General features: G+C 70.9%; 52 protein-coding genes, 3 tRNA genes and 4 pseudogenes. 12 read left to right on the top strand and 47 right to left on the bottom strand.

All coding sequences use genetic code 11. The annotated features are described in order from the left end of the window. Positions 1 to 26 precede the first annotated feature (26 nt). Positions 27 to 740: a class I SAM-dependent DNA methyltransferase gene (locus SSBG_RS21515; protein ID WP_050776811.1), complete on the bottom strand. Its 714-nt coding sequence runs from the start codon at positions 738 to 740 to the stop codon at positions 27 to 29. Between the two features lie 28 nt (positions 741 to 768). Next, positions 769 to 1,611 (bottom strand): NAD(P)H-binding protein, encoded by an 843-nt coding sequence (locus tag SSBG_RS21510; protein WP_037870352.1) that lies wholly within the window; start codon positions 1,609 to 1,611, stop codon positions 769 to 771. 212 nt (positions 1,612 to 1,823) lie between these two features. Between SSBG_RS21510 and SSBG_RS21505 the strand changes: the two genes are divergently transcribed. The 8 genes and pseudogenes from SSBG_RS21505 to SSBG_RS21470 all read left to right on the top strand — a co-directional run. Continuing rightward, complete coding sequence (locus SSBG_RS21505; RefSeq protein ID WP_037870350.1) at positions 1,824 to 2,264, top strand: ester cyclase; 441 nt, start codon at positions 1,824 to 1,826, stop codon at positions 2,262 to 2,264. A 178-nt stretch (positions 2,265 to 2,442) separates the two neighbouring features. Beyond that, positions 2,443 to 3,063 carry a PadR family transcriptional regulator gene (locus SSBG_RS21500; protein WP_008748172.1) on the top strand — a complete coding sequence of 207 codons (621 nt, stop codon included), beginning with the start codon at positions 2,443 to 2,445 and terminating at the stop codon, positions 3,061 to 3,063. Between the two features lie 206 nt (positions 3,064 to 3,269). After that, positions 3,270 to 4,250, top strand: a complete 981-nt coding sequence (locus SSBG_RS21495; protein WP_008748171.1) for a daunorubicin resistance protein DrrA family ABC transporter ATP-binding protein — start codon at positions 3,270 to 3,272, stop codon at positions 4,248 to 4,250. Continuing rightward, positions 4,247 to 5,101, top strand: a complete 855-nt coding sequence (locus tag SSBG_RS21490; RefSeq protein WP_008748170.1) for an ABC transporter permease — start codon at positions 4,247 to 4,249, stop codon at positions 5,099 to 5,101. The genes SSBG_RS21495 and SSBG_RS21490 overlap by 4 nt, the downstream gene beginning before the upstream one ends. Positions 5,102 to 5,365: 264 nt before the next feature. Then, a pseudogene (locus SSBG_RS21485) lies at positions 5,366 to 6,051 on the top strand (response regulator). Positions 6,052 to 6,196: 145 nt separating this feature from the next. Then, entirely contained in the window at positions 6,197 to 7,414 is a 1,218-nt protein-coding gene (locus SSBG_RS21480) for a sensor histidine kinase (protein ID WP_008748168.1), read from the top strand. Between the two features lie 104 nt (positions 7,415 to 7,518). Further along, entirely contained in the window at positions 7,519 to 7,995 is a 477-nt protein-coding gene (locus SSBG_RS21475; protein WP_050776809.1) for a hypothetical protein, read from the top strand. Between the two features lie 13 nt (positions 7,996 to 8,008). Then, positions 8,009 to 8,596 (top strand): annotated as a pseudogene (locus tag SSBG_RS21470) (ABC transporter ATP-binding protein); the annotation flags it as partial. Positions 8,597 to 8,811: 215 nt separating this feature from the next. Here SSBG_RS21470 and SSBG_RS30310 read toward each other — a convergent pair. The 40 genes from SSBG_RS30310 to SSBG_RS21275 all read right to left on the bottom strand — a co-directional run bounded on the left by SSBG_RS30310 (position 8,812) and on the right by SSBG_RS21275 (position 37,568). Continuing rightward, positions 8,812 to 9,306, bottom strand: a complete 495-nt coding sequence (locus SSBG_RS30310) for a helix-turn-helix domain-containing protein (protein WP_008748165.1) — start codon at positions 9,304 to 9,306, stop codon at positions 8,812 to 8,814. Between the two features lie 201 nt (positions 9,307 to 9,507). Beyond that, positions 9,508 to 10,161 (bottom strand): class I SAM-dependent methyltransferase, encoded by a 654-nt coding sequence (locus SSBG_RS21455; RefSeq protein WP_037870348.1) that lies wholly within the window; start codon positions 10,159 to 10,161, stop codon positions 9,508 to 9,510. Between the two features lie 75 nt (positions 10,162 to 10,236). Beyond that, positions 10,237 to 10,737, bottom strand: coding sequence for a hypothetical protein (locus SSBG_RS21450; RefSeq protein WP_037870347.1), 501 nt, complete (start codon positions 10,735 to 10,737; stop codon positions 10,237 to 10,239). Between the two features lie 244 nt (positions 10,738 to 10,981). Beyond that, a complete protein-coding gene (locus SSBG_RS21445) occupies positions 10,982 to 11,422 on the bottom strand; it encodes a hypothetical protein (RefSeq protein WP_008748162.1) in 441 nt (146 codons plus the stop codon). A gap of 87 nt (positions 11,423 to 11,509) precedes the next feature. After that, entirely contained in the window at positions 11,510 to 12,352 is an 843-nt protein-coding gene (locus tag SSBG_RS21440) for a helix-turn-helix domain-containing protein (RefSeq protein ID WP_008748161.1), read from the bottom strand. Further along, a complete protein-coding gene (locus SSBG_RS21435; protein ID WP_008748160.1) occupies positions 12,349 to 12,882 on the bottom strand; it encodes a DUF6879 family protein in 534 nt (177 codons plus the stop codon). Before SSBG_RS21435 ends, SSBG_RS21440 begins: the two co-directional genes overlap by 4 nt. Position 12,883: 1 nt before the next feature. After that, positions 12,884 to 13,087: a hypothetical protein gene (locus SSBG_RS21430; protein ID WP_008748159.1), complete on the bottom strand. Its 204-nt coding sequence runs from the start codon at positions 13,085 to 13,087 to the stop codon at positions 12,884 to 12,886. A 434-nt stretch (positions 13,088 to 13,521) separates the two neighbouring features. Further along, positions 13,522 to 13,845: a putative phage holin gene (locus SSBG_RS21425; RefSeq protein ID WP_008748158.1), complete on the bottom strand. Its 324-nt coding sequence runs from the start codon at positions 13,843 to 13,845 to the stop codon at positions 13,522 to 13,524. Then, positions 13,842 to 14,057 carry a DUF7620 family protein gene (locus SSBG_RS36225; protein ID WP_037870345.1) on the bottom strand — a complete coding sequence of 72 codons (216 nt, stop codon included), beginning with the start codon at positions 14,055 to 14,057 and terminating at the stop codon, positions 13,842 to 13,844. Before SSBG_RS36225 ends, SSBG_RS21425 begins: the two co-directional genes overlap by 4 nt. Then, positions 14,054 to 14,338: a hypothetical protein gene (locus SSBG_RS21415; protein ID WP_037870344.1), complete on the bottom strand. Its 285-nt coding sequence runs from the start codon at positions 14,336 to 14,338 to the stop codon at positions 14,054 to 14,056. Before SSBG_RS21415 ends, SSBG_RS36225 begins: the two co-directional genes overlap by 4 nt. 31 nt (positions 14,339 to 14,369) lie before the next feature. Beyond that, positions 14,370 to 14,843, bottom strand: coding sequence for a hypothetical protein (locus SSBG_RS33350; protein WP_008748156.1), 474 nt, complete (start codon positions 14,841 to 14,843; stop codon positions 14,370 to 14,372). 3 nt (positions 14,844 to 14,846) lie between these two features. After that, complete coding sequence (locus SSBG_RS21405; RefSeq protein WP_008748155.1) at positions 14,847 to 15,653, bottom strand: GH25 family lysozyme; 807 nt, start codon at positions 15,651 to 15,653, stop codon at positions 14,847 to 14,849. A gap of 60 nt (positions 15,654 to 15,713) precedes the next feature. Then, positions 15,714 to 17,441 carry a glycerophosphodiester phosphodiesterase gene (locus SSBG_RS21400; protein ID WP_008748154.1) on the bottom strand — a complete coding sequence of 576 codons (1,728 nt, stop codon included), beginning with the start codon at positions 17,439 to 17,441 and terminating at the stop codon, positions 15,714 to 15,716. After that, positions 17,441 to 18,382: a hypothetical protein gene (locus tag SSBG_RS21395; protein WP_008748153.1), complete on the bottom strand. Its 942-nt coding sequence runs from the start codon at positions 18,380 to 18,382 to the stop codon at positions 17,441 to 17,443. Before SSBG_RS21395 ends, SSBG_RS21400 begins: the two co-directional genes overlap by 1 nt. Positions 18,383 to 18,388: 6 nt before the next feature. Next, positions 18,389 to 19,543, bottom strand: a complete 1,155-nt coding sequence (locus SSBG_RS21390) for a siphovirus ReqiPepy6 Gp37-like family protein (RefSeq protein ID WP_008748152.1) — start codon at positions 19,541 to 19,543, stop codon at positions 18,389 to 18,391. Next, the gene (locus SSBG_RS21385; RefSeq protein ID WP_008748151.1) at positions 19,540 to 20,514 is read right to left on the bottom strand and encodes a phage tail domain-containing protein; all 975 of its coding nucleotides are present in this window, start codon (positions 20,512 to 20,514) and stop codon (positions 19,540 to 19,542) included. Before SSBG_RS21385 ends, SSBG_RS21390 begins: the two co-directional genes overlap by 4 nt. A gap of 4 nt (positions 20,515 to 20,518) precedes the next feature. Next, positions 20,519 to 21,037, bottom strand: a complete 519-nt coding sequence (locus SSBG_RS21380) for a hypothetical protein (protein WP_008748150.1) — start codon at positions 21,035 to 21,037, stop codon at positions 20,519 to 20,521. A gap of 8 nt (positions 21,038 to 21,045) precedes the next feature. Then, complete coding sequence (locus SSBG_RS33775) at positions 21,046 to 22,131, bottom strand: transglycosylase SLT domain-containing protein (RefSeq protein WP_008748149.1); 1,086 nt, start codon at positions 22,129 to 22,131, stop codon at positions 21,046 to 21,048. Further along, positions 22,023 to 24,419, bottom strand: coding sequence for a phage tail tape measure protein (locus SSBG_RS21375; RefSeq protein ID WP_008748148.1), 2,397 nt, complete (start codon positions 24,417 to 24,419; stop codon positions 22,023 to 22,025). Before SSBG_RS21375 ends, SSBG_RS33775 begins: the two co-directional genes overlap by 109 nt. Further along, on the bottom strand, positions 24,416 to 24,775 hold the full coding sequence (locus tag SSBG_RS30300) for a hypothetical protein (RefSeq protein ID WP_008748147.1): 360 nt from the start codon (positions 24,773 to 24,775) through the stop codon (positions 24,416 to 24,418). The genes SSBG_RS21375 and SSBG_RS30300 overlap by 4 nt, the downstream gene beginning before the upstream one ends. Before the next feature lie 16 nt (positions 24,776 to 24,791). Further along, on the bottom strand, positions 24,792 to 25,154 hold the full coding sequence (locus tag SSBG_RS21370) for a hypothetical protein (RefSeq protein ID WP_037870342.1): 363 nt from the start codon (positions 25,152 to 25,154) through the stop codon (positions 24,792 to 24,794). 50 nt (positions 25,155 to 25,204) lie between these two features. Further along, positions 25,205 to 25,558, bottom strand: a complete 354-nt coding sequence (locus tag SSBG_RS21365) for a hypothetical protein (RefSeq protein WP_037870340.1) — start codon at positions 25,556 to 25,558, stop codon at positions 25,205 to 25,207. Positions 25,559 to 25,677: 119 nt separating this feature from the next. Then, positions 25,678 to 25,899, bottom strand: a complete 222-nt coding sequence (locus SSBG_RS21360) for a hypothetical protein (RefSeq protein ID WP_037870338.1) — start codon at positions 25,897 to 25,899, stop codon at positions 25,678 to 25,680. Positions 25,900 to 25,907: 8 nt separating this feature from the next. Further along, a complete protein-coding gene (locus tag SSBG_RS21355) occupies positions 25,908 to 26,114 on the bottom strand; it encodes a hypothetical protein (RefSeq protein ID WP_008748144.1) in 207 nt (68 codons plus the stop codon). 75 nt (positions 26,115 to 26,189) lie between these two features. After that, a complete protein-coding gene (locus SSBG_RS30295; RefSeq protein ID WP_050776808.1) occupies positions 26,190 to 26,738 on the bottom strand; it encodes a hypothetical protein in 549 nt (182 codons plus the stop codon). Between the two features lie 58 nt (positions 26,739 to 26,796). Then, positions 26,797 to 27,216: a hypothetical protein gene (locus SSBG_RS21345; RefSeq protein ID WP_106429372.1), complete on the bottom strand. Its 420-nt coding sequence runs from the start codon at positions 27,214 to 27,216 to the stop codon at positions 26,797 to 26,799. Further along, on the bottom strand, positions 27,213 to 27,497 hold the full coding sequence (locus SSBG_RS21340) for a hypothetical protein (protein ID WP_008748141.1): 285 nt from the start codon (positions 27,495 to 27,497) through the stop codon (positions 27,213 to 27,215). The genes SSBG_RS21345 and SSBG_RS21340 overlap by 4 nt, the downstream gene beginning before the upstream one ends. A 9-nt stretch (positions 27,498 to 27,506) precedes the next feature. Beyond that, positions 27,507 to 27,845, bottom strand: a complete 339-nt coding sequence (locus SSBG_RS21335) for a hypothetical protein (RefSeq protein WP_050776807.1) — start codon at positions 27,843 to 27,845, stop codon at positions 27,507 to 27,509. Then, a complete protein-coding gene (locus SSBG_RS21330) occupies positions 27,845 to 28,393 on the bottom strand; it encodes a hypothetical protein (RefSeq protein ID WP_037870337.1) in 549 nt (182 codons plus the stop codon). The genes SSBG_RS21335 and SSBG_RS21330 overlap by 1 nt, the downstream gene beginning before the upstream one ends. Beyond that, positions 28,377 to 28,700, bottom strand: a complete 324-nt coding sequence (locus SSBG_RS21325; RefSeq protein ID WP_008748139.1) for a hypothetical protein — start codon at positions 28,698 to 28,700, stop codon at positions 28,377 to 28,379. The genes SSBG_RS21330 and SSBG_RS21325 overlap by 17 nt, the downstream gene beginning before the upstream one ends. Positions 28,701 to 28,703: 3 nt before the next feature. Beyond that, a complete protein-coding gene (locus SSBG_RS21320; RefSeq protein WP_234010615.1) occupies positions 28,704 to 30,032 on the bottom strand; it encodes a phage major capsid protein in 1,329 nt (442 codons plus the stop codon). Then, the gene (locus SSBG_RS21315) at positions 29,990 to 30,802 is read right to left on the bottom strand and encodes an HK97 family phage prohead protease (protein WP_008748137.1); all 813 of its coding nucleotides are present in this window, start codon (positions 30,800 to 30,802) and stop codon (positions 29,990 to 29,992) included. The genes SSBG_RS21320 and SSBG_RS21315 overlap by 43 nt, the downstream gene beginning before the upstream one ends. Positions 30,803 to 30,805: 3 nt before the next feature. After that, positions 30,806 to 32,833, bottom strand: a complete 2,028-nt coding sequence (locus SSBG_RS21310) for a phage portal protein (protein WP_008748136.1) — start codon at positions 32,831 to 32,833, stop codon at positions 30,806 to 30,808. A gap of 15 nt (positions 32,834 to 32,848) precedes the next feature. Continuing rightward, on the bottom strand, positions 32,849 to 34,627 hold the full coding sequence (locus tag SSBG_RS21305; RefSeq protein WP_008748135.1) for a terminase large subunit: 1,779 nt from the start codon (positions 34,625 to 34,627) through the stop codon (positions 32,849 to 32,851). Further along, positions 34,596 to 35,051: a phage terminase small subunit P27 family gene (locus SSBG_RS21300; RefSeq protein ID WP_037870335.1), complete on the bottom strand. Its 456-nt coding sequence runs from the start codon at positions 35,049 to 35,051 to the stop codon at positions 34,596 to 34,598. The genes SSBG_RS21305 and SSBG_RS21300 overlap by 32 nt, the downstream gene beginning before the upstream one ends. 15 nt (positions 35,052 to 35,066) lie before the next feature. After that, positions 35,067 to 35,291 (bottom strand): hypothetical protein, encoded by a 225-nt coding sequence (locus SSBG_RS21295; protein WP_008748133.1) that lies wholly within the window; start codon positions 35,289 to 35,291, stop codon positions 35,067 to 35,069. A gap of 3 nt (positions 35,292 to 35,294) precedes the next feature. Then, positions 35,295 to 35,687: an HNH endonuclease gene (locus tag SSBG_RS21290; RefSeq protein ID WP_008748132.1), complete on the bottom strand. Its 393-nt coding sequence runs from the start codon at positions 35,685 to 35,687 to the stop codon at positions 35,295 to 35,297. Between the two features lie 44 nt (positions 35,688 to 35,731). Continuing rightward, positions 35,732 to 36,367: a hypothetical protein gene (locus SSBG_RS21285; RefSeq protein WP_158677804.1), complete on the bottom strand. Its 636-nt coding sequence runs from the start codon at positions 36,365 to 36,367 to the stop codon at positions 35,732 to 35,734. Between the two features lie 373 nt (positions 36,368 to 36,740). Then, a complete protein-coding gene (locus tag SSBG_RS21280) occupies positions 36,741 to 37,067 on the bottom strand; it encodes a hypothetical protein (protein WP_008748129.1) in 327 nt (108 codons plus the stop codon). A gap of 9 nt (positions 37,068 to 37,076) precedes the next feature. Continuing rightward, the gene (locus SSBG_RS21275; protein WP_008748128.1) at positions 37,077 to 37,568 is read right to left on the bottom strand and encodes a hypothetical protein; all 492 of its coding nucleotides are present in this window, start codon (positions 37,566 to 37,568) and stop codon (positions 37,077 to 37,079) included. A 329-nt stretch (positions 37,569 to 37,897) separates the two neighbouring features. On the opposite strand from SSBG_RS21275, the gene SSBG_RS21265 reads away from it, so the two are divergent. Further along, positions 37,898 to 39,108 (top strand): IS3 family transposase gene (locus SSBG_RS21265; protein ID WP_086023026.1). Its coding sequence is split into 2 segments (ribosomal slippage): positions 37,898 to 38,189 and positions 38,189 to 39,108, totalling 1,212 coding nucleotides; the frame shifts between segments, so codons are not numbered across the junction. 28 nt (positions 39,109 to 39,136) lie between these two features. On the opposite strand, the pseudogene SSBG_RS21260 reads toward SSBG_RS21265, so the two are convergent. Continuing rightward, positions 39,137 to 39,796: pseudogene (locus tag SSBG_RS21260) on the bottom strand (transposase family protein); the annotation flags it as partial. A gap of 117 nt (positions 39,797 to 39,913) precedes the next feature. Here SSBG_RS21260 and SSBG_RS31580 point away from each other — a divergent pair. Beyond that, positions 39,914 to 40,165 (top strand): annotated as a pseudogene (locus SSBG_RS31580) (IS5/IS1182 family transposase); the annotation flags it as partial. A gap of 56 nt (positions 40,166 to 40,221) precedes the next feature. Here the strand turns inward: SSBG_RS31580 and SSBG_RS21255 are convergent. Beyond that, positions 40,222 to 41,136 (bottom strand): transposase family protein, encoded by a 915-nt coding sequence (locus SSBG_RS21255; RefSeq protein WP_008748125.1) that lies wholly within the window; start codon positions 41,134 to 41,136, stop codon positions 40,222 to 40,224. A 282-nt stretch (positions 41,137 to 41,418) separates the two neighbouring features. On the opposite strand from SSBG_RS21255, the gene SSBG_RS21250 reads away from it, so the two are divergent. Beyond that, positions 41,419 to 42,981 (top strand): site-specific integrase, encoded by a 1,563-nt coding sequence (locus SSBG_RS21250; RefSeq protein WP_008748123.1) that lies wholly within the window; start codon positions 41,419 to 41,421, stop codon positions 42,979 to 42,981. Positions 42,982 to 43,063: 82 nt separating this feature from the next. Here the strand turns inward: SSBG_RS21250 and SSBG_RS21245 are convergent. The 3 genes from SSBG_RS21245 to SSBG_RS21235 form a co-directional block, all read right to left on the bottom strand. Then, positions 43,064 to 43,137: transfer RNA gene (locus SSBG_RS21245), tRNA-Ile, on the bottom strand. A gap of 134 nt (positions 43,138 to 43,271) precedes the next feature. Further along, positions 43,272 to 43,344, bottom strand: a tRNA-Asn gene (locus SSBG_RS21240). Between the two features lie 5 nt (positions 43,345 to 43,349). After that, positions 43,350 to 43,422, bottom strand: a tRNA-Asn gene (locus SSBG_RS21235). Between the two features lie 223 nt (positions 43,423 to 43,645). Here SSBG_RS21235 and SSBG_RS21230 point away from each other — a divergent pair. Next, entirely contained in the window at positions 43,646 to 43,939 is a 294-nt protein-coding gene (locus tag SSBG_RS21230) for a hypothetical protein (RefSeq protein WP_037871717.1), read from the top strand. Positions 43,940 to 43,974: the final 35 nt, after the last annotated feature.

Raw genomic sequence — 43,974 nt, 5'->3', positions numbered from 1 at the left:
CTTCCGCGCGCCCGCGGGCCACGCGGTCAGCCGCGCCCGCCCGGGGCCCGGTCCGCGAGGAACAGCCCCCGGCCGGACTGGACGCCCCCGACGTAGGCGACCCGCAGGCCGGCCCGCCGGAAAGCCTCCTCGTACTCGGCCCGGGTGAAGAGCGTCAGCGCGTGCCGCTCCACGAAGTGCTCCACCCCGACGCCGGGTTCGGCGACGACGTAGTGCACGGTCATGTGCGAGGTGTTCCCGACGCGCTCGGTGCTGGAGACCCGGGTCATCGTGCGCGGCCCCGCCGTCACGGTGTCCCCGCTGACGTGGTGGTCCAGCGCCGTCTCCAGGAACCACCACGGATCGATGGCCACGACCCCGCGCGGCGTCAGGTGTGCCGCGAACGCGCGGAGGACGGAGGTCAGTTCCCCGGCGTCCTTCATGTAGGCGATCGACCCGAACATGCAGGTGATCACGTCGTAGCGGCGGTTCAGGTCGAGGTCGCGCATGTCCCCGCGGTGCAGGACGGCGGCGGGGACGGCGGCGCGGGCCCGCACGAGCATCGCCTCGGACAGCTCCAGCCCCTCCACCGTGCCGAAGAGGCCCGCGAAGTGACGCAGGTGCGCGCCGGTCCCGCAGGCGACGTCGAGCAGCGAGTCCGCCTCCTCGTTGCGGGCCCGCACCAGGTCCGCGACCGTGACCGCCTCCGCCCGGTAGTCCTTGCCGCGGGCCTCGTGGAGCGACTGGTAGATCTCCGCCATCCCGGTTCCGTACACAGGCGCTCCCCCCTCAGGCCGCGCTGGCGAACCGGGCGGCGTGCTCCACGGCCCAGCTCTCGAAGGTCCGCGCCGGACGGCCCGTCACCCGGCGCACGGCGTCGCTCACCGGTCCCGGGGTGAGCACCGATTCGGCGAGGTAGTCGAGCAGCATCTCGGCCACCTCGGGCGGCATGGTGGCGCTCATCGCGGTCCGTCCCGCCTCGCGGTCCAGTTCCTCGAAGCGGATCTCGCGGCCGGTCGCCCGGGACAACGCGGCCACCTGCTCCACCTGCGTGAGCGCCCGCGGCCCGGTCACCAGGTAGCTCTCCCCCTCGTGCCCGTCCTCCAGGAGCGCGGCCGCCACCACGGCGGCGATGTCCGCCTCGTGGACCACCGCGCGCGCCGCCTGTCCGTACGGGGCGCTGACGACTCCTCGCTCGCGGATGGACTCGCCCCACTTCCACAGGGTGTTCCCGGCGAACTCGTCGGGGCGCACGAAGGTCCGGCCCACGCCGCTGTCCTCGACGGCCCGCTCCACCGCCCGGTGGTGGCGGTGGCTCGGGTTGCTCTCGTCCTCCAGCACCGAGCTGGAGGAGAGGACGACGATCTGCCGGACCCCGGCCTCGCGGGCCAGCTCCGCCACCTCGCGGGCGGTTTCGGGCACCGGGAAGAGGTACATCCGGTCGATGCCCTCCAGCGCCGCCCGTACGGTCTCCGGCCGCTCCAGGTCGCCGCGGACGACCTCGACACCGGCCGGCAGCCCGGCCGTCTCCGGGCTCCGGGTCAGCGCCCGTACGCGGTGTCCGGAGGCCGCCACGCGCTCCGCGACGTGACGGCCCACCTTGCCCGTGGCACCGGTCAGCAGGATGTTCAAGGCCCCTCCTCGGCGAACGAAGCGGCGCGTCCGGCCGGCTGCCGGGGGCGCTCGCGGATCGCGCCCAGCCTGTCCGGCCGGCCTAGAGGACGCGGTGAGCGCCGCTGGACCCGGCACCGCTCCAGAGGGGTTCGAGCGATCCTGCACCGGTTCTCGGGCTGGCCGGGGGCAGTCTGGCGGGACATCGTCCGCGAGACTGCGAGGGGTTCGCCATGTCAATGGCCGAGCGCAAGGCACTGTGTCTGGAAATGGTCGCCGCCTGGAACCGGTGGGACCTCGACGGCATCATCAGGCACTGGTCGCCGGACATCGTCCACTACTCCGAGGACAACGAGGTCGGTTCGGCCGACATGATCAAGCTCATGGAGGGCGGTCTCAAGGCGTTCCCCGACCTCCGGCTCGACGTCAAGAGCATCATGGCCGAGGAGGACCGGGTCATCCTGCGGATCACCGTCACGGCCACCCACCAGGGCGAGTTCATGGGGGTCGAGCCCACCGGGAAGCCCGTCAGCTGGCACCTGGTGGAGGAACTGCGCTTCGCCGAGGGCAAGGTCGTCGAGCACTGGGACGTCATCAACATGCGCCCGCTGCTGGTGCGTCTGGGCAAGCTGCCGGACGTCCCCAAGGTCGATCTGGAGGGCGCGCGCGCCTGAGCGGCCGCGTGCGGCGGCCTCGCCGCTTCGCCCGCGACGGCCCGGGGCCCCGGTCCTCCGGCGCCCCGGGCCGTCCCGCGCGCCCGGCCGGACGCGGGGCGGCTCACTATGCTGACGTCCGGGCGAGTGGCCGACGCGCACATCGCCGGGAAAGTCGGACGAGGCCAACGAGGTGACGATGTCGGCGACGCGGTTGCTGGTGCTCGGAGTGGTACGGGGCTTCGGCAGGACGCACGGGTACCAGGTGCGGGCCGAGTTGCTGTCCTGGGGGATCGAGGACTGGGCCAACGTCAAACCGGGTTCCATCTACCACGCGCTGCGCCAGTCGGCGAAGGCCGGGCTGCTGGAGGCCATCGAGATCGGGGACTGGCCGGGGCGGGTGGACTACCGCGTGACCCCCGCGGGCGACGAGGAGTTCTTCCGCCTGCTCGTGGACGCCCTGGAACGCCCCGAGCACCGCGCCGACACGCTCAGCGCGGGTCTGGCCCTGCTGCCCGCCCTCTCCCGCGCCCGGGCGGTGGCGGCCCTCTCCCGGCGCCTGGAGGCGCTGGAGGCGCAGGAGGCGCGGGAGGCGCGGGACGCGGCGCCGCGCGCGCAGGCGCCGCCTCCGGACCGGCTGCCCCCGCACCTCGGCGAGTTGCTGACGGTGCGGGGGCGGTACGCGCGACTCGACGCCGAATGGACCCGGGACCTGCTGCGGCGGGTACGGGCGGGCGAGTACGCGATGGCGGACGAGGGCCCGGGCGGCTTCGGCGCCCCCGGAGCCTGGCGGACGCCGCTTGCCCCGCACCGGTCCTGACGGTCCCCCAGATATCCGCCCCGGACCGGAATCCCGTTCTAGTCAAACTTGCATAGTGAGTCGTCCTTGCTCTAGCGTGACCGAGTGGTCAAGTTTGAATAATGACCCGATGCCGTTCTCCGGGCCCCGCACCCCCGGGTCCCCTCCCCGCGTGCCGCCCACGGCGCCCCGCGCCCGTGCCGCGTCCAGGACCAAGGAGTCACAGATTGAGTTCACCTTCCACCCCGGCCGTCGAAACGGCGGGCCTCGTCAAGGCCTTCGGCGGGACCCGCGCCGTTGACGGCGTCGACCTGGTCATTCCCCAGGGAGTCGTCTACGGCGTGCTGGGCCCCAACGGCGCGGGCAAGACGACGACGATCCGGATGCTGTCCACCCTGCTCACCCCCGACGCCGGCACGGCCCGGGTGCTCGGGCACGACGTGGTCCGGGAGGCCGCCGCGGTCCGCAGCCGGGTCAGCCTCACCGGCCAGTTCGCCTCGGTGGACGAGGACCTGACCGCCGCCGAGAACCTGGAACTGCTCGCCCGGCTGCTCGGCTTCTCCCGCGCCCAGGCCGCCGCGCGGGCCGAGGAACTGCTCGCCGCCTTCGACCTCACGAAGGCGGCCGGGCGGCAGTCCAAGACCTTCTCCGGCGGGATGCGCCGCCGCCTCGACATCGCCGCGAGCCTGGTCATCACCCCCGACCTGCTCTTCCTGGACGAACCCACCACGGGACTCGACCCGCGCAGCCGCAACCAGGTCTGGGACAGCGTGCGGGCGATGGTCGCCCTGGGCACCACCATCCTGCTCACCACGCAGTACCTGGACGAGGCCGACCAGCTCGCCGACCGCATCGCCGTCATCGACCGGGGCAAGGTCATCGCGGAGGGCACCACGGGCGAGCTCAAGTCGTCGGTCGGCACCGGGGCACTGCACGTACGGCTCGTCAAGGCCGAGGGCCGCCCCGAGGCCACCCGGCTGCTCACCCGCGCCCTGGCCGCGCCGGTCTTCCAGGAGCCCGATCCCTTCACGCTCTCCGTCCGGACCGACGACAACGAGCGGGTCGCCGAGGCCATGGGCGAGCTCGCCCGCGCCGGGGTCACCGTCTCCGACTTCACCTTCGGCCGCCCGAGCCTCGACGAGGTCTTCCTGGCCCTGACCGGGCGCCCCGCCGAGGACGCCACCGCTGACCAGGAGGACGCGGCATGACCATCGCACCCGGGACGGTGCCCGCCCAGGGCACGCCCCACGACGCCCTGCGCAAGGCCCTCACCAGCCAGATCCGCCCCTCGCACCCCAAGGCGCTGACCGCCGTCCGGGTCTCGGCCTGGCGGACGATGCGGAAGATGAAGCACTACGGCGTGGCGGTCCTCTTCGACGTCACCCTGATGCCCATCGTCTTCCTGCTGACCTTCACGTACCTCTTCGGCGGCGCTTTCGCGGGATCGGCCAAGGAGTACCTCCAGTACTTCCTGCCCGGCGTCCTCGTGCAGACCGTGGTGATGCCGACGGTCTACACCGGGACGGCGCTCAACATGGACATCACCCGGGGTATCCACGACCGCTTCCGGACCCTGCCGTTCTGGCAGCCGGCCACGATCGTGGGCAACCTCCTCGGCGACATCGTCCGCTACGTCCTCGCGCTGACCACCACGATGGCGGTCGGTCTCGCCCTCGGCTTCCGCCCCGACGGCGGGGTGGGCGGGGTGCTGGCGGCGATGCTGCTGCTCCTGCTCTTCGCGCTCAGCGTGAGCTGGATCTTCGCCGCGCTCGGCGTGGTCGCCAAGGCACCGGAGACGGTCTCGGGGTCCAGCATGTTGGTGATGTTCCCTCTCGTCTTCACGAGCAACATCTTCGTCGAGCCGGACACGATGCCCGGCTGGATGGAGGCGATCGTGAAGGTCAACCCGGTCAGCAACGCCGCCACCGCGGCCCGCGGGCTGATCCACGGCGACGCCTCCGGCACGGACATCGGCTGGGTCCTGCTCGCCTGCGCGATCATCACGGTGATCTTCGCCCCGCTGACCATGTACCTCTACCGCGCGAAGAGCCGGGGCTAGCGGTCCCGGTGGCCGCCCCACCCGGGGCGAACGGGGCCCGGCGGGCGGGGCGGCCGGGTCCCGCCCGTTCCGGGTGGGGCGGCCATGCGAATTTCATGGGGTGCCGGTGACCACCTCCACGGTCTGCGGCCGCCGCACCGGCCCGCAGTGTGCCGGACGGCTGCCCGTCACACGTGCGGCTCACCTTCGTCCCCATTCCCCACTTCCCCAGGCCCTGGCCGAAACCGCTCGCCACCGCCGCTCCGGCTGGAAGGATGGCCGGTCGTGACGATTCGTGTACTCCTCGCCGACGATCAGGACATGGTGCGCCGCGGGATGCGGCGCATCCTGGAGCAGCAGCCCGGAGTGGAAGTGGTGGGCGAGGCCGCCGACGGCCTCGCGGCCCTGGAGGCGGCCGGGAAGCTGCGGCCCGACGTGCTCCTCCTCGACATCCGGATGCCCCGGCTCGACGGGCTGGAGGTGACCCGGCGGCTGCTCGCCCCGGGGGCGGCTTTCAAGCCACGCGTCGTCATCGTCACCACCTTCGGCCTCGACGAGTACGTCTACCCCGCGCTGCGGTACGGGGCCTCGGGCTTCCTGCTCAAACGGTCCGGGCCGCGGCTGCTCGTGGAGGCGGTCATGGCGGCGGTGGCGGGCGACAGCCTGATCAGCCCCTCGATCACCGTGCGCCTCCTGCGCCACGTGACCGAGGCGTCCCCCCGGACGCCGGCCCCGGTACGGCCGGCGTCCGCGAACGCCCCCGCCCCGCTCGACCACTGACCAAACGGGAGACGGAGATCGCCGGCCTCGTCGCAGAGGGACTCACCAACGCCGACATCGCCGCCCAGACCTTCATCTCCCCCGGAACCGTGAAGACACACGTCGCGAGCATCCAGCGCAAGCTGGGCGTCCGCAACCGGGTCGGCATCGCCGTCCGCTCCTGGGAACTCGGGTACGCCTCCGAGGCCTGACGGAGCGGCCCGGCGCGGCGCCTTCCGCCCGCCGCCGGCGCTTCCCCCGCCTCCCCCACCGCACCGCCCGGATCCCAACCGCACGGCCCGGCCCCGCTGCCGCGGGAACCGGCGGCGGAGAAGGCAACTGCCTAGTCTGGCGCTCATGTTGCGTCTGTCCGCTTACAGTCCCACGCGCGTCCTGCTGTGCGCGACGAGTGTGCTCGTCCTGGGAGCCCCGGCTCTCATGGGTCCGTCCATGAGCTTCCTGCTCGCCGCGAGCGCCGTCGTCGCCGTGGTGGCCGCGCAGCTCACGAAGCCCGTGGGGCGGTTCACACCGGCCATGGCCGCCGCCGCGGCCATGGCCGGCTCCGTCCTCACGGACTTCCTCTACCGGGGGGACCAGGGCCTGACCCTGGTGTGGATGCCCTTCGAGTACGCCGGGCTGCTCGTCCTGACGGGGCGGCTGATCCGGCGGCGTGGCACGGACGTCCTCGTGTGGGGCTTCGCCGCCGGTATCGCCGCCACGTCGCTGCCGCTCCGCTTCACCCCGCGCAATCCGCCGTCCACGACCCGGGACACGTTCACCGTCCTCGTCCTCGCGCTGCTGCCGGTGCTCGGCGCCGTCGCCGTCGGCCGCTACCTGCGCGCCTCCGACTCCCGCCGCCAGGCCGTCCGGCGGGCGCGCGAGGAACAGCGCGCCTACCTCGCCCGCATCCTCCACGACCACGTCGCCCACGAGCTGACCGGCATGGTCATGGAGGTGCGGGCGGCCCGCGCGGCACCCTACGAGGCGGACCAGTACGACGAGTTCCTCGCCCGGCTGGAGGACTCCGGACTGCGCGCCCTGGACCACATGGACGGCGCGCTGCGCACGCTGCGCGCGAGCGACGAGCGCGAGGCGGACGGCGCCGCCACCGAGCAGCCGGCGACCCGGACCCGGGGCCTGTCCGGCCTGCCCGAGCTGGTGGAGCGTTTCGCCGGCTCCACCAGGCGGCCCGTCGCGCTCGACCTCCCGGCGGACCTGGAGGGCACCCTCTCCCCGGCCGGCGAGGAGGCCGCGTACGACCTCGTCCTCGAAGCACTGACGAACATCCGCCGGCACGCCCCCGGCGCCACCCGCGTCTCGGTCGTCCTGACCCGGGCTCAGGAGCACGTGCGCGTCGGCATCGACAACACCGCCGACGGCGGGCACGCGCCCCTGACCCGGGGCCGCAAGGGCGGCGGCACCGGGCTCGTGGGGCTCGCCGAACGCTTCGCCCTGCTCGACGGCGAGCTGAGCTCCGGCCCCACCGCCGAGGGCTGGCACGTCGAGGGCCGCCTGCCCCTCGCGGGCCCGCCCGGGGCCCGTACCGCTCCCGACCGCGGCGCCACCGGGTCCTGACCCGGCGCGAGATCGGTCGCCGGATCTCTGCCGAACGGCAGATGTGCGAAGGCGCGGCGGGCGGGAGTCTTGACCCATCACCCCCTGACGCCCCGGAGGCGACGATGATTCCCCGCACCTGGACCAGCCGGAGGAGGGCACTCGGTGGCGCCGGCGCGCTCACCGCCCTCACCGCCCTCACCGCCGTGACGCTCCTGGCCGGAGCCGGACTCACGGGCTGCGCCACCGCCAAGGACGCCACGCCCGAGAAGAAGGTCTTCCAGACCGACGGCGGCACGCTCAACGTCCGCTCCCACGGGGTCCCCACCGACCTCGTCCCGAGCGAGCGGAAGGACGTCGAGGTCACGCGCTGGTTCGCGGTCGGCTTCGGCGCGGACGCGAAGAGCAGCTGGACGCTGGAGAAGGGCGTGCTGGACCTGCGGGCCGGATGCAGCAAGTTCGCGAACTGCGACGTCCGCTACCGGGTCGAGGTGCCCAAGGGCATGAAGGTGCCGCGCAACGGGCGCGGCACCGATCTCAAGGGCACGCCGGACAAGGCCGCCGGAGCCCCGCGCCGCCTGACCGTGCCGAGCGGGAACTGAGGAGAAGACGGACATGCTGGAACTGGTTGACATCACGAAGGTCTATCGCGGCGGCAAGCGCGCCGTGGACGGGATGACGCTGCGTCTGGAACGCGGGATGCTGGGCCTGCTGGGCCCCAACGGCGCGGGGAAGTCCTCCCTCATGCGCATCGCCTCCACGGTCACCCGGCCGACGAGCGGGCAGGTGCTCTTCGAGGGGCAGGACGTCGTTGCCAAGCCCAACGCGTTGCGCCACGCGCTCGGTTACCTGCCGCAGGACTTCGGCGTCTACCCCAACCTGACCTCGCGCGAGTTCCTCTCCTACCTCGCCACCGCCAAGGGCCTCTCGCGCCGCTCGGCCAAGGCCCGCATCGAGGAGCTGCTGGAGCTGGTCAACCTCACCGAGGCGGTCAAGCGCCCGCTCGGCAAGTACTCCGGCGGCATGATGCGACGCGTCGGCATCGCGCAGGCGCTCCTCGCCGACCCGCGCGTCATCATCGTGGACGAGCCCACGGCGGGTCTCGACCCGGAGGAACGGGTGCGCTTCCGCAACCTGCTGAGCGAGCTCTCCGCCGAGCGCGTCGTCATGCTCTCCACCCACATCGTCTCCGACGTGGAGTCGGGAGGTTGGCCGCCGGGCCACTTCGGACCCCTCCGAGTTCTCTTTGCGACCTGCCCTTTTGCCGCGTCCGAATCTGGCTCACTCCGAGAATCCCGGTAGATGCCGGGACCCTCGCTCACGCATCGCTCACGCAAGAGGACGGTCTCTAGGCGCGATGACCAGGGCAAATCCATTCTCTCGTCTCCGCGTGCACACGCCCAAGGCTTCGCATCACCTCACCCGGCCGCGAAAGGCTCGAAGTGGTACATGACGGCGACGCCCCTGAGGTCGGCGAGGGTGAAGGAGAAGCGCCCTCCGAGGTTGGAGTGCGGGATCTTGCGGAGGTAGGCAAGCTCCCGTAGTTTCCGTGCGCTCAAGGGGATGAGAGCCGCAGCCTCGTCCGGCGTGTAGTGCCGCAGTCTCCCCTCCTCCTTGGCGGTCGCGCGGCCCGAGCGTTCGCCGGACCGGCGGGTGGCGCTCCGGCTTCGTGCCCTAGCCGTTGGGGACAGGGTTGTGATGCGGGACGCCTCGTGGATGGCGAGCCGGTCGGCGCGGCTGGTGATGATACGGCGTCCCGCTCCGGCCTTGAGGCCGAGGCTCGCGATCCGCTGCCGGATGGTCTTCACGGCGCAGCCCAGGACGTAGGCGGTCTCCTGGACAGTCATGAACTCCTGATTCACGTCGGCCGGCGCCTTCGGTGTCTGGTACTTGAGGTACTTCTCGCTGGTCACGTCTGGCCTTCCTGCCGCGCCGGTGGGCAGGAGAGTGCCCGGGCGGTCATCGGGAGATGTGCCGGGGCGGCTACTGAACAGGTGTGCCCCCTGCCGGACCAGAGTCCGGCAGGGGGCATCTCACCTTCGCCTTCGAAACCGAGTGGGGCTGCTACAGGGCGGGCTGGCCGCTGGCCGGGCAGCGACTGCGGCCGCCGGACGTCATGCCTGGGCCGTAACGAGGAGGGTGCCGATGTGCCCTTCCTTGGGGGCGTCGATCGTCCGCGCGTTCACCGTGGCGAACCCGGCCCGGAGGAGGTGCCGCTCCCACACCGCTGGCTTGTAGCTGTACCGGTAGGTGAACATCGCTCGTCCGTCGAACCCGCCCTTGTACATGCCTTGGGGTCCGTAGGCGCCTGGGATGGCCGGCGGCTGGGAGAAGGCGAACACGCCTGCGGCGGCCAGGCGCTCGCGGACGAGCGGGAAGAGGCGGGATGGGTCGGTGAACCAAGCCGCGCCGAAGATGGAGTACACGGCGTCGTACTGGCTGGTGTCGTCGGTGAGCCAGTCGAGGACTTCGGCCTGCTCGATGTGGACGCCGAGCGGCGACCACCGTCGGCTGGCCAGTTCCGCCATGCGCGGCGACAGGTCCACTCCCGTGCCTTTTACGCCTAGCTGTGCGAGGCGGGCCAGGGCGCGTCCGGTGCCGCATCCGATTTCCAGTACGGACTCGGGCGAGCCAAGTAGCTCGGGCCCCGGGCCGTGGCCGGCGTACTGGGTCCAGCAGAACGAGGGTTCCGCCTCGGCGTCGAAGGCGCTTTCGGCGTAGGTGTCCCAGAGTTCGGTCTCGGCGGGGATGTCGTGCGGCACGGGCACTGCTGTTCCTCTGGTCGTTGGGTCGCGGGGCCCCGCCCCTGCGGGGTGGCGGGGGCGGGGCCGACTGTAGCGGGGTCAGTGGCTGTCGGGGACCTTGTTGTCGCACGGGGAGCAGCTGGTGCCGTCGATGGCCCACAGCTCCTCGTCGATGGCCCACCCCTGTGACTTCAGGAAGTCGCCGGTGCGCAGGCACAGGCCGTCGTTGCGGCGCTCGATGAACGGGGCGTGGTGCTTGAAGGCGCCCCCGTTGTAGAGGCGGCAGATGCCCCACCAGACGGGGGTGTCGAGAATGAGCTGGTGGACGCCGATGTCGACGAGCTTGCCGACGCCGAGGTGGACTTCGGGGTTCTCGATGGAGCCGAGGGTGTACATGACGGCGTTACCGAGGATGCGTTCGGCCATGTCCTTGACCATGGTGTGGTCGCGCAGGAGCAGGGCGATCTCGCGGTCCCAGATGTCCAGGCCGCTGTCGAAGACGTTGACGGTGAGTTCGGTGATGTGGGGGGCGACCGCGTTGAGCAGTTCCCGCGGGTCGCGGGTGCGGGTGAGCGCCGATGTGTCGAGCGTGACGGTCATGGGCTTGCCTTCCCTTTCGGGTGGGTGTTTCGCCCCGTGTTTCCGGGGGCGTGGAGGTGCGCGCAGGCTGGGCAGGCGCGCGGGAACCAGGCGCGCCCGGTGCGGGTAGCGGGGCGCGCGCCGAGGTCGATGTCGCTGATGCCGGGGTCGAGCGACGCCCCGCACCACACGCACGCGCGGCCTCGTCGCTGCTCGTCGGTGAGTGTTTCGACGGCGGGGAGGATGAGCGCACCTGCTGGCGCGTTCACCGGGCCATCACCCCGGCCGGGCCGAACGCGGCGCCGAGCTGGGGCACGGGCGTGAGCCGCCCGCTTCCGTCCGGCGGTTCGAGCCACAGCCTCCCCTCGCTGCCGATGCCCTCGTGCGGGCAGCCGAGCACCCACCCGCGCGGGTGCACGGTGAGCTGTCGAAGGTCGGCGAGGTCGTCCGCCTCATCGGCCGGCACGAGCCACCACGCGAGCGGTTCGCGCACGGAGGCGAGGACGGGGCCGAGCGCGCCGGTGGGGCAGATGGCGCACATCGCGTCGATTGACGGGTAGAGCGGCTCCCCAACGACCCGCCACGCGCCGGATGAGGGCACGGGCACGAGCTGGTCCTCGAGCGTCCATATGCGGAGTGCCTGCTGCGGGTTCGCCACGGTGTGCGTGAGCCACTGGCGTCCGATCTCACCTCGGATGACTGCCATGCCACGGACCGTAGGCGGCGGGGTTGCGCGCTCGCGCGGCGATTGCGCCGGATTGCGGACCGGGTGCGGGGGTTGTGCGGATTGCTGCTACGCGAACCCCAGGGAGGCCCTGGCGCGCGCGATCAGGCGGTGTGCGTGAGGGCCTGACACTGCCGACTCGGCGGCCCAGGACCACGCCTTTTCGTAGAGCGCGATGCTGGCTTCGTCGGTCAGCCACAGCTCGGCTGCCATCGTCTCCACGATGACGAGGCGCTGATCGTAAATCCAGAAGCCGTGGGACGGTGTGCGCCGCAACCGTGCTGCGAAGGGGACGATGCGGAGGTCCACGGTGTCCAGGCCGATAAGGGACACGAGCCGGTCAAGCTGAGCGGCCATGACTTCTGGAGGGCAGGGCAAGGCGTGCAACGCCGCCTCCCACACCAGGAACTCGAAGCGTTTTCCTGGCTCGTAGAGGGCCTGCTGGCGTTGTACCCGGCTACGGACCGCATCGTCCATGTCCCGGGGGGTCTGACGAAACTCTGCGCTGGCGGTGAAGAGGCAGCGCGCATAGTCGGCGGTCTGCAGCAGCCCGGGGACGCGGACCATTTCGAGCGCCCTGAGCCGCCTGGTCAGCTGTGTCTCAGCCGTTCCTAGCTCTTGTCGGCTCCGGTGCCCTGCTGCCACTTGCCGCTGCCACGACCGGACGTGCGAGGCCATGCCCGCGAGGAGCCCCATGAGTTCGGCTGTCACTTCGGGCTGGCCGACCGCCTGCGCCCACGCTTCCAGATCAGGTCGCGAGGCAGTTTGCCGCCCGTTCTCCAGGCGGGACACCTTGGACCGCTGCCAAGCCAGCAGCTCCGCCAAGCTCTTCCCGTCGAGTCCGGCCTCGGTGCGCAGCTCGCGGAGCCGCGCACCGAGGGCCACCCGGGCAGACTGAAAGTCATTGCTCACGCACGGGACGGTACCTGGGGAATGAAGTCCCGGGTCGGGATCGCACGCTTTGTCGCAACGTCGCGGGCCCGGCAGGCGGCAGCAACCTCGTCCGTATCCTCGGAAAGGATCACGCCGAGGGTCACGTCGTCCTCGTCGAAGACGAAGCGCGCAACCAGCCGCGAGTCGAACAGCCAGAAGTCTTCAGCCGGAAGGCCGAGACCCTCTGCATCAGCGCGCCAGAGGTTTCGAATGTCCTCGCCTGCCGCCACGTTACCCAGGCCGGTGGCGAGGAGGAACCGCTGCCCCTCGGTGGGCGGATAGTCGACGAGACGCACCCGAGCGAATCGCTTGCCCGCGCTCGTGGCTGCCCGAACCGTTGCGTGCCACGGGCGATCCGGGTCGTATCCGAACTCATCACCGGCAGAGAATCGAACCCAACTTGAGCTGGAGCGGTCGGAGGCGTAGCCCTTGCGCGTCTCTAGACGCCATGCCTCCTCCTCGAATTCTTTGAACAGGTGAGCGGCGTCCGAGAAGGGGATCAGCGACACGTCACTCCTTCGGCGCGTAGCGGGTGAGGAGCTCCCGCGGGATGACGACAAAGGTCTCGGAATCCTTTACGTCGCGCAGTTGCTCCAGGTGCTTGGGGTCGGTGAGTCGGTCCCCCTGGACGACGATGTCGCCGGTCTCCTCGATCTCGTAGAGGGTGGGGCAGTCCCCGTCTTCGCTGGTGGTGCCGATGAACCGCAGCGTCATGTCTGCTTCCTTCGTGTCGGCTGAACGTGCGCTCAGGATGCTCCGAAATGAGCGGCAGCGGGGGGCGATTGCTGGGAATTGCTCCTCTGCTCGGCGGAACGTCGAGACCGGGCAATGCCCGAGCGACAGAAAGGCGCCCCTCCCCGCGCGTGGCGGGGAGGGGGCTGCGTTCAGCCGACGAGGCGGTAGGTGACCGTGTTGCCGGGGCCTCGGGTCCCGACGAGAACGCCAGCTTTCTGGAGTTTCCGGAGGGCGTCGCGCGCCTGCTTGTCGCTGCCGCGTTCGCTGGTTGCGGTGACGCCAGCGTCTCGCAGAGCAGTCTTCGCGCGCTTCGTGTCTCACTCTCCGCCGAGGGAGCGGATGACTTTTTCGAGGATGTCGCGTTGGGCTGCCATGCGCCTATCCTGCGGGAGGCGGACGGGCGGGTGTGCGAGTTACTCAACTTCTCCTCGCGGGGCTCTTTTCCTCTGCGCGCGGATCACCATGAGGGTCCGCTGGATCAGGAGTGCGGCCACGAGGAGGAGCAGCCCCGCGCGGACGATGCGGAGCACCGCCGCAGGGGTGCCGTCGAGGCCGACGAGGGTGATGACGACGGTGTACAGGCCGAGCGCGCCGAGCGCGCCGGACAGCATCATGAGGTGCCAGCCCATCGGGGTGGACCGCCACGGCGCGAGCCGGTGGTAGGTGATGCAGAAGACCGCCGCAGCGGCGGCCACGGCGCCGGAGACGCCGGTGTTGAGGTACTGCGCGATGGTCACGTACCCCTCCCCTCCAAGGACTGACGGAACATCTCCGCGAAGTGGTTCCGCTCGCGGATCTCACGAAGTTGCCCGGCGGTCTCGGTGACCTCGCGGCCCCGGCGGGCAGTCTCGTGCCGCTCCTCCCGAGCCTGATGCAGGGCGCGGTCGGCAGCGGCCTGGCCGGGGGTTCGGCCACCGTGTCGGCGGCGCCATAGCCTCCTCCACTTCACCCCGCCCCCACCTCCTCGTCGGACCCGGCCGCCTGGCGGAGTCCGGTGAGCGCGTGGGCGGAGGTGCGGCCCAGCTCCAGAAGCTCCTGGGTCTGGGCCCGCTCCATCGCCCGCGCCTCCTCCGACACGGTGTGCGCCTCGCGCCACGTGTCCCGCTCGCGCAGGAGATCGTCATACGTGCGGCGGGGCACGAGGCGCCCGGTGAGGATCATGAGGACGACCAGGGTGAGGAGCGCGACCGCGCCCAGGTCGGTGGGTCTGAATCCGAACAGCTCACCCACGCTGCCGCCTCCTTGCTCGTTCACGTGCTGGTCAGACGCCCTTGGCGAGGGACGCCGAGTTGGTGACGTCCCGCCAGCGGGCCACGAGGCCCTTCACGAGGGACGCGGCGGCGGCGACCCCGGCGGTCGCGGCGGCCTGCCACATGCCGATGTCGAAAGGGCTCGTCAGCACGAGGGCACCGACGAACGCCTGGAGGAACGTCGAGACGACCCTTTCGCTCAGGTCGCGGGCGTAGGCGGCGCCGGTCTTCACGACGGTCTGCGCGTCGGGGAAGTGCACGGGGGCGTGGACATGGTCAGGACTCCTTGGGGGCGTTGTCGAGGGCGGCGCGGACAGCGGCGTCCTTGGACTCCAGCAGCTTGCGGAGGGCGACGCTTTTCTCGGGGCCGTCCGGCAGGAGGTTGGAGAGCGGTAGGCCAGCTCGGAGATCGGCATGGAGACGGCCTGGAGGTGCTCGGGGAGGTGGGTGAACTCGAAGTAGCGCAGGATCGGCGGGTGGCTCATGGGTCAGCCCTTCTTGTTGAGGGCGGCGCGGAGGTCGGCGACGTCGGCGCGGAGCCGGGTGATGCCGTCGTAGATCTCGCGGAGGAAGCTGAGCGGGGACCATGTCGGATTGGATTTCAGGGTCGGGCTGGTCGACGGGGCGGGCGCGACATCGGGCTCCCACACGTCCCTGTACGCCTGGGGCTTCTTCGGCATGGGCTTCTCCTTGCTCGGGGCGGGCGCCTTGGGGGGCTGCGGGGACTGAGGGCTGGCGTCCTTGCGGGCCCACGCGCGCATCGCGGCGCGGCTCGCCCAGTTGCCGACGTTCGTGTCGACGGGCGACGAGGTGTACTGGTGGATCACCCACGGCGCCTTGATGCTCGGCTTGCCCGGGCGGCCGTTGTACTCGGCGATCCACAGGCCGTCCGCCGCGAAGGACGTCGTGTCCCTGTTGAGCCAGAAGTCGCGGTTGCAGTACAGGAGCACGCGGTGGTTCGAGCCGCGCAGCTTCTGGACCGCCTTGAGGAAGGCGTCCTTCTCCGCGCAGCTCGGGCTCCCGGACGTGCTCGACTCCCAGTCGCAGACGAGCAGGTCGTACTCGACGGACGCGGCCTGCTTGACGAAGAACTCGGCCTGCGCCTGGATGTTGCCCGGGAGAAGGAAGTGGTAGAAGCCGACGACCAGGCCGGCGCTCCTCGCGGTGGCGGCCTGCGAGACCATGCGCGGGTTGGTGTAGGACGTGTCCTCGGTCGCCTTGATCAGCGCGAAGTCGATGTCCTTCGTGGACGGGGAGGCGGGCTGGTAGCTCGCCCAGTCCTGGCCGGTGATCATGCGGTCTCCTGACATGGCGAAGCCCCGCGCGCGGGCGGGGCTCTTGCTGGGATCTGGCGATCAGCTCACGACGGGGTTGGACCAGCGGGGCACGGTCGCCTGGCTGGTGACGCTCCCGTTGGAGAGGTGCCAGAACGGCCCGCGGTACGTCGTGTCGTTCGCGGTGACGGTGTAGGTGGTGCCGAGGTCCACACGCCGCGCGATGATCTGTGTGGGGGTGACCTGCACCTCGATCCGTACCGGGGTGCCGGCGACGGGCGGGGGCGTGCTCACGCTGCCGAGGGCTACGCCGGAGGTGACGTGCGGGTCGTGCCGGTAGATCTGGAGGTCACCGGAGGCGCGGACGAGGACGTGGTAGCCGCCGCTCGCGTTGGTCGGCGCGGAGAGCTGGAACGCGTCGTCCGAGGCTTTGCCCACCGCGATGTCCGAGTGGAGCGTGGCGGCGGGCAGGGTGTCCCAGCGCATCGAGACGGCGACGGTGTACGCGTCCGCCGAGGCGGCGCGCATCCCGCCCATGCAGATGCTGTAGCCCGAGAGTTGATCGAGGTGGAACGCGCCGTCCGCATCGAGTTTCGGCGCCCACGCGGCGCTGTAGTGCTGCGGGGTGAGCATCCCCGGGGGCATGACGCGCGCGGCGAGCGCCGCCGCGAAGGTCGGCACCCGCGGCTTGTTGAGGTACACCCACCGGGCCTCCATGAGGTCGCGCACGCCCAGGCCGAGGAGCCGGTCCCGGTCGGTGAAGCTGTGCACCTCCCAGCTCATGACGGGCTTGCCGCGGCCGACGACGGCGGTGATCCGCGCGTCCGTCATGCCGGTGGGCACGCCCCAGATGTCGACGTTGGCCTGCACGGCGTCCATCTGCGCGTCCGTGGTCCCGGCGTCGACGTAGGCCCACACGCGGTATCCGCGCGCGCGGACCCCGGCGAAGCTGCCGTCCGTGTAGTAGCCCTTGTAGATGATCGAGTGGGGGCCGCCGGGGAAGCGCTCGTCCAGGAGGTCGAGGATCGGATGCACGGCCGCGCTGTTCTTCGGCTCCAGGAAGATCACGCACCGCCCGTAGAGGCGGTCGAGGACATCCCTCAGGGCGGGGATGCGCTGGTCTGCCCAGCCTGCGCCGAGGAGCGTCTGGGGCTTCGCGCGGACCTGTTCGCGCAGCGCCGCATACGTCCACGCGCTCACCGGGCCCGTGTGGTCGGTGGTGCGGTCGAGGGTCGTGTCATGGATGCAGACGGGGATACCGTCGCTCGTCACATTGACGCTGACCTCGATGGCGCGGGCGCCGGCCGCCAGCGCGCTCTCGTAGGCGGCCATCGTGTGCTCCGGGTACTCCTGCCCCGAGCCTCTGTGCGCGGCGACGAAGGGGTTGCCCGCGAGGAAGGTGTCCACGTTCGGGTACGCGGTCTGGTCTGCGAGGCTCCAGCTCGCCGTACCGTGCGGGTTGACGGCGGCGGCGTGCGTGGCGAGCGCGGCCTGCGTGCCCGCGAGGCTCGCACCGAGGTCGGTGGCGATCGTGCGCCGGCGCGGGCCCTCGCCGCCGGACGCGTCGAGATACACCGCGGTGACGCCGTCCAGGCCGTAGAACTCGGGGAGCGCCCCGCGCTCGTCGCTGACGAGTTTCCCCTCGGGCACGGGGGTGACGCCGTCCGCCTGGAGGAGGTCGGCGTACTGGCTGCCGCCTCGCGCATCCGACCAGGCGGTGACGGTGGCCGCGGGCTGGAGAGTGGCGGCGTTGTCGTCGCCCAGGGCGACGACGTAGTCGGCGATCGAGCCGAAAAGAGAGCGGGACATCAGACCGTCCAGGTGAGGGCGTCGGGGAGGATCTGGTCCCCGGCGGAGATGGTGGGATGGCTGGTGAGCCAGACCTGCCCGGGCCGGTCGGCGTCGTTGGCGGCGTAGACCGTGACGCGCCCGATCCGGGACCCGCTCAGGTAGGCGCTCCCGGGCACGGACCGGCTGGGGTGGCGGTACTGGGCTGGGATGAGGACCGGAAGTCGCAGGTCGACGGCGGGCGAGATGCTGCCCGTGAGCAGAGTGAAGGACCCGAGGCGCAGGCAGACGGTGCCGTTGACGTAGTCGAGGACGGAGTCGGCGTCGATGCGCACGAGGCCGCCAGTGGGCTGGTTGCAGGTGACACCCATGGCGCGCCCATACGTGGTCTGCCAGCCGCTCCCGGTCCATACCCGCCCCTGGCCCGTGTCGGCGATGTGCTCCTGGTCCCCGATGCGCGGGAGGGGGTTGGGGCGGGCGGCGAGCGCGGGACGGACCGCGTTGCCCGCGTACAGTTCGGCGCGCGCGACGCCCACGGCCCCGGCGTTGTTGCCGATGGTGAGCTGAGCGAGGGGGACCTCGTACACGCCGGTGGGGCCCGGCGCCTGGACGAGCGCGGGCAGGCCGCTGCCGGGGGTGCCCTGCCGGATCGCGACACGCACCGTCCAGTCGGAGCGGTCCAGGCGGAGCACGACCCAGTCCATGCGGGTCTTCCCGCTCGTGTTTGCGGCGACGGGCAGGGTCAGCGAGGTCCCGCCCGCTGTCCAGGCGTGGCCGCGCACGAGTGCGACCGCCCCCGCCTGGATCGAGATGTTGAGTCCGGTGGCGGCCGTGACGACGGCGGCCTGTGTCGGATCGCCCACGACTCCGTCCGGGCTGGCGGGGGCGGCCAGTTGCTCGTACTCGGCGTCCGTGACCGCCCGGTTGTTGTGGGCCTGGGACGGCCAGGAGTCGTCTGCCACAGCTACCTACCTCGTTTCGAGGCGCGCGAGGCGCCGGGTCAGGGTGCGCAGCACGCGCACCGTCTGGGGGTCGGTCGTCGCCTCCGGTGAGCCGATGACCGCGGCGACGTACTCGCCGCTGCCGGGCGTGGCCTGGAGGTGGATGGAGCGCACCAGGTCCGCCACCTCGATGCCGGTGGGGAGCGCGACGGTCACGCGGTCGCCGAGGTCGTAGTCGCGTCCCGCGCGAAGCTGCGGGGTGTCGGTGGTGACGGTGGCCAGTTCGACGGGCGCGGCCTGCTCGGCGAGGAGCGCGTTGCCGTCCGCGGTGAGGGCGCCGTCCGCGTCGGTCTCCGCGCTGCCGTCGACGTACTGCTCGACGCGCCACCAGCTCGACGCCGCCGTTGTGTCGGCGCGCTCCACGAACGTGCGCGCGGTCGAGCCCTCCGTCTCCGTCCCCGCGACGAGCGCATGGGTGGCGGTCGGCGCGCTCACCTTCGCCTGGAGGCTTCGGAGGTTGCCCAGCCCGATGCTGAACCGCGCGGTGCGGGTGAGATCGCGCGGGGCGTACACGGAGAAGACGAGCCCACCGTCCGCCTGGGCGATGCGGAAGCCGAGCCCGCCGCCGCCGAGGGCCGCGCGGCGGCACACCTCCAGCAGCGGTTCGAACCGCGTGCGCGTCGCGGTGCTCGCGCCGACCCCGGCGGCTGGTGCGAGGACGAGCCCGGGGATGCGCCGGTCCGCGCGGGCGCCGGGCCCGCAGTTGAGGTTGATGAGGTTGCGGATCGTCGCCTCCGCGTTCGCGGTGGCCTCCCACCAGGTGTTGCCCGGCTGAGCGGTCCACGCGCTCGCGGGCGCGGGCCAGGTGATGTACCCGGCGGCCGTCGCGAGGTCGTCGCTCCAGTTGACGGTGACGGTGCCGGTCCCGGCGTTCTCGGAGAGGTCCCACGCGTAGTCGGTGGGGACCTCCATGGGCCCGGCCATCCACACGGCGCCGTCGCGGATCATGACGAGGCGGTTGCCCGGCTGGAGCTGCGCCAGGATCTCGGGGCGCGCGGGGAGCGTGATCGAGCCCGAGCCGGGCTCGTTGAACTTCCGGGTGGCGTCGACGGACGTCCACCCGTCGAGCGGGTCGCCCTGGACGCGCAACTGCCGGTCGGTGACGAGGAACTGGAGGGTCATGCGGTCTCGTATCTCGCGAAGAACGTCACGCTGACGGACGAGTCGGGGCCGGCGCCGTCGAGCTGAAAACGGACCGGGGTTTCGCCGGGCGGGAGCCCCCACAACGTGGCCGAGGGCCAGTTGAGAGCGCCCGTCCAGTTGTCCCCGTCCGGCCCCTCCCCGTCCGGGCCGCGCACACCGGGCGGGTCGGTGGACACCACGACCTCGTCCCCGGCGACGAGATCGCCATGCGCCGTCAACCCCGGGTCGAGCTGGAAGCTCTCGCCGGTCGCGACGTTGGTCACCGAGATGCCGGTCGCCGGACCGGTGATGCGCCAGGTCGGCCACACGCCGACGTCGCCGGGGTTCCGCAGCGTCGTGTCGCCAAGGACCTGCCCCGACGACACGGACGGGTACGGGACGAGGTAGTCGGCGAGCGTGCCGGTCTCGCGATGCTCGGTGAGCGGCGTCGGGTCCACCCAGTACGGGTCCGCGCACCACAGGCTCAGCACGGCCTCGTCGTCCAGGACGCCGCCCTCGGCGTCCGTGCGCCCCTCCATGCCCTCCTGGTAGACGACCTCGATGCGACGGCGGGTGCCGTCCGGGCGGGCGATCTCCAGGATGCCGGGCCCCTCCCGCACGGTGCGGGTGAACGCCCGCGCGAGCGAACGCCAGCGGGTGAGGAACTCGGTGTGATCCGAGCCGTAGACGTGCAGGGGCCAGACGATGAGCCGCGGCTGCGCCTGGACGTGCCGCAGCCGGGCGCCGCCGCGCGGGTGCGCGTCCGTCGTCAGCTCATACGGGGCCGCGCCGAGCCCGCTCACCCCATCGGACAGCGTGAACCACCCCAGCTCCGGCGAGGTGAGCGGCCGTACGGTTCCGGAGGGGTCCATGAACGTGGCGACGGCGAAGCCGACCTCGGGCAGTTCGACGCCGCCCCCGCCGCCCGGGTCGGTGGGCGGCGGGGTGGTCGCGCGGACGATCAGCGGCATCGGATCACCTCGGCCTTCCTACTCGGGCCCGCGCCTCCTGGACGCGCTGCACGTGCTCCAGTTCCGCGACCGTGAAGTCCGCGGTGCGGGCGTTGATCTCGTAGTGGTAGGACGGTCCGCCGCCGCTCAGGCCGCGCTGCACGGCATCCCACTGCCCGGCGGTCAGGATCGGCTCCGGCCGGCCGGTGGCGTTGACGCCCGTGGACAGGCCGGGCTGGAGCCAGCCGCCGCTGTCGTACTTCTTCGGCTTGACCTTCTTGGCCGGCGCCTTCTTCTTCGCCTTCGGCAGCGTGGCCGCCCCCGACACCCGAATCGAGCGGACCGCCGTCACCGCCAGCAGCGCCATCGTCTTCTCGATAGCGCTCTTCTGCGCGAGCAGGCCCGACAGGAAGCCGTGGCCGGCGGCGCGGCCCGCGTCGTACATGGCGTCGGCGGTCGCCTGCCCGTAGGACGTCGCCAGCTTCGCGCCGCTCTTCGCGAGCGCGTTGAGCTGCTTGACCTGCCCGCCCGTCGCTCCCGCCACCAGCTTCGTCAGGTCGGCGCCGGGGCCAGGCCGACGAGCTGGCTGATGATGTCCTTCGACACCCCCTTCTTCGTCAGGCTGTCGATCTGCGCACGGTCCGCCTTGAGCTGGGCCTGCTTGTCCTTCAAGCCCGCCACGAGGCCGCCGATGGAGGAGGCGCCCGAGAAGTTGGACAGCCCGAGGAAGGCGGCAGCGCTGTCCTTCTGGTCGGCCGCGGCCTGCTTCGCCGTGTCGATTTTTGCGCTCACGGCATCCCGCTGCTTCGACAGGCCCTCCAGCCGTGTCGCGGCCTTCGACGTCGAACTGATCAACGTCTTGGACGCGCCACCGGTCGCCTTGAGGTCCTTCGTCAGTTCGGCCGCCGCACGGGAGATGTCGGACGCCGACCCGGTGACGGACTTCGTGAAGGCACTCAGGTCGGCGGGGACGTCCTTGCGCGCGGACAGTTGCGCGGCCTGGCGCTTCTCCTCCCGGCGCCGGGCTTCCCGCTGGCGTGCGGCCTCTTCGCGCGCCGCTTTCTTCTGCGCGGCCGTGAGCGTGCCCTTCGCGAAACCCCGCGCGCCGATGCCCGCCGCCATGGCGAGGGAGGTGCGGTGGTCGTAGACCTCCTCCCCGCCCCGGAACTTGACCAGCTCGGGACCGCGCTCGCCGACCCACGCGACCTCGCCCGCGCGCGGCCGGCCGCCGTCCGCGTAGCCGTGCCCCTGCCCGAGGAAGGACAGCGACGGCCCGTACCGGTGCTTGGCGTAGTTCAGGGCCGCGAGGAGGTTGTCGTAGCCGTTGAAAATATCGCCGTGACCAGGCAGTTTGTACGCGTTGAAGGTCGCGGAGATGGTCTGCATGAGGCCCTTGGCGAGGTCCCCGCTCAAGTTGTTGACGTCACCGATCGCGCCCTGGACGGCGCGCGGGTTGCCGCCGGACTCGGTGGCGATCTGCCGCAGCACCCGCTCGACCATCGCTCCGGACGTCGACAGCCCGTTCGCCGTCAGCGCCTTGACGACGTAGGGCCGCCACCGCTCCACGCCGCCCCCGGGCGGGTTCGCCAGGGACTTCGGGAGCTGCTTGTCCGCCTCCTTCGCGTACCCGAACAGCACGTCGACGGCCCGTCGCGGGATGCGGCGCGCGAGCTTCCCGAAGCCCGTGCCGGAGCCGGGGATCTGGTTGATGAGCGGGTTGACGACCGCGTTGACGCCCGCGCGGGCGCTGGCCGCCATGCTGTCCCGCAGCCAGCCCGCTCCCTTCTTCGCCCCGTTCCAGGCCGCCGAGCCGACGCCCTGAGCGCGGCGCCCGCCGACTTGGCCCAGCCGAAAAGGCCACCCCCGTCCGCGAAGCCGGGCGCTTCGCCGTTCCCACCGGCCGCCGCCCACTTGCGCAACGCCATGACCGCGCCGTGCCCGCCCGCGCCCCGCACCTCGCGCGCGGTCCACACGTGCTCGTTCTTCGACAGCCACGCCGGGACATCGTCGGACGTCTCGGTGCCGGCCCCGAAGACAGGGCCGCCCTTCGCGAAGCCCTTGAACTTCTCGATCTCCGGCGCCCCGAAAGCGCCCGCGACCTTGTTCCAGACCCCGACGATCCCCTTGTTGTAGACCGTGTCGATCACGAAGGAGATGGGCTTCTTCGCCAGACCGGCGACCTTGCCGAACTCGGTGCCGATCATGTCCTTGGCGTCCTTGAACGCCTTGCCCAGCGCCTTCGCGGCGGCCTTGCCCTTGTCGATCGGCGGCTTGATGCCGTGGTCGTACAGCCACGTGGCCACGGTGCCGAAGCCACGGAACGCGGGCGACAGGGCGCTCTTCCACAGCCACGTCCCGGCCGCTCCCAGCGCGGTAAAGGCGGCTTTGCCGCCGGCGGCTGCGGGCTTGATGCCGTGGTCGTACATCCACACCGCGACCGCCCCCGCGCCGTGGAGCGCGGGGGACAGAACGGTCTTCCACAGCCACGTACCCGCCGCACCGAGGGCGGCGAAAGCGACCTTGCCTCCGTTGACGGCGGGCTGGATCGCGTTCTTCCACAGCCAGGTCGCCGCCGCGCCCGCACCGTGGAACGCCGGGCCGAGCGCGTTCTTCCACAGCCACATCCCGGCCGCGCCCAGCGTCTTGAACGCGATCACGCTCGGCGTGATCAGGATGACCGCGATGATCGTCGCCAGGATGCGCGCGCCGGTCCCGATCCCGGAGAAGACCGGGGACAGGACGTTCCCCCACAGCCACACCGCGCCGTGCCCGACTGCGGTCATGCCCGAGAGGAACCCGTCGAGGGTGGGCTTGATGAAACCCGTCCAGGCGGCGGACGCGGCGGTCTTGATGCCCGACCACGCCGCCTGCACGATCGCCCGAAAAGTGTCCGACTTCTGGTACGCGACGACCAGGGCAGTGCCGAGCGCGACGAGACCGACGACGATGAGGCCGATGGGGTTGGCCGAGAGCAGCGCGTTCAGGACGGCCTGGACGGCGGCCCATGCGCGGGATGCGCCCGCGGCCGTGCGCGTGGCGATGACGTTCGCGTTGACGGCGACCGTCAGCGCGATGATGCCCGCCGCGACAGGAGACAGCCACGGCCCGTACTGCCTGAACCAGCCGAAGGTGTCTGTGGCGACCGTCCCGAACGTCGTCAGAGCTGGCACGGCGTAGGTGCCGAGGACGTTCACGAACCCCTGCTGGAGGCTGCGCGTGAAGAGTTTCAGCTCGTAGCTTGGGCCCTGGCGCAGGGTGGTGCCGAGCTTCGTAGCGGCCCCGGAGACGTCCCCGAAACCCTTCGACGCCTTGCCCGGGTCGAGCTTGAACAGCGACGTGCCCAGCTCCTCGGCCTGTGTGCCGAAGAGGCCCACGGCTGCGGCTTCCCGCTTGACCGGGTCGTGGATGCTGCGGAGCTTGTCGAGAACGGTCTGGAGGCCGGCGGTCGCCGACGCGCCGCCCTGGCCGATCTGCTTCTCCAGCGTCTTCGCGTCGAGGCCGAGGCTCTTGTAAGCGGCGCGCGAAGAGTCGCTCATGTCGATCGAGCGGATCGAGAACTCCTTGAGGGCGTCCGCGACGATGTCCGTATCGCGGGCGCCGCCCTGGAGGCCCTGCTGGAACAGGCCGAGCGCGGTCTTGCTGTCGAGTCCGAGCTTCTTGAGCTGAACCGGGTACTCCTGGAAGGTCTCCAGGAGGTCCTCGGCGTTGGGGCCGAGCTTCTGCATCCCGACCGTGATCACGTCGAGTGCGCCCTTGGCGGACGGCGCCAGGCCGTTCTTCATGAGCGCGGACACGGCCTGTGTCTGCATACTCATGTCCGTGCCGAAGGTGGTCGACACGTCTGCCATCTGCGCGGCGATGCTCTTGAGCTGCTTGTTCGTCGCGTCCGGCGGCACCAACCCGGCGTTGACGATCGAGCGGATCACCTCGGCGCCCTGCGCGACGTCCTCAGTGATGCCCTTCGCGTAGAGCTGCCCGGCGATCCGCCCGTACAGGGCCGCGTCCTTGCCCGTCGCGCCGAGCTGGCCTGGAGCGTGCGGGTCAGGTCCGCCTGCTCCATCGCCTCGCTGAGCCCGGCGACGAGGAGCGCGCCCGCAGCCACGCCGGCGGCGGCGGCCCCCAGCTTGAGCTTGTCCTTGAGGCCGCCGCCCGCCGCCTCCCCGGCGTCGCCGCCCGCATCCCCGGCGGGGGCGACGAGCTGACGGCGCAGCTCGTCCCCGATCCCCCGGACGCTCGGGATGATCTGCAAGACGGCATAGCCCACGGAAGGCACGTTGGTCACCTCCCGCAGTGTTCGGTTATGCGATGCGCCCCTCGGCGATCGCCTGCTCCCGCGCGCACTTGCGGCGGCGGGCGTCCTCGAGGCGCGCGACCCGCTCGGCACTGCGGCGGGCGGTGTCCGGCTTCGGCTCCCACCAGCGCGGGTACGACTTGGCGGGCTTCGCCTTGGGGGCCTTCTCGGCGGTGTTGCCCTGCCGGAAATGCCAGTCGAGGACGTTCACGGTGTCGATGAGGTCGGCGAGGACGATCTGCTCACCGCTCGGTTCGGGGATGCCCGCGTTGAGGGCGGTGCGTGTCGCGGCCTGCGGGCTCAGGCCGCGCACGTAGCTGATCAGCTCCCGCCAGGTCAGATCCCCGGTGTACAGGTCGCGCAGGCGCACCCCGTACTCGCGCCGCAGGTCTGCCTCCAGGGCTCGGCCGTGCCTCCGGATCAGCTCTCGGAGGCTTCCGATTCCCCCGGCTCCGTCCCGCAGTGCCGCTGGTAGGCGCGGAACAGGGCCATGACCTTGTACTGCGGCAGGCGGACCTTGCGGAACTCGGCGTACTGGTCGCCGAGCGCGAGCCGCAGGGCGCCGAGTACGGCCTGGAGGTCGCCGCCGTCCGCGGCCTCCACCACGTCCCAGATGTCGAGGCCCTCCAGGTGCGCGAACTCCCAGCGGCGCCCGTCGAAGTGGACGCGGAACGGGGCCAAGTCGGTCTCGGCCTTGACGGCGTCGAGGTTGAAGTCGAACGGCTCGTGGTCGGCCGGCTTCGCCGCCCGGGTCTTGCTCTGCGCGGTGGTCATGAGGTCTCGCTCTCGGGTACGGGTGGGGTGATCTGGATGTTGAGGGCGGGCATGGTCAGGGTGACCATCCCGGCCCCGTCCGGCTGGAGGGTGACGCCGATCTGCCCGGCCTGGACGACTCACGGGAACGGGCGGCCGTCCACGCTGATCTGTCCGCCGGGCTCGATGACGACTTGCTGTGCGACCGGTACCTCGGCCGGGGACGTCGGCCGGCGGCGGTCGGCGACGAGCGACGCGACGACGCGCGAGCGCAGGCGCGCGGGCACGTCCTCGCCCGCCTTGATGACGCCGAGCCGCACGGCCGCCGCCTGGATCTCGGCGTCGGTGAAGGAGTAGGACACGGGGGCGCTCAGTCGCCGAGGGCGGTGCCGTAGCGGCTGACGTCGGCCAGCGGCATGGCGAAGAGCACCCCTTGGCCGGGGTTGCCGAGGAAGCGCAGCCACCCGTCAGCGGTGTGCTCGACGGTGGTTACGCCGGTCACGGAGCGGGAGCCGCCTAGGTTGGTCTTCACGCGGTAGGTGACCGGGGCGGGCGAGGAGTCGGCGACGAGGGGCATGCGCGGTTCCTTCCTGGTGCGCGGTGTGGGTGTGAGCCGGGACGCGGCGACCGCGCGACGCCGCGCCCCGGCAGCTCAGGCCCCGCCTCCGCCGCCGGGCGGCACGGTGCCGTCCGTGAACTGGCGCAGGAACAGCACCTTCCCGGACGTCGGGAAGATCGTGGCGACGAGGGTGTACGCCGTCAGGTCGGTTTCGTTCTCGGTGATGTCCCCGTCCACGTTGATCTCCGCGTGCTGGGCGGTGATCAGGCGCTTGACCTTCGCGCCCTCGCGGGTCTCGAACGCGACCTTCACCGGCTGCGGGCGCGGCACGATGAGCTGCGTGTCCGTCGAGCCGGGCCAGATCAGCGACCTGGTGGTCTCGTTGTCCTCCAGCGCCGTGAAGCTCTTGGTGAGCTTGAAGTGCGCGCGGCTGGTCTTGACGAGAATGCCGCCCCACGCGTACTTGTCGTCCACGTCCTCGTCGCGGGTCTTGCCGAAGCCGTTGTCGCCGTCGAGGAGGCCGACGAGGCCCCAGTCGGCGCTGAACGGGTCGTCGACGGTGTCGGGGTTCTCCGCGTCGAGCGGACCGACGTACACGTCGGCGTCGGTCCACAGGGATGCCTTTGTCGGGTCGCCGGCCACGGCGTCCTCCTTGCGTTTCAGGGGTAGGGGGTGCGCGGTGGTACGGCGTATGCGGTTGTCAGAGCAGGGTCGGGGCGACGTTCGCGAGGACCGTGAAGGTGCTCAGGTCGATACCCGAGTCGGGATCGGTGGCGGGCAGCGGGCCCGTGCCGGGGCGCACGGAGCGCAGCAGCGTCCCGTCGTGGACCAGGAGCAGCCCGGCGCAGAGCTGCGCGAGGTCGTGCGCCTGGTCGGCGTCCTCGTGCCACACCGTGACCCGCAGCGTGACGCGGCTGTTGCCCATCGAGGAGTGCGGCAGCGCGGCATCGAGACGCACCATCACGTAGGGCAGGCGGGGAGTCTCCGGGGACCGGTCGCCCGGCACCCGCGTCCCCACCGTGACCCCAGCCACGAAGGGCTCGCCGCGCGCAGTGAGCGCGGTACGGAGGATCTGCGCGCCGATGGACTGCGCGTCGGGAAAGACCACGAGCGCCTTCATCGGCCGCCCCAAGCGCGGATCTCCAGGCCCTCGGCGCCCGCCGCGCGCGTCAGGGTCCCGTCCCGCGCCTGCCACGCCATCCCGCGCACGTCGGCGACAGTCACCGACGCCGCGCCACGGTCCGTCGTGTATCCACGCACTCGCACCTCCACATCGGATCGGAGCGAGGCGCGGGCCCTGGCGGCGATGCTCGCCGCGACACCATCAACGAGGAGCCGAACCTCCGGGCCCTGGAGAACTTCGCGTATCCCGGCAGAGTCCAGGCGGAGTTCAACGAGCATGATCGCCTCCTATCCGGTGGCGCGCTTGATGACGAACTCGACGTGGTGCACGCCGCCGGTGAGCGGGTCGGGCCAGGCCGCGACCTCGCCCTCGACCTCGCACACCATCCCCGCGTGCTCGATCCGGTCGTCCGCCCGGATGTCCGGCGCCGTGCCAGGAGCGGACAGCACCCGCCAGCCCGTCACCACGGCGGTACGCGTCGGGTCGCTCTCCTCCGACTGCACGGCGGGCTGCACGGACAGGGAGCCGATCAGGGCCTTGCTCGCGCTCGCCCAGTCCTTGACGACGTTGCCGCCCCGGTCGGTCTTCGTGCCCGCGCGCACCCGGATCACGCTCTGGTGGAACATCAGGTGCGGTCCCCTCGGTTGAGCTGGTACGCGTCGACCGCCGCCGTCCACTGCGCCGTCACCCCGACCGCCGCCTGCGCCCCGAAGCCCAGGGCTTCGCCGCCGGCCGTCATCGAGGCCAGGCCCGGGCGCAGGGTGTACAGCGCGCGGGCCTGGTCGATGACAGCCTCGGCGACCTCCTCGGGCACCGGGTCGTACCCGTGGTCGTAGATCACAGTGATTTCCGACCATGCGGGCCAGCACCCGGCCGGGTGGAGCAGAACCCCGGCCTGCCGCTTCACGCGGACGCCGGTGAGCGGTTCACCATCCACCAGGACAGAGCGGATCTGCACGACAGGCGCGGCGGGGAGGAGGAGCCTGTCCTCCCCGCCGCCGTCCAGGTTGACCGTGTCCTCGGTGACCAGCGACACCGGGTGCCGGACCGCGCCCCGGAACCGCCGGGTGGCGGCGCGGAGCGCGGCGAGCAGCTTCGGGTCGTCGGCCGGGACGCCGAGGAACGCGGCCAGGTCGGCGGGTTCGGCAAGGAGCGGGTCAGGCCCCGGCGCCATCGGCTCGCTCCTGTGCGGCGGCGAGCAGCTCGTCGCGTCGGTCGGTCAGGGTCTTGCGGCCCTTCCCGTTCGCCTCGGCGTCGAGGACGCGGGCGGTCTCCGCCGGGTCCGCGTCGGCGAGATGCGCCAGGACGCCGTGCACGTCGTGCGCACCCGGGTCGAAGGCCGCGTCCGGCGCCAGCGGTACGGGGTTCGCCTGCGCCACGGTGAGCGGGCCCGAGCGCCCGAGCGGGCGGGCGCGGTAGCGGTCCGCGTCCTCCGCGCGCACCCGGATGCCGCCCATGACGATCATCTTGTGCTCGGGCACGGGTCAGCCCTCCTCGGCCTCGGGGCTCACGACGATGAGCCGGTTCGGCTTCCAGATGACCTGCTCGGCGCGCAGCTCGGCGCGCACGTAGACGAGGTTGCGGCGGGCGTAGTCGGCGTGCTGGTTGAACGCCATGACGCTCAGGCCCTCGACGTCGAGGAGCGCCATCTGCCGCCAGTCGCCGAGGATCACGGTGCCCGGCGTGAGGCGCTGCGAGAGCGCGCGCGTGCGCCCCCACGAGGTGGACGGCCCCTGACCGAACAGGCCCTGACCGAAGAACCGGTCGTTGGCGTCCTGGAGAAGGTCCCACGCCTCGTCGTTCTCGGGCGACATGAGGACGGCGGTCACATTGCCGCCCGGGAGCTGCGTCACCTTCGTGATGGCCTGCCGGATCGCCTTGACCTGCGCCATGGCATCCGCGCCCGGCGTGTAGGTGAGCGACTGCACGCCCGTGGTGTGCAGCAGGCCCTTGGGCTGCCCGTTCGTGCCCGTGCCGTTGAGCAGCTTGTCCTCGATCACGGAGTCGAGCGAGTAGCGCAGCTCGTTGTCCATGTACGACGCCAGGGCGGGCGCGTCGGACAGGAGGGCGTTGGTGACGTCGTAGCCATCCGCGTAGGTGTACGGCTTCGCGTCCGCCAGCTCCGTCTGGATCGAGGAGGTCGGCTTGAGGGCGGTGTCGGCGTCGCCGGGCAGGATCTCGTCCGCCACGACGGCGGCGTTGCGAGTGACGCCAGTGACCTGGAGGTACTCGAACGCGCCGGACGCGGTGCCACTGCTGATGAGGTCGAGGATGGTGAGGTTGTCGCGGTCGACCTGGTCGACCATCGGCATCCGCACCGGGGCGACGTGGCCGAGCCCGACCTGGAGCGGCGCGGCCGTGGCCTTCCACCCGCGCGCCCAGTCGTCGAGCGAGCCGATGTTGACGCGGCCGATGTTGACGGCCGAGCCCTCGCTGAGCCCGGACGGGTGGGCCTTGCGGAACTGCTCGTACAGGCCGGACTTCACGAAGCGGGTGCCGAACGTGCCCTCGTCGGCCTGCTCCTGGCGGTCCTTGACCTGGGGGCGCGCGGCGGGCGCGGGGCGGCTGCCCGCCGCCTTCCCCGCCATCTCGTCGGCGGCAGCCCGCGCCGCGTCCGCCGCCTTCACCTTCGGCTCCAGCTCCGCGACCTTCTCGCGGAGCTGCCCAATCTCGGTGACCTCGTCCTCGGTGAACTCTCGGTCCTCGTCCCGCGCCTTCTGGGCGATCTCCGCCGCGCGGTCGAGGGCCTGCTTGGGCTGCTCGCGCAGCGTCATCGTGACCTCCTGGTGGTCAACGTCGTGGTGGTGACCCATGCGGCGACCTGGGCGGGCGTGAGACCGGGCGACTTCGCGGCGGCCCCGGGGGCGGCGGCGGTCTCCTCGGCCGGCGGCTGGCCGGTCTCCAGTACGGGGGTGGCCCGGCCCGCGGGCTCGGGCCGGAAAGTCTTCTGAGGCTCGGCGGCGGCGAGGACCTCACCGATCGCCGCGTGCGCGGAGACGAGCCGGTCGTAGTGCGCGCCCGCCAGGACCCGCCCCTCCTTCGCACCGCGCGCGAGATCGCGCGCCTTCGCCGCCAGGAGTTCGGTCTCCTGGTTGGCGCCGACCAGGCAGGGGCCCACCTCGAACAGGCTGCTGAATCGCTTGATCTCGTAGTAGCCGCCCCACGGGTGCGCGGCCGTGTCGTCGGTGTCCACCCACCCGCCCTCACCCACCTCGTAGGCGAAGCTGAACTGCTTGATACGACGGCCCTTGAGGAGCCCGTGCACGTGGAGCGCGGTGGGGTTGGTGTCCAAGTCCTCGATCTGCGCGAGGACCTCCAGGCCGTCCGGCGTCTCGGTGGCCTCCAGCACGGAGCCGATATGCGCGAAGGGATCGGCACACTTGTGCGCCCACACGACCGGGATCGGGTCCCCGGAGGCTTTCCACTCCGCGAGGACCTGCGCGAACGCGCCCGGGGCGATGACGTCGCCCATGCTGTCCTCGTTGCCGAACACGCTCACGAGCGCGCGGAACTGGCCCTCGCCGAGCCCGTCGGCAGGGCCCGCCGCCTTGATCCGCGCGGGTGCTTCCTTGGTGCGGGGCACGTCTCAGCCCCCCTCTCGGGTGTAGTCGAGCGAGCAGTTGCAGCCCGCAGTCTCATCCACGTCACCGCGCCCGTCGCCGGGCCAGCGCAGCCCGTTGCCGAACACGTCGTCCAGCGCGACAGCCTCGCCGTCGAGCGCCTCGTGGCTCGGCCGCGGGTTCCGCCCGCCCGTGCGCCAAACCTTGCGGGTCAGCCCGGAGGCGCCGGCCGCGTCGTGCGATCCGAAGCTGAGCGCCTCCGTACCGGCGGTCGCCGCCCGCACGGCGCCCGCCGTCACCCACGCGGCCATGCCCGCGCGGAGGTTGTCCCGCCAGTCGCCGTCCTCACGGACCGCGTCGGCCGCCGCCGCGTACCCGGCTTGCTCGTACTGCGCGGCGTGGGACGCGGCCGCCTTCACCAGCCACGCCTCCATCACGGCGGCGTCCCAGCCCTCCGCGTCCGGGTTGAACTCGGCGAGAACCTCCCAGGCGCCGACCTGCGCCAGGCGCAGACCGTGCGCGGCCAGCAGCGCGGCGAGCTGCTCCTGGCGCTCCGGGGAGGAGACCGCCCACAGGGTGTAGAAGTCCGGCGGCCCGTCCGCCTTCGCGCTCGCGCGCTCCAGCAGGCCCTCGGCCTGCCGCTCAGCCCACCCGGTCAACGCGTCCGTGAGGGCCTGCCGCTCCTCCTTCGCCGTCCCGAGGTCATCCGGCCGCCCGCTCTTCACCAGCCGCAGACGGCCGCCCGCTTTTGGGAGCTGCTGGTCCTCCGGCTTCGGCGCCGTGTCCCGGGGCGACGCGAGGCCGCCCTCGACCACGTTGAGCGGCGTGATCAGCTCGTCCGTACCCTCCAGGCGCGGCAGGTTCAGCACCGTCCGGCCCTCCGCGCGCGTCATGTACGGGGCGCCCACAGCGGTCTGGAGGAGCTGAGCCTGCTCCAGGAAGCTGCCGCGCAGCTTCGCCTCGACGTTCGCCTCGACGTACAGGTTGCTGCCGGGGGCGATGAGCGGGACGAGCATGACGTTGAGGACGTCCTGGAGTTGCGTGATCGTCGGCCCCAGGCTGTGCGTGTAAAGCATCTGGCGGAACGCGTCGACGTTGCTGAAAGTCCCCTCCCTCGCGCCCACCAGCTCCGGAGGGATGTGGTACGCGGAGGCGACCTCGATGTCCGTCAGGCGCCGGCCTTCGATGTCCTGCGCCTCACGCGGGTTGAACGCGGAGAGGGTGACGAGCTTCATGCCGTCTTCCAGGATCGGCGTGCCGCCCGCCTGCCCGGCCCGCCCGATGAACGCGTTGAACGCCTCCGTGAACCGGCTCTTCGCGGTAGCCGACCAAGCTGGGGCGTCGGCGGGACGCTCGATGACGGTCGGGACGCGGGCGCCGTTCTTCCACACCTGGCGCCGCCACTCGACGGCCTCGGTCTGCTCGGCGAGGATCTGCCGCAGCGTGTCCATCGGACTCGTGCCGTCCGCGCCCACGTTCGCGTACCCGTGGTCGAAGAGGAACCCTTCGGACTGCACCTCCTGCGCGCGCCCGTGCGGGTCGGTCAGGTACAGGGCTGCGACCCCGTCGAAGTCGTCGGCGAGCACGTGCATGAGCCGCGCGGGAATGCGCCGCAGCTCCCACCCGCTCGCCGTGTCGGCGGACGGGAGGACTTGAACGCACCACCGGTCGTAGATCAGCCAGTCCACGAGCACGCCGTGCCACAGCCGCGACGGAGTGCGGTACGGGCCCGGAGCGCCGAGAAGCTGGGCGAGGGGGTGACCGGAGACGCGACGGCGGTCCGTGTCCGACACCCGCTCGTACACGTGCCAGGGGATCGTGGAGATCGCCCGCGCGATGTAGTCCGCGACCTTCCGCACGCTGGGCTGAGTGCGCCACACGTCCCCGGCCGCCGCGGTATCCGCGTAGGCCGAGAGCGGGATGCCCGGATCGACAATGCGGATGCCGTGCGCCGTGACGTAGGCGCTGAGCGCGTCCAGGTCCCCGAAGCCTTCCGCCGCCTTCGCGGGGAGCGCGGCCTGATCATTCTGCTTGTTGCGGCGCCACCACGCCATGAGCGGCCCCCCTCCTCAGATCGCTTCGAACTCCGCGTCCTCGTAGGCGCTCGTCCGCTTCGGCGGGCGCGCCAGTACTTCCGACATCGCGTCGCACAGCGCGGAGACGCCGTCGATCTTGTCCCCGGCGCTGGCCTTCGACGGCTTGACGTTGCCCGCGTCATCCACTGCCACGGCGAGGTTGTCGACCATCCACGCCATGACCGGGTTACCGCCGTGCCGCAGCATCGGCCGGCCCCCGGCCTGTACCTGCGATGCCCCCTGGAGCAGAAGCCGCTGCACGGCCTTGAGCGCGGGCGACATGGTCTTGTAGCCCTGCCCGACGCCCACCATCGGCGCGCGCTCGCCCTCCAGCGAGTTCGTGAGCGGCGTGGACGACCACCGGTCGAAGCCCAGCGACTTGACGTCGAACGCGTCGAGGTCCTTCCGGATCTGGGCGCCGATGACCTCGTAGTCCGTCACGTTGCCCGGCGTCGTCCGCAGCCAGCCCTCACGCACCCACACCGAGGCGCTCCCTGCCGTCCGCCGGTCGAGGTCCTTGATGTTGTCCTCGGGCGTCCAGAAGCGCAGCAGCAAGTCCACGCTGCCGTCCCGGTCGTCCGGGAAAAGCCACGCGAGCGCGTTGAGGTCGCTCACCGCGCCGAGGTCCAGGCCGCCATACGCCTCACGGCCGGCGAGCGTGGCCTCATCGACCATCGCCCCGTTGAGCGTCCACGACTCCAGCGTCAAGAACTTCGTGACCTGCTTCGTGCGGATGCCCAGGTGCAGGCGCAGGAAGGACGCCAGCTCGGCAGGGGACTGCTGGGCCTTCTCCGCCGCCGTGCGCAGGTACGCGCGCGTCGGGCTCACCCCGTACCCGGGGTTCGCCTTCTTCCACGTCTCCTCGGCGAACGGGTCGTCGTCCTTCTCCGCCGCGAACACCACGCCGTACACGGACGGCGCCCGGTAGGCGCCGCGCGCGAGCTGCTCGACCCGCTCGCGCTTGCGCTGGTAGACCGACTCGCGCTTGCCCGCGTCCGCCGTCGTGATGATGAAGATCAGCGGCTGACGGCGCGAGCCCGTGCCCGACTCGATCGTCTCGACCAGCTCGGGCGTCTTGTGCTCGTGCAGCTCATCGACCAGCCCGCAGTGCAGGTTGAGGCCGTGCTGCGCGCCCGCCAGCGAGGACACCGGCTTGAAGTAGCTGTCCGTCTTCGGGTGCAGGATGGCCGAGGCGAGCGGCTGCATGACCCGACTGAGCGCCGGGGACTTCTCCACGATCGCCTTCACGGGCCCGTAGAGGAGCCGGGCCTGCTCCTTCGTCACGGCGGCCGTGATGACCTGCGCCCCCGGCTCGCCGTCCCCGCCCATCATGTACAGGGCGATCCCGCCGCCCAAGGTGGTCTTGCCGTTCTTGCGGGGGACGTCGACATACGCCTCGCGGATGATCCGCACGTACATACCGGCGCCGTCGTCCCAGTGCACCCACCCGAAGATCGGAGCCAGGATGTACGCGACTTGCCAGGGGTCCGGCCGCAGCGGCTGTCCCGCCAGCGCGCCCTGCGTGTGCCGGAGCTGCTGGAAAGCCCGCAGCACGCGGTCGACGCGCTCCCCGTCGAACGCCGCGCCGGGTGCGTCCCGAGGCTCGGGCGCCTTGACCAGCGACGGGCAGTCCGGCAGCGGGACACCCCGCTCGGTCAGGTACCACGCCACCTCGGGCGACAGCTTGAGCCGCGCGAGCAGCTCCTCATCCTGGTACGCGGCCGGGACCTTCGGCGACCGCCTACCCGAAGGGGTTGTCCGGGTCCGGCTCATTCTCGGACCCCCTCGCGAGCGCCTGCTCCGTGCTCGGCGTGAGCCCGAAATGCGCCGCCCACGCCCGCACCTCGCGCCCGGCCGCGCGCGCCATGCCCACGGCCGGATGCGGGAGCAGCCCCTGCTTCGCCTCGATCGTCAGCCCCTCCCGCTGAACCGCCTCCGTCGCCACCCGGAAACTGGCCCACGCCTCGCAGTACGCGGCCAAGGCCGCGCGGTCCTCCGGCTTGAGCAAGTCAAGGCGGGCCAGGCCCGGCACTACGCGCGCCCACTCGGCGGCGGCCTCCTCGGACAGCCACTCGGGCGCCTCCGGCGAGAGCCGCTTGAAGGCGGGCCCCGCCTTCACCTCACGGCCGGCGGAGTCCTTGCCGGGCGCACGGCCCTTGATCAGCCGAAGCGCGGCGGGCTGGGCGGTCCGTCCCATCAGGAAGACCCCCCTTCAAGATTCTGTGCACGCACGCGGAAAGCTGACCGCGGCGGGCCCCAGGGGTGGGGGTGCAGAAATCCCGACTCCCCTACCCCCGGGGTGGCCCCGCAGGGAGGTGAGGGCGTGGTCGTAGGCGCGCTCGGCCTCGGGGGTGACGAGGCCGTAGGTGACGCGCTCGGCGGTGATCCTCTGGGCGGCGGCGACGAGGTCGCGGTAGGCGGCGAGCGGGTCGGTCACGGCTCACCTCCGGCGTCGTCTGCGGGCGTTGCCGCGGGCGGCCTCGGCCTTGCTCTTGGCCTCGTGGCAGGGCACGCAGATGAGCCCGAGGTTTTCGGGGTCGTCCACGGCCCCGCCTTCGCTGACGGGCGTGATGTGGTCGAGCTGGAGCCGCAGTTCGCCGTCGGGGTCGTCCTCGGCGCTGGGCTGCTCGGCCCCGCACCGGTAGCAGTACTCACCGTCGCGGCCTGCGACGCGCTTGAGGGTGCGCCACCTGCCTGAGCTGATCCCGTATCGGCCGGCCTTGTCGTCGCGGCCGGCCCAGGCGATCGGCTGGTGCTCGTCGCACCTGCCGCGCTTCGTGGCGAAGGCCGAGCACCCGGGCTCGCCGCATCGGGAAGGGGGGCGAGTGGGCACGGGGTACCTCCTGCCGGAATTCCCGGACGGCTGGGACCGGGGCGTTACTTCAAGGACGCCTCCACCTTGGAGGCTTCGGGGCCGGTGGTGGAGGCGGGCGTCTTCCAGCGGTACACTTCGCCTGCGCCGTCCTTGTAGGACAGCGTCCCGCCTGCCTGCTTGAGGCCGATGTCGAACACAGTGGATTTCCACTGGTAGGTCCCGGGGTCGATGGCCCCGCCGCCTTCGAAACCGTCAGGCACGACGTTGGTGGCATTGCCGGTCAGAGTAGAGACGGCCTGCCCGTCAGGGGCGATGTACGACCAGCCGCCGCCACCCATGGGTGCTTCCTCAGACGCGGGGGCGGCCGTCATCGCCTTTTCCTTCACGGTGACAACGAGGAACTGCCCGTTCTCCGGCTCGTCGTAGCCCGTGGACTTCATGTAGATCACCGAGGTGGGGGTGATCTGGAGGACGCCGCCGCCGTTGCCTTCGATCGGATCGGCGGCACCATCGGTTCGCACGGAGGCGCCGAGCGGTTTCACGTCCGGCGTGCCGGCCTTCGTGGGCTCTGCTGCGGCGGATGGCTTCTCCGGGCGCGTACTCGTTGTCGCCTTACTGGCGGGTTCGTCGTCGTGACTGCACGCGGAAGCCGCGAGAAGGAGTACGCAGGTGGCGGCGACGGGCGCGGTGCGCTTCATGGTCCCCCAAGGGATGAGTGCTTGAGGGGTCATTGTTGAAGTCGTGGAGGCGGCGTGAAGGCGGAGTTGCTGTTCTGTGACACGACGAGGGCCCCCGGCCGTGTCGGCGGGGGCCCTCGGGTGGCTCAGTGTCCGTGTGCGGGTACGCCGAACGTGCCCCCACTGTGACAGGTGGTGTCGCTGCCGCCCGCTCCTGACGCGCCTGGACCTCGCGGAGGTCGACGAGGACGCGGCCGTACCTGTCGTAGCCGTGGTGGGTGAGGTGGCCTCGGCGGAGCCACTGGCGGATGGTGGTGGCCTTGATGCCAGTGGCGGCCTCGGCGGCGTAGGCGTCGAGGAGGACGGGGTGCTGCATCAGCCAGTCCTCCGTCGTCTAGTCGAGCCGTTTGCCTTGACGTGCTGAGGCGCGTTCCGCGCCTTTCGTGTGCCACCACTCGGCGAGCCTGATTCTGAAGCCGGAGGCGACTGCGTCCACGAGTTGCGCGTCGGGTGTCCCGTTGAAGATATTCATGTCGGCACGATCGCTCTCCAGGGTGACTCGCCAGCGGCCGTCCGGCGCGTCGAGATCGAACACTGCTGTGAAAGATCGACCGTTCTCGGTGATGTCAAGGTCGGTCACATGGAGCGTGGCGACACTGTCCTCTATCTGCCCCAACAGGCGCGCGGAGAGCTGGCTGCGAACGTCTTCAACGGTGGCCATGGATTACCTCTAGCAGGCTTTCGCCTTGATTGCGGCGGGCTTGTAGGCGGTGATGATGCCTTGAGGGTTGATCCGGGGGTCCTTGCCGTAGGGGCCGGGGTTGGTGACCACTCGGAACTGGATGCTGGGCGGGCACTGGACGACGATGCGCTCGTAGGTGCGCTCCCCGGGAGTGTTGGTGACGATGGTGCCGCTCCAGACAGTTTTACTGATCTTGTTGCTGAAGTTGGTGCTCCAGCGCTTCCTGGCTACGAGGTGCTTGTAGCCGTAGCTCTTCGTGCCGCAACGCAAGTAGACCTTGCTCGGCCCCCGGTAATACGTGACGGCGACAGTCTTGGGAGCGGCGCCCTTGCACTTGCTCGCCACGGACTGGACCGAGACCTCGGGCGCGGTGCCGCGCCCAGGGGCGGGCGCTGTCTCGTCAGCAATGGCGACGGACGCCGTCAGGATTGTCGCGCAGGTGGCCGCAGTTGCCGTTGCGGCGATCTGCCCCATCTTCATAGGTCCCCCTTGTGAGTAGTCGCTCTCGATAAGGGAGATGCAGATAGGGGCTTTGACGTTCCCGTGCGGCTCCCATGCGCGCGATAACAGTCGTTAGATTCCGTTTGTTGCAATTCTGTTACTCAGTGGCCGCACCCGTCGGAGGCGTCGCGTGGGCTCCTTCTGGCGATCTACCGGCCGGTCTACGGCGTCCTCGGCGAGGCTGTGACCTGCGTCTACAGGGACCGGGGAGCGTGCGGGGGCTCGGGGGAGAGTAGGGCGGGCCCTGACCCTGGAGTTTGGACACCGGAGAGACTTGGATCTTGATGGTCCAGGAGAACGGAGTCCCTGTGGGGATGAAGCATTACCCCGCCGAGTTCAAGGCGGACGCGGTCGCGTTGTACCGGTCGCGTCCGGGAGCGACGATCAAGTCGGTCGCCGCCGATCTCGGAGTGAACACCGAGACGCTGCGGAACTGGATCCGGGCCGCCGACGGACGCCGCGCCGGTGCCCATTCCGCCCCCGCAACGGCACCGCAGCCTGCCGGTGACCCGGTTCAGGCGGAGCTGGCCGCCGCGCGCAAGAGGATCCGCGAGCTGGAGGAAGAACGCGACATCCTCCGCAAGGCGGCCCGGTATTTCGCGACGGAGACGCGCTGGTGAACCGCTGCCAGTTCGTTGAGGATCACCAGCGCCGATACGGCGTGAAGCGGCTCTGCGACATTCTCGGGATCGCCCGCTCGAGTTTCTATTACTGGCGTCGCACCGCCCCGGCTCGCATGGCCCGTCAGGCCGCTGACGACCGGCTCGCGGCCCGGATACGCAAGGCCCACAAGGAGTCCGACGGCACCTACGGAGTCCCGAGGATCACTGCCGAGCTCCGCGACGAGGGCGGCCAGGCGGTCAACCACAAGCGCGTTGCCAGGATCATGCGGACCATCGGCCTCGAAGGGGTCCGTCTGCGGCGCCGGCACCGCACCACCATCGCCGACCCGGCCACCGCGAAGGCCCCGGACCTGATCGGCCGCGACTTCACCGCGAAGGAGATCAACACCAAGTACGTCGGTGACATCACCTACTTGAGCGTCGGCGGCGGACGGTTCTGCTATCTCGCGACAGTGATCGACCTGTGCTCGCGCCGCCTGGCAGGCTGGGCGATCGCCGACCACATGCGCACCGAGCTCGTCATCGACGCCCTCGCCGCCGCGGAACGGACCCGCGGCAGTCTGAACGGGGCGATCATGCACACCGATCACGGAGCCCAGTACACCAGCGGGGCCTTCGCGGACGCCTGCCGCCGGGCCGGTGTCCTGCAGAGCATGAGCGCCGTCGGGTCCAGCGCGGACAACGCCGCCGCCGAATCGTTCAACGCCAGCTTTAAAAGGGAGACGTTGAAGGGCCGAAAGGGCTGGTCAAGCGAGCGCGAGGCACGACTCGACGCCTTCCACTGGCTGTCCCGCTACAACACCCGACGCCGTCATTCCCGGCTCGGCCAGCGAGCCCCGATCACCTACGAGATCACCGTCCACCCAACCTCAACTACCCTGGCCCGAGCCGCATAGACGTGTTCAAACTCCAGGGTCAAGGCCCCACTTCCACGTCCGGGAAGTGCTGGAAACAGGTTCCGATACCTTCGTTGCGTGTGGCGGTCGCATCGTGCATCCGGCCTGGCCGCAGGGCGTCGGTCCAGAGAGTGCGGCCCTGATGGTCGGCAACGACAGTGGCCTTCATCGTGTTCTGCTTCTTCTTGCCCGAGACGAACGCCCGGCGTCCGCCGCGGCCGGCTGCGGGCCGGCGGACCTGGATCTCGGTGGCATCCAGCCGCAGCTCGATGCCCTCGGCCTGGGCGTAGGCGAACACATCCGCCAGGGTCCGAAGCCGCAGGCCAGGACGGTCAGGGACCGCGCATCCGCGTTCGGCCAGGAGCCCGCGCATCTCTCCGACCGCGCGGGTAACGGTGGAACGGTCGACACCGGACAACAGGGCCAGGACGGAGTGCGGGAGATCGTGCCGCAGGTGAATCAGCGTGACGACCAGCCGGTCGACGAACACCAGCCGATGCCGGGCACCGGCCCCCGCCTCACGTTTCCTGGCCCCGCCGCGAGCCTCGTGACGACGCCCCTCAATCATGGCCTGCCACGGGCCAGCCAACTCCTCGACCAGGCAAGCCAGATGCTGCCGGGAGACACCGGTGAACAGCTGATGCGCGAGAACGTTCCGGTCGACCGTGATCACCACGGACTGGATCATCCCACCCTCGCGCGATCCCTCCCCAACCGCAATCACGCACCAGCTCGTTACGAGTTGGTGCGTGATAGCGGGTGAGGTGTCGTGCCACGTGGATGGCATGATCCCGCTGTGGCGATCATGGTCAATCGGGCGGTGCTGGCGCATCGACTGTTCACGGGGCTCTCCCGGCGTCATCTTGCGTGCTTGGTCGAAGAGTTGGCCGAGCCGTGGCAGGCCGGGGTCGAGGGTCGCCGCCATGCTGTGCGAGGCGGGGCCCGCAAGCGGGCCGAAGGCGCCGGCGCCCGCCATCAGCTGGTGTTCGTCGACCGGTTGGTGGCCACACTCATCCACCTGCGGCACGACCTGCCGCACTCGGTGCTGGGGCTGCTGTTACGAGTTGGTGCGTGATAGCGGGTGAGGTGTGTTTGCCCTGCTCACGGCCGTTTTCAGATGCTGGTGTTGCGGTCGGAGACGAGGCCGGCGATGGCGCGGTAGGTGTCGGGCAGGCGGTCGCGGCGATGTGTCCAGCGGGTCAGTTGCTTCCAGCGTTTGTGATCAGCGAGGGCGTGTTCGACGGTGATGCGGTCGGACGAGTGGCCGTGGCGGTCGCGTCCCCATTGTTCGACTCTGTCGGGCAGTGCTCCCGGCCGGGGTTTTCTCGGCGGCGTGATCGCCTGCCCGCGATGGTCGCGGCTCAGCCCCAGGTAGCCGTCGTCCAACAGGACCTCGACGTCGGGGAAGTGCTGGAAGCAGATGGCGATGCCTTCGTCGCGGGCGGCGGTGGCGTCGTGCATACGCCCAGGTCGTAGGGCATCGGTCCATAACGTGCGGCCCCGCCAGCCGGCGATCACGGTGGCCTTCATCGTGTTCTGCTTCTTCTTGCCCGAGACGAATGCGCGCCGGCCGCCGCGGCCGGCCGGTGGCCGGCGGACCCGGATCTCGGTGGCGTCCAGACGCAGCTCGACACCTTCGGCCTGCGCGTAGGCAAACACATCCGCCGGAGTCCGAAGCCGCAGGCCGGGACGGTCGGGAACCGCGCACCCCCGCTCCGCCAAGAGCGTGCGCACCTCTCCGATCGCCCGGGTGACCGTGGATCGGTCGACACCTGACAGCAGCCCCAGCACCGAGTGCGGCAGGTCGTGCCGCAGGTGGATGAGTGTGGCCACCAACCGGTCGACGAACACCAGCTGATGGCGGGCGCCGGCGCCTTCGGCCCGCTTGCGGGCCCCGCCTCGCACAGCATGGCGGCGACCCTCGACCCCGGCCTGCCACGGCTCGGCCAACTCTTCGACCAAGCACGCAAGATGACGCCGGGAGAGCCCCGTGAACAGTCGATGCGCCAGCACCGCCCGATTGACCATGATCGCCACAGCGGGATCATGCCATCCACGTGGCACGACACCTCACCCGCTATCACGCACCAACTCGTTAAGGAGTCCGCAGATTCCTTGGCCCGCCTGAACATGGAATGGGAGCATGCTCAGATGAAGGTTGCCGAGGTAGGTAACCGTCGAACGGCCAGCAACATGCATTTCGCCGTGCTCCAAGGAGAACTAGAGAGTCTGGCTCGACAGGCGGAATGGCTGCGGAGTCAGCTCGCGCCCGCCTCACAGGAAGAGCAATTGGACGGCGAGGAGTAGTCAGTGAAGGGTTCGACGTACCGCCGCTGTTACTGCCGTGACGCCGAGGGGCGCGCGCTCGGGAAGGCGTGCCCGCAGCTCTCCAGCCGCCGGCACGGCGTGTGGGCGGTGCGTCAGGAGCTGCCGCCGCGCGAGGACGGCAGTCGGCGCTCCTTCTCCCGCTCCGGGTACGAGACGGCGAAGGCGGCCCAGGCGGACCTCGACAAGGTCCGTGCGCTCCTCGACCTCCCGGACGGCAACGACGCGGACGGGCAGGTCCGTATCGGGGATCTGCTGGAAGCCGTGTCGACGGACAAGAAGGCGCCCCTCCCCGACCTCGCCGAGACGCGCCGCCGGTTCCGCGCGGGGCAGGCCCTCGTCAGCAGTACGACCGTGGGTGACTGGCTGGATGAGTGGCACGCTGCGAAGAAGCGGAAGAAGTCCACGCTCCGCGGCTACGCCTCCCACATCGACGTCCACCTCAAGCCAGGCATCGGGCACCTGCTCCTCGACCGCCTCAACGTCGGGCATCTCACCGAGTTCTTCGACGCGATCGACACGGCGAACGAGACGATCCTCGTGCAGAACCAGCAGCGCCGCGAGCAGCAGGCGCGCGCGACCTGGGGGAAGCGCTCCCGGCCGCCCGCGGCTGAGGCGGCGCGCCTGGAGCGGGAGCGAGCAAAGCTCGCCGAGATGCCGCCGTACCGGCGGGTGACGGGCCCGGCGACGAAGCAGCGCATCCGCGCGACACTGCGCTCGGCGCTCAACGCGGCGATCGCACAGCAGCTCCTCACCTTCAACCCGGCCGCACACGTCGAGCTGGAGTCCGGCCGCCGGCCGAAGGCTGTGCTGTGGACCGAGGAGCACGTCGAGCACTGGAAGAGGACGGGCGAGAAGCCGTCCGGCGTAATGGTGTGGACGCCCGTGCAGGTCGGCGTCTTTCTGGACCACGCCGAGTCCGACCGGTTGTACGCGCTGTTCCACCTGATCGCGTTCCGGGGGCCTCGCCGTGGTGAGGCGATCGGGCAGGCGTGGTCCGACATCGACCTCGTCAAGGCGCGCCTGACGGTCTCCAAGACGATCATCCAGGACGGGTGGACTCCGATCCAGAGCGATCCGAAGACGGAGGAGAGCGCGGGCACAATCGCCCTGGGACCCGCGACGGTTCGCGCGCTCGTCGAGCATCGGGAGCGTCAGCAGGCGGAGCGTGCCGCGCGCCTGGAGGCGGGGCTGCCGTGGCACGAGACCGGGAAGGTCTTCGTGGACACGGATGGTGGGTGGCTGCATCCGGAGAAGGTGTCGGACGTGTTCCGACGGCTGTGCCGGGAGGCCGGGCTGCCGCCGATCAACCTGCGGGATCTGCGGCACGTCGCGGCAACGCTGATCCATGCGGGTGGAGGTGACATCCACGCGATCAAGGAGACGCTGCGGCACACGACGATTCAGCTAGCGTCCGACACGTACACCAGCCTTCTCCCCCAGGTCGATCAGGAGGTCGCCTGGAACGCGGAGGCTGTGGTGCCCCGTGCGCGCCGGGAAGCCGGTTCCGGCACTCCCGCTCACGCATCGCTCACGCAGGAGCCCTGAACGCGGCTGAGCGCCTCCCGCGGTGGATACCGGGTGAGGCGCTCGGGTGCTGGCCGGGAGAGATTTCCGGGGGGAGTTCGAGTGGGGCGGCTGGGACTCGAACCCAGGACCGACGGATTATGAGTCCGCTGCTCTAACCGGCTGAGCTACCGCCCCGTTGCGGCGCGTCGGGTGGACCCCGTCAGCGCCGTCTGCCGCAGCATAGCCGGTCATACGATCTCTCGCCTCGGATGGGGCCGACCTGCCGCGACACGCAGAAGGACCCCGGCGAACCGGGGTCCTTCGCTGTGCTCTCCCGACTGGACTCGAACCAGTAACCTGCCGGTTAACAGCCGGCTGCTCTGCCAATTGAGCTACAGGAGACCGAGCTCCCCCGACTGGACTCGAACCAGTAACCTGCCGGTTAACAGCCGGCTGCTCTGCCAATTGAGCTACAGGGGATCGACCTGCCGCGGCGGACGCGGGGCCGCTGTGTGCGGTGCGCGCTCGCTGCGCCTCATACATTAGCGCAAGCAGGGGGGTGCTTTGCCAATCGGTTGGGGCTGGCGCCCGGCTCACGGGGAACCCTCTTCGGGACAGGCCGGTGCGCCGGGCGATGATCGGGCAAGATCACGTACGGGCAGACCGACGCAGACCGAACACGAGGGAAAGGGTGGCCGCCATCATGCGCTACCGGATCGCATTCGCCGCGGGCGCGGCTCTGGGCTACGTCCTGGGGACCAGGGCCGGGCGCGAACGCTACGAACAGCTCGCGAAGTACGCCCGGCAGGTCTCGCACAATCCGGCGGTGCGGAACGTGACCGAGACCGCCGCGCAGCAGGGCCGGGTCGCGGCGGGGAAGGCGGTGCACGTCGTCTCGGTGAAGGTCGGTGACCGGCTGCCGGACTCCGTCTCGCGTCGGGTACGGGCCTTCGCGGGCCACGACTCCGGCGACGACTTCGGCTCCGGCACGGTCTAGGGGCCGGGCAGTACGCGGCACGCAGGGGCGGCCGG

Source organism: Streptomyces sp. SPB074, from assembly GCF_000154905.1.
Lineage (GTDB): Bacteria > Actinomycetota > Actinomycetes > Streptomycetales > Streptomycetaceae > Streptomyces.
The sequence above is the reverse complement of the archived record's forward strand: the minus strand, read 5'-3'. Positions and strand labels throughout refer to the sequence as shown.

Bases quoted from the DNA above. Each gene is read 5' to 3' on its own strand.
- SSBG_RS21300 (WP_037870335.1), bottom strand. From the start codon at position 35,051: ATGGGACGGACCGCCCAGCCCGCCGCGCTTCGGCTGATCAAGGGCCGT.
- SSBG_RS33350 (WP_008748156.1), bottom strand. From the start codon at position 14,843: ATGAGCCACCCGCCGATCCTGCGCTACTTCGAGTTCACCCACCTCCCC.
- SSBG_RS21340 (WP_008748141.1), bottom strand. From the start codon at position 27,497: ATGCTCGTTGAACTCCGCCTGGACTCTGCCGGGATACGCGAAGTTCTC.
- SSBG_RS21490 (WP_008748170.1), top strand. From the start codon at position 4,247: ATGACCATCGCACCCGGGACGGTGCCCGCCCAGGGCACGCCCCACGAC.
- SSBG_RS21320 (WP_234010615.1), bottom strand. From the start codon at position 30,032: ATGGGTCACCACCACGACGTTGACCACCAGGAGGTCACGATGACGCTG.
- SSBG_RS21365 (WP_037870340.1), bottom strand. From the start codon at position 25,558: ATGACCACCGCGCAGAGCAAGACCCGGGCGGCGAAGCCGGCCGACCAC.
- SSBG_RS21330 (WP_037870337.1), bottom strand. From the start codon at position 28,393: ATGGCGCCGGGGCCTGACCCGCTCCTTGCCGAACCCGCCGACCTGGCC.
- SSBG_RS21515 (WP_050776811.1), bottom strand. From the start codon at position 740: ATGGCGGAGATCTACCAGTCGCTCCACGAGGCCCGCGGCAAGGACTAC.
- SSBG_RS21335 (WP_050776807.1), bottom strand. From the start codon at position 27,845: ATGTTCCACCAGAGCGTGATCCGGGTGCGCGCGGGCACGAAGACCGAC.
- SSBG_RS21285 (WP_158677804.1), bottom strand. From the start codon at position 36,367: ATGAAGCGCACCGCGCCCGTCGCCGCCACCTGCGTACTCCTTCTCGCG.
- SSBG_RS21475 (WP_050776809.1), top strand. From the start codon at position 7,519: ATGATTCCCCGCACCTGGACCAGCCGGAGGAGGGCACTCGGTGGCGCC.
- SSBG_RS21275 (WP_008748128.1), bottom strand. From the start codon at position 37,568: ATGAAGATGGGGCAGATCGCCGCAACGGCAACTGCGGCCACCTGCGCG.
- SSBG_RS21405 (WP_008748155.1), bottom strand. From the start codon at position 15,653: ATGATCACCGGCCAGGACTGGGCGAGCTACCAGCCCGCCTCCCCGTCC.
- SSBG_RS21255 (WP_008748125.1), bottom strand. From the start codon at position 41,136: ATGGTCAATCGGGCGGTGCTGGCGCATCGACTGTTCACGGGGCTCTCC.
- SSBG_RS21445 (WP_008748162.1), bottom strand. From the start codon at position 11,422: ATGGCAGTCATCCGAGGTGAGATCGGACGCCAGTGGCTCACGCACACC.
- SSBG_RS21280 (WP_008748129.1), bottom strand. From the start codon at position 37,067: ATGGCCACCGTTGAAGACGTTCGCAGCCAGCTCTCCGCGCGCCTGTTG.
- SSBG_RS21390 (WP_008748152.1), bottom strand. From the start codon at position 19,543: ATGACCCTCCAGTTCCTCGTCACCGACCGGCAGTTGCGCGTCCAGGGC.
- SSBG_RS21305 (WP_008748135.1), bottom strand. From the start codon at position 34,627: ATGAGCCGGACCCGGACAACCCCTTCGGGTAGGCGGTCGCCGAAGGTC.
- SSBG_RS21430 (WP_008748159.1), bottom strand. From the start codon at position 13,087: ATGACGCTGCGGTTCATCGGCACCACCAGCGAAGACGGGGACTGCCCC.
- SSBG_RS21355 (WP_008748144.1), bottom strand. From the start codon at position 26,114: ATGCCCCTCGTCGCCGACTCCTCGCCCGCCCCGGTCACCTACCGCGTG.
- SSBG_RS21480 (WP_008748168.1), top strand. From the start codon at position 6,197: ATGTTGCGTCTGTCCGCTTACAGTCCCACGCGCGTCCTGCTGTGCGCG.
- SSBG_RS21500 (WP_008748172.1), top strand. From the start codon at position 2,443: ATGTCGGCGACGCGGTTGCTGGTGCTCGGAGTGGTACGGGGCTTCGGC.
- SSBG_RS21345 (WP_106429372.1), bottom strand. From the start codon at position 27,216: ATGAAGGCGCTCGTGGTCTTTCCCGACGCGCAGTCCATCGGCGCGCAG.
- SSBG_RS21310 (WP_008748136.1), bottom strand. From the start codon at position 32,833: ATGGCGTGGTGGCGCCGCAACAAGCAGAATGATCAGGCCGCGCTCCCC.
- SSBG_RS21450 (WP_037870347.1), bottom strand. From the start codon at position 10,737: ATGACCGTCACGCTCGACACATCGGCGCTCACCCGCACCCGCGACCCG.
- SSBG_RS21385 (WP_008748151.1), bottom strand. From the start codon at position 20,514: ATGCCGCTGATCGTCCGCGCGACCACCCCGCCGCCCACCGACCCGGGC.
- SSBG_RS21505 (WP_037870350.1), top strand. From the start codon at position 1,824: ATGTCAATGGCCGAGCGCAAGGCACTGTGTCTGGAAATGGTCGCCGCC.
- SSBG_RS21230 (WP_037871717.1), top strand. From the start codon at position 43,646: ATGCGCTACCGGATCGCATTCGCCGCGGGCGCGGCTCTGGGCTACGTC.
- SSBG_RS21400 (WP_008748154.1), bottom strand. From the start codon at position 17,441: ATGTCCCGCTCTCTTTTCGGCTCGATCGCCGACTACGTCGTCGCCCTG.